The following is a 53,911-nucleotide window of genomic DNA, read 5'->3' as shown; positions in this document are numbered from 1 at the left end:
GAAGACCGTTGAGGGGCGGCAGGTCAGTCTCGGTCGACACGATAGATTTCCTACAGTCATGACGCAGCCGATCTGGCTGGTCAGATTACTACATACTCCTTATCTGCCGGACAACAGACGCAGGTCAATCGTTTCGACCCATCAGGAGGAAAATCTCATGACGACAGAAAAAGTGGCGCTTGTCACGGCCGGCGGCAGCGGCATGGGCGCCGGTGCTGCGCGGCAGCTGGCTGCCGATGGCTTCAAGGTCGGCATCCTGTCATCTTCGGGCAAGGGAGAGGCGCTGGGCCAGTCGCTCGGCGGTTTCGGCGTGACGGGATCGAACCAGTCGACCGCGGATCTGACGCGCCTCGTCACTGGCGCGATGGAGCGCTGGGGCCGCGTCGACGTGCTGGTGAACTCGGCCGGGCATGGGCCCAAGGGCCAGATCCTGGAAATCACCGACGCGGAATGGCATGCCGGTCTCGACGTCTACCTGATGAACGTGATCCGCCCCACGCGGCTTGTCACGCCGATCATGGCCGGGCAGGGCGGTGGCGCGATCATCAACATCTCGACCTTCGCGACCTTCGAACCGGACCCGCTGTTCCCGACCTCGGGCATCTTCCGCGCCGGCCTCGCCAGCTTTGCCAAGCTCTATGCCGACAGATACGCCGCGCAGAACATCCGCATGAACAACGTCCTGCCGGGCTTCATCGACAGCCTGCCCGAAACCGAAGACCGCCGGGCGCGTATCCCGATGGGCCGTTATGGCACCGAAGAGGAGGTCTCGTCGTTGATCGGCTGGCTTGCGTCGGAGGGCGGCGGCTATGTCACCGGTCAGAACTGGCGGATCGACGGGGGGCTGACCCGTGGCGTTTGAGGCAGACCAGTTCATCGAGCGCGGCCAGACCGTCTTTGTCGTCAAATGGCTGGCCTCGGTCATCCAGATCATGGGCTATGCGGCGACCGGGTTCGGATGGACCCCGTGGAACCTCTATCTCTTTCTGATCGGTGTGTTGGGCTGGTTGATCGTGGGCGTGCTGTGGAAGGATCGGGCGCTGATGCTGGTTCACTTCGTGGCGCTCGGCTCCATGCTGGTGGGCATGGCGAGCCAGTAGGGCGATTGAGCTCCTGCTCCCGCAGGTCGGTCCCGACCGGCCTGCACCCTTTCGGATGGGCCGTCCGGGCCGAGCCAAGGACGACCCTTCAGGTGCGATGGCTTCAGGCGCCGGCGATCCCGGTGGTGCGGGCCAGGATGTCGACGCCCTGGGTCTTCCAGAAATGCAGAAGGTCGATGAAGATCCAGTTCTCGGCCAGCTTGTCGTCGGCGCGGCGATAGATGTCGATCACCCGCATCTCGCCGGGCCTGTCGGAGCCGGGCATGCCCATGAAGCCGCCGGTGTGGCGGGCGGTGAAGTTGGGCCAGCCGAAGAAACCGCCGTAATGGCCTTCGGCAAGGCGGGCGAGATGGCGGGTCTTGGAGCGGTCGGTAAAGGCGGCACGGAACGGGCCCGAGTGCTGCTTGGCGTAGCGCTCGATGGTGTAGGTCGCGCCGATCCCGGCCGGGCCCCACCAGATCATGTCGTCGTGCCAGCTGAGCGCCAGTTCCTCTACGAGCGGCAGGCCGGATTGCCACTGGCCGAGGTCGCCGATCATCGCGTTGATCGCGGCCAGCGTGGCCGTGCCCTCGGCTTCCGGCGCGTCGTCATAGAGCAGACCGTCATGGGTCAGCGGCCCGGGCTGGACCAGATGCGCGGCGGTCTGCGGCGGGAAGGGGTCGAGCCCGGCCTGCATCATCAGATGCGGAATGTCGAAATACATCGCGGTCTCGACGATGCGGCCCGCTTCGACGCGGTTGAATTCGCAATAGCGCAGAAAGGCCATCTTGCCGGTGGCGGGGATGCCCAGCCAGGGGTGGTCGAAGAGCCCCATCAGGTGGCCCATCGAGACGACCCAGGTGCCCTCGAACCCGTCGATCTCGTTGCGGCCGGCAAAGAAGATGTCCTGCCGGCGCTGCATCCGGGTGAGCGACTGGCGCAGAGGTTGCCAGAATCGCTCGGCCACTGCTTCGGGGCCCGTCAACTCGCCAAAGGGATGGAACCCGCGCCAAAGCGCCTCGGGTGCGACGGCCTCTGACAGGGTGGCCGCGATTCGGTCGGGAGTGGCCGCCTCCAGCGCTGCGTAAAGGTCGCGGACCAGACGCTTTTCCTGCTGAAAACCCATCGCTTTTTCCTCGCTGTGAATACGTATGCAAAAAAGGCTTGCCAAATTGCCCTGACGAAGTCTAGTGTTTTTGAAAGCGTATGCAAAATGCAGGAAGCCACAGTCCAGGGAGGTCGGGATGGCTGAGATTCAGCTTCGCAATGTCTGCAAGCGATGGGGGAGCTTCGTCGGTGTCGATGACTTCGATCTGACGATTGCCGATCGGGAATTCTTGGTGCTTCTCGGGCCTTCGGGCTGCGGCAAGACCACGACCATGCGGATGATCGCTGGCCTGGAGGATCCGACGGACGGCGAGATCTGGATCGGCGACCGCAAGGTGAACAACCTCGAGCCAAAAGACCGCGACGTGGCCATGGTGTTCCAGAGCTACGCGCTCTACCCCAACCTCAACGTCTACGAGAACATCCGCTTTCCGCTGAAGGTGCGCGGCGTCGATGCCGCGACCCATGACGAGAAGGTGCGCCGCGCCTCCGCCATGGTGGAACTCGACGACTTCCTGCACCGCAAGCCGGCCGAGCTCTCCGGCGGCCAGCGCCAGCGCGTGGCCCTGGCCCGCGCCATCGTGCGAGAGCCCAACGTCTTTCTGATGGACGAGCCGCTATCGAACCTCGATGCCAAGCTCAGGGTCTCGACCCGGGCGCAGATCAAGAACCTCTCCCACGAATTGTCGGTCACCACGATCTACGTGACGCATGATCAGATCGAGGCGATGACGCTCGCCGACCGGGTGGTGGTGATGGAAAAGGGCATCGTTCAGCAGGTCGGCAGCCCGACCGAGATCTACGACAACCCGGCCAATACGTTTGTCGCCAGCTTCATTGGCAGCCCGGCAATGAACCTTGTCGACGGCGACATGGCCGGCGGCAACTTTTCCGCGCCCAACACCCGGATCGAGGGGCTTCCGGCCTCGAATGGCAAGGTTACGCTCGGCTTTAGGGCCGAGGATGCGCAGGTGGTGGAGAGCGGCGGCCAGATCAATGCGCCGATCTACACGCTGGAGCTCTTGGGCGATGCCACGATGGTGACCGTGCGTTTGGGCAAGACGCTGGTCAGCGTGCGCGCCGACAAGACCTTCCGCGCCGAGATCGACGACATGGTCTCGATCCGGGTGCCGCAGGATCACTGCCATCTGTTCGACGGCCAGACCGGCCAGCGCATCGCGGCCTGATCGCGACGTCCTCCGGGGGAGGCCGGAGGCAATCACCGGGTGCGCGATTGCAAGGCGCATCCACCCCGACAGAAACACAGGGAGGAATGACATGTTTCTGAAAAAGATCGCCACCGCGGGCCTGATGGCCGGCTTGATGTCCACCACCGCCTATGCCGCAGGGCACGGGGTCAACTGCGGCCCCGAGGGCCAGTCGATCCGCATCCTCGCCTCGGACTTTCCGGCGATCCACGCGATCGTCGACGCGGCCGAAGCCAACTGCGCCGGCCAGGCGGCCGAGTTCACCCGCAACCACACCACCGAAGCGCGCCAGATCATGAATGCCGCGCTGACCCCCGATCCGGCGGAATACACCAGCGTCATCGTTGCCAATGCGACCCTGACCCAACTGATGAACGACGGGCTGGTGCGGCCGCTCGACGATCTGGTTGCCAAGTACGGCGACAACCTCAAGCCGAACCTGCTGATCAAGATCGGCGGCAACACCATGGCCGTGGCTTTCATGGCCAACTCGCAGCACCTCTACGTGCGCAAGGACATCCTCGAAGAGGCCGGCGTCGAGGGCATCCCCGCCACCTATGACGAATTGATCGACGCCGCCGAGAAGATCCGCGCCGCTGGCATCATGGAACATCCGCTGGTGATGAACATGCAGACCGGCTGGAACGTGGGCGAGACCTTCAACCTGTTCTTCCTCGCCCATGGCGGCGAGTTCTTCAAATCCGGCACCGCCGAGCCGAACGTCAATTCCGAGGCCGGCATCGCCGCCCTGGGGACGCTGAAGAAGCTTGTGGAATACGCTCATCCCGACCACCTGACCCAGGCGTCGAACGAGACGCAGGGCCTGTGGGAGGCAGGGCAGGCCGCGCTTGGCATCATGTGGGGCTCGCGCGGATCTGCGATCCTCGACGACGAAGGCTCCACGCCGGAAGTGACCGGGAACACCGTGCTGGCGGCGGCCCCGTCGGTCGAGCCGGGCGGCACACCGGGTGCGACGCTCTGGTGGGACGGCATCACCATCGCCAAGAACGTCAGCGACGAAGAGGCCGAGGCGACTTTCGCGGCGCTGGTCTCGGGCATGACGGCAGAGACGGTCAAGGCCAACAATGACGATGCGGTCTGGCTGCTCGACGGCTTCGAGCCGGGTGCAGCGGCTGCAGGTGTCGCGGCAACGGCGCAGGGTGGGGCCCGGCCTTATCCGATGATCCCGCAGATCGGCATAATGCACGCCGCGCTTGGCAACGAGCTGGCGGGTTTCCTCAAGGGTGAGGAATCCGCAGAGCAGGCGCTGGCGGATGTCGAGGCGGCCTATCGTGACGCTGCCAAGGAAGCCGGCTTCCTGAAGTAAACCTCCCCGTCGGGCCGTCATGGCCCGTCAACTCAAAGGCCCGTCTGCGGGCGGGCCTTCCTTCAACTCCCGGTATCGGAGCTCGAGGCGCATGAAAAACCGCACCTTCTTCTGGTTCATCCTGCCCACCCTGTCGGCGATGGTCCTTTTCATCGCCCTGCCGATCGTCTCGGTTTTCATCCAGTCGCTGCACATCCAGCACGAACAGGTGCTGGTGGTGTCCGAAAGCTGCGGCCCCTTCGGCTGCGAGGAAACCACCGAGGTCGACCTGGCTGCTACCGAGGCGCTGCGCGCGGCGCAGCCGCTGGGCCGGTTCAACGGATTCGACACCTATACCAACCGCGCGCACCTGGCCTTTGACGAGATCGGCGAGGCCTGGCGCAATGCCGACACCTTCGGCGCCTTCTGGAAACGGGTCTTCGACCTGCCGTTCTACAAGGCGCTGACATTCACCCTGACCTATACCGCCGTGGTGACGCCGCTGGTGCTGATCCTGGGCCTCGCCATCGCGGTGGGCGTCAACAACCTGCCCAAGCTGCTGAAGGGCCCGACGATCTTTGTCTCGCTGCTGCCCTTCCTGGTGACGCCGCTGGTGGGCGCGCTGATCCTGTTCTGGATGGTCGATGGCGACGGCATCATCGGAGCCACGCTGCAACGCATCACGGGTGACCCCTCGCTCAGCCTCAAGGCTTCGCCGACGCTGACCTGGATCATGCTGATGACCTATGGCGTCTGGCACACGCTGCCGTTCAGCTTCATCGTCTTTTACGCCGGGCTGCAGACCGTGCCCAAGGACACGCTGGAAGCCGCCAAGATCGACGGCGCGTCGAAATGGCAGAGCATGCGCTATGTCACCGTGCCGCACCTGGTGCCGCTTCTGACCTTCGTCACGCTGATGCTGCTGATGGACAATTTCCGGGTGTTCGAGCCGATCGTCAGCTTCCAGAGCCAGGCCCATGCCACATCGCTCAGCTGGATCATCTTCAACGACCTGCGCGAAAGCGGCAACCCGCTCTATGGCTCGGCCGGGGCGACCTCGATGATGACCATCCTCGGCGTCGTGATCCTGCTGACCCCGGTACTGATCCGCACCTGGCGCGATTTCCACCGCAAGGCGCATTGAGGAGAGACCCATGACCACGACAACCCTCGCAACAACCGCGTCGCAGGCGGATGCCCGCAAAGGCCCCTCGGTCCTGACCATCGTCTCCTTCCTGCTGGTCGGCCTTTGGCTGGTGATCGCCGCCTTCCCGTTCCTCTGGACGCTCTGGGGCAGCTTCAAGGTACAGGCCGACTTCTTCTCCAAGGCCGACTGGATGAACGCCATCCGCGGCACCAACACCATCGCCGAGACCGGCAGCGCCTTCACGATGCGCGGCTATCACGGCGCCTGGGTTCAGGAGGAGTTCTGGCGCGCCGTGCTCAACAGCGGGATCGTGGTGTTCTTCACCGTCGTCATTTCGCTGACCTTCGGCACGCTGGGCGGCTATGCGCTGGCCCGGTCCGGCAAGAACTATGCTTTCTGGCTGCTGATGGCGGCGCTGGTGTTCCGCGCCATGCCGCATATCACTCTGGTCTCGGGCTACCTGCTGCCGTTCTTCGAATGGAACGTCTGGGGCATCCTGCCGACCACGATCATCGTTCTGGTGGCGATCAACCAGCCCTTCACCCTGTGGATGCTGCACAGCTTCTTTCTCAACATCCCCAAGGACATGGACGAAAGCGCCATGGTCGACGGCTGCACAAGGTTCCAGGCCTTCCGGCATGTCATCATCCCGGTGATGTGGCCCGGCGTGATCACCACCGGCCTGTTCTCCTTCCTGCTGGCCTACAACGATTTCGCGGTGACCTCGATGCTGCTCAGCTCCGAGAACGAGACCATGATCCCGGCCATCGCCAGCTTCCTCGGCACCACGCAGGTCGAAGGCAACGTGATGTTCGCGGTTGCCGCCGTCGTCTCGGCCACGGCCCCGCTCTTCGTGCTGATCATGGTCTTCCAGCGCCAGATTGTCAGCGGGTTGACAGCGGGGGCGGTGAAAGGATGAGCGCCACGGCCCGTCACTCGGCCCTGTCGCGTCATCCGGCGCTGAACCGGATGCCGCGGGATTTCCTGGAGCGGGCTTTTGCCCCCCAGGACACCCCCAACGGCAGTCACAAAGGATAAGACAGATGAAAGGTTCACGCCCCGAACAGGCGGTTCTGACCCGCGACACGGACATGAGCAAGACCGACGAGACCCGCAAGGTGATCGAAGGCATGGTCGACGGTCTCAACGATCATCGGATCGACGACATCGGCCAGTTCTTCAGCGAAGGGTTTCGCTGGATGGGCAACCAGGGCTGCGGCACCAAGACCGGGCTGCAGGAGTTTCAGGACAACTGGCAGCGGCCCTTCCAGGCGGCCTTTTCCGACAAGACCTGCATCGACGAGGCGCGGCTTTACATGGGCGAATGGGCGGCGGCCTTTGGCCGGCAGGAGGCCACCCATTCCGGCCCCTTCATGGGGCTGGCGCCCACCGGCAAGCGGGTGGAGATCCGCTACATGGACTTCTGGAAGGTCGAGGACGGCAAGATCACCGACAACTGGGTGATGGTCGATTTCCCGCATGTGCTGGCGCAGCTGGGCCACGACGTCTTTGGCGGCGAGGGCTGGGAAGCCTTTGACCGCGGTGAGAAGACGCCGCCCCGGCCGGCCCGCCAGAGCCAGACAGAGACAACCGCGTCCCGGGCCTGACCCGGGACCTCAATACGGACCATGAGGCCCCGGATCAGGTCCGGGGCGGGAGTGACGAGATGACAATCGAACGGATCAAGACTTCGAAGCCCGAGACCGACCGCGCCGAGGACGATGCCAAGGTGCGCGGCATCGTCGAGGCCGGGCTGAAGGACATCGAGGCCCGCGGCGACGCTGCCGTGCGCGAGATGAGCCAGAAGTTCGACAATTACGCGCCGGAGAGCTTCCGGCTGACCCAAGGCCAGATCGAAGGGCTGATGTCCAAGGTTTCGGCCCGCGACATGGAGGACATCAAGTTCGCGCAGGAGCAGGTGATGAATTTCGCCCGCGCGCAGCGCGCCTCGATGACGGATATAGAGGTGGAAACCCTGCCGGGCGTCATCCTCGGCCACAAGAACATCCCCGTGCAATCGGTGGGTTGCTACGTGCCGGCGGGCAAATTCCCGATGGTGGCCTCGGCGCATATGTCGGTGGCCACCGCCACGGTGGCCGGGGTGCCGCGCATCGTCGCCTCGACCGCGCCGTTCAAGGGCGAGCCCAACCCGGCGGTGGTGGCGGCCATGCATCTGGGCGGCGCGCATGAGATCTATGCCCTCGGCGGTATCCAGGCGATCGGCGCCATGGCGCTCGGCACCGAAACGATCGACCCGGTGCACATGCTGGTGGGTCCGGGCAATGCCTTTGTCGCCGAAGCCAAGCGCCAGCTCTACGGCCGCGTCGGTATCGACCTCTTTGCCGGGCCGACCGAGACCATGGTGATCGCCGACGAAAGCGCCGCCGATCCCGAGCTCTGCGCCACCGACCTGCTGGGCCAGGCCGAGCACGGCTACAATTCGCCGGCCTGCCTGATCACCAATTCCCGCAAGCTGGCCGAGGAGACCCTGGCCGAGATCGACCGGCTGCTGGGTGTCCTGCCGACGGCGGAAACCGCCCGCGCATCCTGGGAGGACTACGGCGACGTGATCCTCTGCGACAGCCACGAGGAGATGCTGGAGGTCGCCAATGACATGGCCTACGAGCATGTGCAGGTGATGACCGACCGCGACGATTGGTACCTCGAGAACATGCACAGCTACGGCGCGCTCTTTCTTGGCCCGCGGACCAATGTTGCCAATGGCGACAAGGTGATCGGCACCAACCACACGCTTCCCACCAAGAAGGCGGGGCGGTATACCGGCGGGCTCTGGGTGGGCAAGTACTTGAAAACCCACAGCTATCAGAAGATTGTCACCGACGAGGCGGCGGCGACGATCGGCGCATACGGGTCGCGGCTTTGCATGCTGGAGGGTTTTGTGGGCCACGCCGAACAATGCAATATCCGCGTGCGGCGCTATGGGGGCAAGAACGTGGCCTACGGCACGGCGGCGGAGTGACAAAGATGCGAGACGACGTGATGGACGTTCACACGGCGAACAAGGCGGCGCTGGCGCCGCTGCGCGCGGCGATGGTGGATTTCGACGCGGACGGCGTGCGCGCCGCGCTGCGCGAGGCGCTGGCGCCGGACGCGGTGATCCACATGCCGCATCCCTTCGGCGACTTCGAAGGGCCCGACGCCTTCTATGACGCCTGTTACGCGCCGCTTTTCGAGGCCATGCCGGACCTCGAGCGCCGCGACTGGATCGTCATGGGCGGGCCGGATGAACACGGCGGCGACTGGGTCGGCTGCGGCGGGCATTACTTCGGCACCTTCGTCGCGCCTTGGCTCGACATCCCGCCCACCGGGCATCTGACGCATATGCGGTTTCACGAGTTCTACCGCTTCGAGGGGGGCCGCGTGGTCGAGATCCAGACCCTCTGGGACATTCCCGAGGTGATGATGCAGGCCAAGGCCTGGCCGATGGCGCCCTCGCTGGGCCGCGAGTTCTGCATCCCCGGCCCGATGACGCTGGACGGGATCGTGCCGGGCCCCTGGGACGCCGAAAAATCGAGCGCCGCGCAGCAGCACATCATCGACATGCTCACCCATCTGAAGAAACACCCCAGCCGGGGCGGGCCCGAGGTGATGGAGATGGAGCGCTTCTGGCACGAGCGGATGAACTGGTACGGGCCGGCCGGCATCGGCACCGGCCGCGGCATCGCCGGCTTTCGCAACTGGCACCAGATCCCGTTCCTGAACGGCATGCCGGATCGTGGCAAATACGTCGACGACATCACCTATCACTTCTTCGGCGATGGCGATTATGCGGCTGTCACCGGCTGGCCCGACATGATCCAGACCGTGACCCATGACGGCTGGATGGGCATCGCGCCCTCGGGCAAGAAAATCACCATGCGCAGTCTCGATTTCTGGCGGCTGGAGAACGGCAGGATCCGCGAGAACTGGGTGATGGTGGACATCCTCGACGCCTATCGCCAACTCGGGGTCGACGTCTTCGCCCGCCTGCGCGAGTTCAACAAGGCGCGGGTGCCGGGCCGCATCGCCTTTCCGGTGGGGGACGCGTGATGCAGCTGCCACGCACCCCTTCGTTCCGTCTTGATGGCAAGCGCGCGCTGGTGGCGGGCGCCTCGTCGGGCATCGGGCAGGCCTGCGCCGTGGCTCTGGCCGAGCACGGCGCCGAGGTGGTGCTGGCGGCGCGTTCGGCCGACAAGCTGGCAGAGCTGGCCGAGGCTTTGACCGCCGCCGGCCACGCGGCCTCGGCCCTGGCGCTGGACGTCGGGGACGTGGCGGCGACAGAGGCGGCGGTGGCGGCGGCAGGCCCCTTCGATATCCTCGTGAACTCCGCCGGGCTGGCGCGCCATGCGCCGGCGCTGGAGACCACGGAAGCGGATTTCGACGCGGTCAGCGACCTCAACATCAAGGGCGCCTACTTCCTGACCCGCGCCGTGGCCAAGGGGCTGGCCGAGGCGGGCAAGCCAGGCTCGCTGATCAACATCTCGAGCCAGATGGCCAAGGTGGGCGGCATCGACCGGGCGGTCTATGCGGCGACCAAACACGCGGTCGAGGGGTTCACCAAGTCGATGGCGATCGAATGGGGGCCGCTGGGCATCCGCGTCAACACCATCTGCCCGACCTTCGTCGTCACGCCGCTGACCCGTCAGACCTTCGAGCGGCCGGAGCGCCGCGCCTGGGTCGAGGAGAAGATCAAGCTGGGGCGCGTCGGCGAGGTCGAGGATATCATGGGCGCGGCGGTGTTCCTGGCCTCCGACGCCTCGGCCTTGATCACCGGCAGCGCCTTGCTGGTCGATGGCGGCTGGACCGCGGACTGAGGGGGGAACGGATGACCGAGACGAAAGTCACATCGCTGGATGTCGCGCGGTTGGCCGGGGTCAGCCAATCGGCGGTCAGCCGTGTCTTCACCCCCGGTGCCTCGGCCTCGAAGAAGACCGTCGAGAAGGTGCGCAAGGCCGCCGACGAGCTTGGCTATCGCCCCAACTTCCTGGCCCGGGCCATGGTCTCGGGCAAGAGCCGGATCATCGGGCTGGTGGTCGCCTATCTGCAGAACCACTTCTACCCCGAAGCGCTGGAAAAGCTGTCGAACGCCCTGCAGCGCGAGGGCTATCACGTGCTGGTCTTCATGGCCTCGCAGACCGCAGGCAACATCGACGCCGTGGTCGAGGAGATCCTTGATTACCAGGTGGACGGGATCGTCTTTGCCTCGGTCGCCATGTCCTCGGACATTGCCGAACGCTGCCAGAGTGCCGGCGTCCCCGTGGTCCTGTTCAACCGCTATGAGGATCGCAAGGGCATTGCCGCGATCACCTCCGACAACCTGTCCGGCGGTCGCAAGGTGGCCGAGTTCCTGCTGGCCGGGGGGCACAGGCGCATCGGCTATATCGCCGGCTGGGAAGGCGCCTCGACCCAGCGCGACCGCGAGGCGGGCTTTGTCGAGGGGCTGAGCGCGGGGGGCCAGGAGATATTCGCCCGCGGCGTCGGCAATTTCGACATCGACCAGTCCCGCGACGCCGCGCGCGCGATGTTTGCCGCCCCGGAAGAGCGCCGCCCCGATGCGGTGTTCGTGGCCAATGACCACATGGCCTTTGCCGTCATGGACGTGATCCGCCACGAACTGGGCCTGAGCATCCCCGGCGACGTCTCGGTGGTGGGTTTTGACGACGTGCCGCCGGCGGCCTGGCTGTCCTATGACCTGACCACCGTGCGCCAGCGCGCCAACCTGATGGTCGAAGAGACCGTCAAGGCGCTGCTTGCGCAGATCGAAACCTTCGACACCGCCACGATCACCAAGGTTGCCATCGACGCACCGCTGATCGTGCGTGGGTCTGCCCGCATTCCAGAAGGATGGACCGAGACATGAACGCCCCGATGAAAGGCTTTGACCAGAAGTTCGCCGATTTCCCCGACTACATCATCGGCATCACCAAGGAGATCTGGGAAGATCGCGGCATTGCGACCCTGCACCGCTATTACGCGCCCGAGATCGTTGTGCGCTCGCCGGCCTCGGTGGTGGTGGGCAACCAGGGTGTGATCGCCGCCACCATGGCGACGCTGGCCGAGTTCCCCGACCGGACGCTTTACGGCGAGGACGTGATCTGGAGCGGGACGCCGGACGAGGGCATGCTCAGTTCGCACCGGCTGCATTCCACCGCGACCCATGCCAACCCCGGGGTCTACGGTTTGCCGACCGGCAAGCAGCTGCATTACCGGATCCTCGCCGACTGTCACGCGGTCGACAACCAGATCAACGACGAATGGCTGATCCGCGACCAGGGCGCCATCGTCCGCCAGTTGGGGTGGGACCCCAAGGAGTATGCCCGCGACCTGATCGCGCGCGAGGGCGGGCCCGAGGCCTGTGTCGCGCCGCTGACGCCGGAGACCGATATCGAGGGTCCTTACAAGGGACGCGGCAATGACAACGAATGGGGCCAGCGCCACGCCGATATCCTGACCCGCCTGATGAACGCGGATTTCACCGTGATCCCCGAGACTTACGACCGCGGCGCCAACCTGTGTTATCCCGGCGGGGTGGAGACCCTGAGCTTTGACGGGGCCGACCGGTTCTGGATGGGCCTGCGTGCGGCCTTTCCCAATGCGACATTCACCATCGATCACGTGATTGGCCGCGACGACCCGATGATGCCGCCGCGCTCGGCCATCCGCTGGAGCCTGCATGGCAAGCACGAGGGCTGGGGCGCCTTTGGCACGCCCACCGGGGCCGAGGTTTACGTGCTGGGCATCAGCCATGCCGAGTTCGGCGCGCTGGTGGGCGGTGTGCCGAAGTTGCGCCGCGAATGGACGCTCTTTGACGAGACGGCGGTCTGGAAACAGATCCTGCTCAAGACCGGGGAGCTGTGATGCCGGCACCCGCCGAGGCTCTGCGCCGCCGGCACGCCTATCTGGCCAGCCGGCGGGCGCGGCGGCTGAACCTCCGGCCGCCGGGGCAGGGGGCCTGCGCCCTCTGACCTCAACCTCATTCCAGGACATCAAGCCATGACACCCCAAGACATCGAACAGCGCATCGTCCGCTACGGCGAGCTGAAACCCTGCAAGACCGCCTTCATCGACGCCCATACTCCGGGCAGCGACCAGAAGGAGAACTTTACCATCATCGGCGGCGGCGTCAGCGAAAGCCCCGACCAGCACGTGCACATCACCATCCCGCACGGCTTCAACATCGGCGCGGCGGGCCAGCCGCCCAAGTGCCGCAACTCGATGCACAATCACCGCACCGCAGAAGTGTTCTTTGTGCTCTCGGGCCGCTGGCGGTTCTTCTGGGGCGAGAAGGGCGATGCCGGCGAGGTGATCATGGAAGAGGGCGACATCTTCAACATCCCCACCAATATCTTCCGCGGGTTCGAGAACATCGGCACCGACTACGGGATGATCATGGCGATCCTCGGCGGCGACGATGCCGGCGGCGGCGTGATCTGGGCGCCGCATGTGATCGAGGACGCCAAGGCGCATGGGCTGATCCTGGGCGACAACGGCAAGCTTTATGACAGCAAGAAGGGCGAGAGCCTGCCCGAGGGCGTGCAGCCGATGCCGCTGCTCACGCCGGAAGAACTGGCCAGGGTCGATTGCCCCAGCGCGCGCGAGGTGATCGGCGGCTATGTGCGGCGCTATCTCGATATGGTGGCGCTGGCGGGTGAAGGCCCGGTCAAGGTAATCGGCGAGACCGGCCTGATCCGCGACAAGCCGGGCTTCGAGGTCGATCTGCTGACCCGGGCCAATGCCCGTGCGGAGAAACACCAGCACGACAGGCCCTCTGTGTTGATGCCATTCAAGGGGCACTGGCGTGTCGACTGGGACGGCGGCAGCACGACGCTGGCGCCGGGCGACACGATGTCGGTGCCGGAGAGCCTGGCCCACAGCGCGGTCCCCTCGATGACCGGCGAGGCCGCGCTCTACCACGTGATCGCCACCGACGATCCGGCTGGCCGGACCTGGAGGGGCTGAGATGGGCGGCGCAGACCCCGACGCCACCCTGGCGGTCTATGACGAGACGGCGGCGGCCTATGATGCGCAGCGCTCGCGCTCGTTGTTCGAGGCCCGCTGGCTGGCGCGATTTGCCGCCTGCCTGCCCGAGGGCGGCCATGTGCTCGACCTTGGCTGCGGTGCGGGCGAGCCGATCGCGCGCTGGTTCCTGGCTGAAGGCTTCCGGCTGACCGGGGTGGATTTCGCCCCGGCCATGCTGGAGATCGCCCGCCGCCGCTGGCCGGAGGTCGACTGGTTTCAGGCCGACATGCGCGTGCTCGACCTCGGCCGGCGGTTCGACGGGATCGTCGCCTGGAACAGCTTCTTCCACCTCACCGTCGAGGACCAGCGCCGCACCATCGCCCGCATTGCCGACCACCTGGCGCCCGGTGGCGTGCTGTTGGCCACGGTCGGACCGGAGGAGGGCGAGGCCCAGGGCGAGGTTTCGGGCCGCCCCGTCTATCACGCCAGCCTCTCGCCCGCAGGCTATGCCCTGTTGCTGCAGGACCATGGCCTGCGGCTGACCGGCTTTCTCGCCGAAGACCCCGAGTGCAACAGCCACAGCGTGCTGATGGCGCGCAAGGAGGAATAGAGATGCCCGTAAAGACCACACATGTCGGATCGCTGCCGCGCAGCCAGAAGGTTGTGGACTTCATCTTCGCGCGTGAGAAGGGCGAGGACTACGATCTGCAGGCCTTCGACGCCGCCATGTCCGAGGCGGTATACGAGACCGTGCGCCGGCAGGCCGAGGCGGGGATCGACATCGTGTCGGACGGCGAGACCTCGAAGATCAGCTATGCCACCTATGTCAAGGATCGCTACACCGGCTTCGATGGCGACAGCCCGCGCAACGCCCCGGCGGACCTGAAGCAGTTTCCCACCTTCCTCAAGCGCCTTGCGGATGAGGGCGGCACGCCGCAATACGCCCGGCCGATGTGCGTCGGTGAGGTGAGGTCCAAGGGACAGGGCGAGCTGGAAAAGGACATCGCCAATCTCAAGGCGGGGATGGAAGCGCACGGCGTCGAGCGCGGCTTCATGAATGCCGCCTCGCCGGGGGTGATCTCGCTCTTCCTGCAGAACGATTACTACAAGACCCGCGACGCCTATCTCGCGGCGCTCGCCGACGCGATGAAGGCGGAATACGAGACCATCGTGGCGGCGGGGCTGGACCTGCAGCTCGATTGCCCGGACCTCGCGCTGTCGCGGCACATGCTGTTCAACGACCTGACCGATGCGGAGTTCGTCAAGATCGCCGGCAGCCACGTCGAGGCGCTGAACCACGCGCTGCGCGACGTGCCGGAAGACCGGGTGCGCATTCACATCTGCTGGGGCAATTACGAGGGCCCGCATGTCTGCGACATCCCGATGGCCAAGATGTTCGACACGCTGATGCAGGCCCGCGCCCGCCATGTGCTCTTCGAGACCTCCAACCCGCGGCACGGCCATGAATGGACCGTGTTCCGCGACCGCAAGGCAGACATTCCCGAGGATAAAGTGCTGGTGCCCGGAGTGGTCGACACCACGACGAACTTCGTCGAGCATCCCGACCTGGTGGCGCAACGGATCGAGCGCTTTGTCGAGATCGTCGGATCCGAGCGGGTGATCGCGGGCAGCGACTGCGGCTTTGGCACCTTTGCAGGCTATGGCGCGGTCGATCCCGAGATCGCCTATGCCAAGCTGGGCGCGCTGGCCGAGGGCGCGCGGCGCGCCAGATGACGCCGCTGCTGCTCTTGCCCGGCATGATGTGTGACGCGCGGCTCTTCGCGCCGCAGATCGCCGCCGTCTCGGGTTCCCGGCCGGTGCACTGCGCGCCGATTGGCGGGCATGACAGCATGCAGGCGCTGGCCGAAGAAGTGCTGGCCCATGCCCCGCCGCGTTTTGCGCTGGCCGGGCTCAGCATGGGCGGCATCGTCGCCATGGAGGTGCTGCGCCAGGCGCCGGAACGCGTGGCCGGTCTGGCGCTGCTCGACACCAACCCCAAGGCGGAGCTGGCCGAGGTCCGCGCTCGCCGCGAGCCGCAGATCGCCAGTGTGCGCGAGGGTCGGCTGGCGCAGGTGATGCGCGACGAGATGAAGCCCAACTACCTGACCGACGGGCCGCGGCGGGGCGAGATCCTCGATCTCTGCATGGATATGGCGCTGGCGCTGGGGCCGGAGGTCTTCGTCAACCAGTCGCGCGCGCTGGCCGGGCGGCCCGACCAGCAGGAGACCCTGCGCACCTATGGCGGCCCGGCGCTGGTGCTCTGCGGCCGCGACGACGCGCTTTGCCCGGTGGCGCGACACGAACTCATGGCCGATCTGCTGCCTGACGCGACGCTCACCATCATCGAGGGCGCGGGCCATCTGCCGACCCTCGAACAACCGCAAGAGACCAACGCGGCGCTTGCCCGCTGGCTGGAGAGAACATGACCCCCGAGCTTCTGGACCTTCTGCGCAAGGTCGACACGCCCACCGTCTGCAACGCCATCGAAGTGGTCGAGGGCAAGCGCGGTTTCGACCATTTCACCCGTGGCACGGTGCTCAGTAGTGACCCCGAAGCGGGCGCCATCGTGGGCTTTGCGCGCACCGCCAAAATCGCCGCCACGGCCCCGCCCACGGAAGCGCCAGAGGTGATCCGCACCCGCCGCATGGAGTACTACCGCCACATGGCCACCGGCCCGCGCCCGGCGCTGGCGGTGATCGAGGATCTCGACGGCGTGGATGCCGTGGGCGCCTATTGGGGCGAAATCAACACCAATGTTCACAAGGGCTTTGGCCTGTCGGGGGCGCTGACCAACGGGGTGATGCGCGACCTGGGCGACCTGCCCGAGGGCTTTCCAGTGATCGCCGGCTCCATCGGCCCGAGCCATGGCTTCGTGCACGTGCGCGAGATCGCCACGCCGGTTACCGTCTTCGGGCTGACCATTGCCGACGGAGAGCTTGTCCATGCCGACCGCCACGGCGCGCTGGTGATCCCGCAGGATTACATCACCGAGCTGGGCGCGGCGATTGCGAAGATGCAGGCCACCGAGGCCATCGTTCTGGACGCCGCCCGCGCGCCGGGGTTCGATTTCGACGCATTCGAGACAGCCTGGTCGGCCTTCGAGAAAGCCCGAACCTGAGCTTCTGATGGACGAGGTCCGGAGCGGCGGGGCTGTCGCTGAACCAGGGCGGGGTGCCGGTGTCGCCCCGTCCGGGCTTTTTCGCGCTGTCCTGCACCGGACACTCGAAAACCGCAGCGACAAATCCCGCACGCCTTTTCGACATCCGCGAGGGCGCGGTGCCCTCGAAGTGGCGTTTCCGCAAACCAACGCAGGCGTCTGGTGTGCGGTGTCAGGGGTGTCGAGAGAAACGCACACCCTTAGGGCCGGCGTGTTGTCGTCACGCCCTTTGCGCGGACTTCCTTTCCGGCGTAGACTGCCTCCGGCGTAGAGGTCGCAAGCCGATGATGTGCCTACGGAAGATCACTGCAATGCTTTCATTCACCGTCTGGGCCGTTCTGGCGACCCAGGCTGGCGGTGCGGGCTTGCTGGACGGCAAGGTGTTTTCCGGGATGATAGGTCCCGCGGATGGCCCGGATCTGGCGGACAGTCTCTTCTTTGAAGACGGGTATTTCTGGTCGGACATCTGCACCCGCTGCGGATTTGTTCCGGGCGAATACGTCTCCGAAGACACCGGCGCCGGGATTGCGTTCAGCGGCACGCTGGAGAGCCCGTCGCGCGGCCGGTTCGCGTATCGTGGCTTGGTGCAGGACGACGGCGCGATCAGTGTCGCCATCCGCTGGGAGCGTCGCCGATGGTATTGGACGTCACGCCGGGAGATCGCCTTTGTGGGTCACCGGGCGCAGACGCCGTCCCCCGGGCTGTCCGGGATCAGGTCGCGGATCAAGGACAGCGACCCGGATCGGAATCCCGCATGCGCGCGCTTCTGACCCGTCTGTGGGCGGTGCGCCGGGCCATGCTGGTCTATGCCGTTCTTCTTCTCGGTGGCTGGCTGGCCGGTGCCCTGATACGCAACATCACCATTCCCGAAATGCGCCCGATGACCGAGCCGATGATACATCTCTTCGTCATGGGGGCCTTCGTGATCTACGTCATTGCCGCTGCAATCCCCTTCGTGCCCGGGGCGGAAATCGGGTTCGCCCTGCTCCTCATGTTCGGCGCCAAGGTCGCTCCATTGGTCTACGCCGGAATGGTGTTCGCCCTGCTTCTATCCTATTGCGTCGCCGCCCTTCTCCCCGCGCACAGCCTTGCCGCTGCGCTGTCCTGGCTGGGGCTGCGACGGGCCTCCGCCTTCGTGACCGAACTGGGGCGCGCCAGCGAGGAGGAGCGGAAGAAGTTGCTGGTCGATGCGATGCCGTCATTTGTCGGGACCCGATTTCTGAGACATCGGTATCTGGTCCTGGCTGTATTGCTCAACACACCGGGCAACTCGCTCATCGGAGGCGGCGGTGGTCTGGCCTTCCTCGCGCAGGGCAGCGGGGTGTTCAGGATCGGGCCCTTTCTGGCCACCGTCCTTGTCGCGGTGGCACCGATCCCGGCGCTGTTTCTGCTGTCACGGGGTTGAAGGTCCGCAACGCGGCGCACCTAAGGGGTCATGACATTCGCGGCATACACCCAGAACCCGACGTGGGCCGCCAGCCCAAAGAGCATGAGATTGAACAGCAGCCGACCGACCGGGCCTTTCATCTGACGGGCCGCGACGTGACCCTTGAAGGGACGGTTGGCAAGATATCCGGGCAGCATCCGCGCGCGCAGCCAGCCGTACCGAGGCGTGGTGTCGTCATTCTCTGCAATGACCCTGGCGCCGGTGATGAATTTGCCGATCTGCCAGCCGACAAAGCCCACAAGCGTCAGCAGGGCCGACCCCAGCATCCACCACGTGGTCCATGCGATGTCGGAGATCGGAACGTCGTAGATCGTCATGAGCCTTGCTCCCTGGTCCTTGTTGGTGTGGGGCGGCTGCGGGTCGCGTCGCTGGCCATGAAGATATTGGCCACGCCCACGAACAGCAGGATCCCGATGATGGTGAGCGCCCCGCGCATCGACTTTTCGCGCATGGCGGGGTCGATCATGCGGGTGTCGGGATCGTCGGGAAGATAGCGGATCGGGACGCGCTGGGGCGGGTCGTGACTGTCGTAATAGCTGCGGGTCACCGGCACCCTGCCGCGCCGCATCTTGTCGCCGACCGTGAAGCCGACGGTCATCACGTAGGAATACCGCGGCCGATCGGTGCCGCTGCGGATGATCCGTTTGGAAATGATGGTCGCCCGGGATTCGACGCCCCGGGCCTCCAGCTCGCGATAATGGCTGTCGGAGCTGTGATAGCTCCAGAGCCCGTAGAGCAGGGCAAGGACAAAGGGCAGCGCCAGCACCGCGCAGCGGATCAGGGGATGGTCCGTCTTGCCCGTCGGGGGCGTGGGTCCGGTGGTCTCACCCATGGGCGACCCCCTTTCCGCCCTGCAACCAGCGCAGCAGGCAGATCGCCGCGATGATCGCCGGGACGAGCAGCACCAGCCCGATCAGAGCGATGGTGACGGGCAGGGCCCAGAGCTGTTCGAACCGGTCCTGCCGGACGTCCTGTTTGCGCTCGGGGTCGAAGAAGATGTCGTGCCGAGAGCCGATCTCGAAGTTCCAGTTCGGCGACGACTGCCCGGTGCTGGCCTCGGTCACCTCGGTTTCGGAAAACCGGTAGCGGAAGACCGGAGAATAATCCGTCGTTGCACCGTCCCAGGGGTTCCACCCCTCCCAGGCATAGACGCGGACCACCTCGCCGGTGGTGCGCTGGGCCTTGGAGACGAAGGCGTAGCTTTCCAGCCCGATCGCCGCGGCGGTGCCGAGAAACAGAACCGGCAGCACGAAGATCAGCACCCAGACCCGCCAGGATGCCTGCCGCCTGCCATCGCCTGTCGTGCGCAACAGGAAGAGTTGCGTCATGTTGAGCTGGATGAGCGCGGTCCGCAGCATGGCGAAGGTCCTTTCCTCGGTCGGCCTCAGGCCGCCTGCACCTCGGGGCCCGCCCGCAGCGGATCGGGTCCGTAGTCATTGTCGCCGGGATCGCCCTTGAGAAAGCCCAACTCGACGATCATCCAGAGCGCCACTGCCATGGCCATCCACATGACAACGGTCGTTCCGATCCCGGGCACCATGACTTGCGTGCCGGCCAGTTCGACCGGAGCATAGCCGATCTTGAAGAAGCTCACGAGTTGCATGACCGCGCCCGGGGTCACGAAGATGACGGCCCAAGGCAGGGCCGGCTTGCCGCGATCGTGCAGACGTTTCACGATGACCGCGGACCAGATGTAGACCAGCCCCGCCGACAGGACGAGTTGACCCAGTAACAAGGCGATGCCGCCGGGAAACACCGACATCAATGCGAGGCCGGCGCCGATGGATATGACGAGCATCCCCAGAAACCCGAGCCAGAAACCCTTGCGCGAGATACGTCCGTCGAAACTTGTGAAAAGGTCCATATCCTGTGTCCTCCTGAAGCGAGTGCCAGGCTGTCATTTGCCTGGGCTGTGATGGTCAGTTGATCCACGTCCAGGCCCGAATTCGGCGTTTGCATTCGTGCTGGACACGGCAGAATTGCCAGGGCTTGGGGCATGCCGGCCGTATGTCGGGGATGGTCTGCGACTGTCCTTGTCATGTCGCTCTCTTCGAACACCTTTCCGCGAACCCCGGCCTGACAATTTCACCGGCGGGGTGCAGAGGGGCTCATTCCCCGGGCAGTGCTGTCAGTTCAGCGCCACCTGATCGGCCGGCGGCCTCCACGCCGACGCCATTGCGCAGGATCATGAAGCCGAAGAGCGCCATGGAGCCTACCGCCAGAACCGACCCGATCTTTGCCAGGGTCTCGCCCTGATCGGTGATCGCCAGAACGATACCAGGCGTCAGCAGCGCGACCGCCGCGACGGTCAGCCCATAGTGGACGAGCGCCAGGCGAGTTTGCGCAGCCTGCGGAGCAAGGGCGTAGTAGCCTCCGAAAATCGACATGGCCACAAAGCCGATCAGGTTCAGGTGGCCATGTGCCGGCGAAAGCGTGTGGTCATGGCTGGCCGACATCTGAATGCCCCAGATCATGCCGCACAGGCCGCAAAACGCCCCCGTCGCGAAGAACCATTTTGAAATCGATATCATCAATCCTGTCTCCCAAATTGCCCGGGACGGCCCCCAAAGGCCGAACAGGCCGAGGCTTGTCAGGCCGGGCCGACGATCGTCATTCCGCTGGCCTTGGCCGCGGTCAGAACGGCCGGGATGTCGGGAACGCCCGGGTCGGGCAAGGTGGTCTGGTTGTCCGGCAGCGGCGTGCCGATCGAGGTAAAGAATGTCTCGTGCATGTGGCCGGGCGCATTCACGATCAGCAGGCGCGCCGGGCTCTCGCCCACCGCCTCGAACGCGTGCACGGCGCCGTCGGGAATGGCGACATAATCCCCCGAGCGCGCGGTAAAGGCGTCGTCCCCGATGCGGAAAGCCACGTCGCCCTCAAGGATGAAGAAGGCCTCCGTTTCGCCCGCATGATGGTTAGGCGGGGCACCGGCTCCCACGGGCACGGTACACTCGACAAGACAGAACTTGTTCATGGCTTCATCGGGAAATGCATGAAACCGCAACAGGATGTTCAGGACATTGTAGGTCCGGGGACGGTCGGTCATGGCAAATCTCCTTGCGACTCGAAATCTGTGATATATGATACTCGAGTCTCTTTATAAAACAATAGTCTCATAAAAGGCGTGAGCATGGGCACGACCCGCGAACGACGATCTCAAAAATCCCGCACGCGGGAGGCGCTTCTGGAAGGGGCGCGGGCGATGATGCTCGCCGGCGAGCCGCTGAGCGTCGCGGCCGCCGCCGAACGGGTGGGTATTTCAAAGGCGACGGCCTATCGGTATTTTTCCGATCCCGGTGTGATGGCAGCCGAAGCCGGGCTGGCCGTGCAGGTCAAATCCTATGATGACATCATCGCAGGCGCGCGATCCCCGGCCGAGAAACTGCGGGCGGTCAGCGCATACTTCTTCGATCTGGCCTTGACCCATGAAGCCGGGTTTCGACAGTTCCTTGCGCGGTCGCTCGATGCCTGGGGTGTGGAAGGCGGCCAACTGGCCACCCGTCGCGGGGCGCGCCGCATCGCCATGTTCGAAGCGGCGCTGGAGGGCACCGAGATGTCCAAAGAGCAGAAAGCGCGCCTTGTCCGGGCGCTTGCCGTGGCGACAGGAACCGAAGCGATGGTCGTTCTTCTCGACGTGGCGCGGGCTGACCTGGACACGGCGCGTCAGACAGTCACGGACATCACCCAGGCGCTGATCGACGCCTATCTTCCGGCAGAGGCTGCGGGTCATGGCTGAACGCCTGTTCACAGGCCGCCACGCAGAGGGGGCGCGAGGCGTCGGTTCAGATCGCCTTCATTTTCCGGACCCTCTCGATCCGCAGGTCCTGCGCCTGCCGCAGCGCCGCCTTGGCCATGGCAGGTCACCCGGGCACGCCAGCCCTGATCCCCTGCGTTGGCCGAGGCGCCCGATCCGCAGGTTGATCCGAGTGCCGCGTCTGACCAGACGCACCGGAGTTTCAGTCGCCACGACACCAATCGATCCTCAGGCGCCGCCTCTACCCCCGCCGGGCCATCACGTGGTCCATCGTCAGATCGAGCACCTGAACGTCGTTCTGGTTGTAGGTCCGGTAGCGGAACCGGACCGTCCCGCGGTCGGGCTTCGAGCGTGAGGGCGTCAGGACCTCGACCGTGACGCGCGCATGCAGCGTGTCGCCGGGGCACACCGGAGCAAGCCACCGCACCTCGTCCATCCCGTGCCCGCCCAGGTTCGTGCCGGTCAGCACGCCGGTGTCCCGAAAGAGCCGGAAGGTAAGCGCGATGGTCTGGAAACCGCTGGCAATGATCCCGCCGAAGATCGACTTCGTCGCCGCCAACTTGTCGACGTGAAAGGGCTGGGGGTCATGCGTCAGCGCAAAGTCGATGATCGCGCTCTCGGTGAGCGTGATCCCACCGGTCTCGAAGAGATCACCGACCGAAAAATCATCGAAGTATTTGCCGCTTGCCATGCCGAAAGCATAGAGGGCGTGCGAGATGCGCGTCAACGACGACGATGCGTTGAGCCGGCTCCCGAGGTGCAGCCCGACGAGCGGGGGCGCGGCACTCCGGCGCGCCCTGTCGCAGGTTTATGAGGGAAAACGGACACATCCCTGGCTGCGTGAGATCCTTGGCGGACATGATTGGCCTCCCGATGATGCCTTGATGGGTCAGCATCAACACAGCATCGCCGGCGCCACGCCTCGAATGAAATTCGCGCAGGACCGCTGGCGGAAAAGTTATATGGCCTTGGGGCCGGCGCTCTTCAGGCCTGCGCTGCAGCAACAGCAAGCGCCACTTCGAGCGAACATGACAAAGACCGCGGCTTTCGCTCCGGCGTTTTGCGCTTGTCAGGGGAGATGGGGGCTCTGCCCCCGGCCTGTGGCCTCCCCCGAGGGTATTTTGAGCAAGAGGAAGACACGGGCGCGGGTCCTGTCTTCTTCTGTTTGAAAATACCCTCGAGGGGGTTGGGGGGCAGGCCCCCCAAGTCTGCATCTGATTTTGTGGGCGAAGCTGGCAGTTCAGCGCTGCGGTAAAGGCCGCGCTGTAAGTCGCCACTTACGATGTGAGTCAGTTGCAGCGATCAAGCGCCTGCGACCGTCCCGTGGTGCGGGGTGCGGCTGATCGGACAAGCTGTGTGCCGACCGTGAGCGCGCCGGCGTCCTGGTCTTGTGTCGACAAGGAGCCAGCGTTTCGACCGGCCGCGCGGCAGCCTCACCGGGGCCGGTCGGATGCCAGATCAGGGTCGAGGCTGCTGCTTCATTCCCGCTCGACGCCGCCAAGGCGCGGCGCATGGACGTGGGTTCTGACAAGGAAGGCCGCGGCCGCGCCTGCGGTGGCGCCGAACAGGTGCGCCTCCCACGACACGCCGGGCTGACCCGGCAGGACGCCCCAGAGCATGGAGCCGAACAGAAAACCGACCAGCAGCGCCGCAGCCAGCGTGACCGGCGAGCGATCCACCAGGCCGCGCGCCACGAGGAAGCCGAACCAGCCGAAGATCAGCCCTGACGCGCCGATATGGATGGCGGCGCTTCCGAACAGCCAGACCAGCCCGCCGCCCAGACCGATCACCACCGCGTTCACCGCCAGCAAGGCGCGCGCGGCGGTGGCCACCAGAAGCCCGCCCATCACCAGGAGCGGCGGCGTATTGGCCAGCAGATGCGCGAAGCTTCCATGCAGGAGGGGCATGGCGACGACGCCGTCCAGGCCGCTGACGTGCCGGGGGATCAGGCCGAAGGCCGGGTTGAGGCCATAGCCGGTGATCCAGTTGACGATCTGGAGCGCCCAGAGCAGCCCGACAAACCCTGCCAGTGCCGTGGCGCGCCGCAGGAAGGCGCGCATGTGTTCGCGGTTCTTCATGTCGGCGAAGGTAGGCGGCTCCGGGATGCGTTCAATAGCTTTTCCGCCTGCGGCGTGTTCGGGGGCCCGCCACAATCCGCTCCCCCTCATCCGATCTGGGCACCGGGGCGGTCAGGGCCGCCCCGTCCAACCTCTGCGATCGCGAAGAGCGATCAAGGGAGCTTGATTTGACAGGGAACGGCCAACCCCTTAGGGCTTGCAGGCTGTAGGAGAGGCTGAAGCGCCGCCGGAATTTAGCCGTCTGAAGCCAACGAAGCCGCGATGCGCCGGAAGAGCCGGAAGCGGCAGGCATCGCCGATCGGCGCGTGGTCTCGTGACGCGCCACGTCTCACGAGCGTCGCGACAGGTTGCCCCTGAGGATGATCTGGGTGATCAGCCGGGCGGCGGCCGCATGCGTCTCCGGCTCGGGCCCCGTGCCATTGGCGTTCTCGTGCGTCGCCGCCGCGTCGCGCAGAATGCCGACGATCTCGGGCTCCGGCAGAAGGCCGCGATCGTGCAAGGCGAGCAGGAGTGCCTCGCAGATCGACAGGGCCGCGATACCTGCGGGGTCTGGTAGGTGTGACATGAGTGTCGATCCTTGTTGGGTCGCATGACCGCGCGAGGGCGCGAGATGAGGGCCCAGTATGGCCGGTGTTTCACCGCGAGGGACTGATCGAAAGCAGCGCCGAAGGCCAATTCACGCGCATGGGGTATGCCCTTGAAGGACGATCGATGACCGAGGAGACCAGCCCGCTCACCCGCAAGCTCGGGGCCTTTGTGGCCCTGTCGGGCGAAGAGCTGGCTGTCCTTGACCGGCTGCACCGGCGACGAAAGACCTTCAAGGCCGGGCAGGACCTCGTGCATCAGGGGCAATCGGAGCAGGCGGCCTATATTCTCGCCTCCGGCTGGGTGGTGTCCTACAAAATTCAGCCCGACGGGTCGCGGCAGATCGTCGATTTCCAGATCCCCGGCGATTTCCTCGGGTTGCGCAGCGTCCTGTTGCACACCTCGGATCACGGCATCGAGGCGATCGTCGACATCGAGGCGGCCGAGGTTCTGGTTAGCGATCTTCTTCAGGCCTTCGCCCGGACGCCACGGCTGGCGACTGCCATCCTCTGGGCGGTGTCGCGTGACGAGGCGATGGTGGTCGAACATCTGGTGGGGCTGGGCCGGCGTGACGCGGATGCGCGGATGGCGCATTTCCTGCTGGAACTCGGCGTCCGGCTGTCGCTGGTCGGGCTCGGCACACGTCAGGGCTATGGCTGCCCGCTGACGCAGTATCATCTGGCCGATGCGCTTGGGCTGAGCGCCGTCCACGTCAACCGCGTGCTGCGCAAGCTGCGCGAGGACGGGCTGGTGACGTTTCGGGATGGCAAGGTGACGTTCGATGACTACAAGCGTCTGGTGGCGCTGGCGGATTTCGACCCGGCCTATCTGGATCAGTCGCGGCCGTTGTTGCCATGAAACAGCCGCCCGCATCGCGGCGGGCGGCCCGGGCTCGCTGTCAGGTCCGGGCGGCTCACATGAGCGCGCGTCCGGCTTCCTTGAGCTGCTTGTGTGCTTCTTCATCGTTCTCGGCTTCATGCGCCACTTTTGCGGCGTCATAATGTTTCTGCGACTTGGTCTTCTTGGGGCCGTCGATCGCCTTGTCCAAGGCAGACTTTATCGAGGCCATATGTTTGACGGTATGGTTTTCCTGGGTTTGGTCATCGTTGCTCATTGTGGTGTCCTTTCCTGGACGGTCCGAACAAGAAGCGGAAGGATCGCGCAGCTCTCGAGAAACCACACGGTCCTCACGCCTCGGAAATTGTTTGAAAAGAATGCCGACCGATAAACGGAAGGCCGGCCTGACTTAACCCGATTGGCTGCACCGGCGCACTGACGCAGATCAGCCCCCCTGCGCGAGAAAGACGAACCGCGCCAGAACCACGCCGCAGACAAGGGCGATCAGCACCCATCGGAGGGGGATCGGCGAGGCGATGCTCCACATGGCGTCGGGCAGTTTCGGCGCGGACACCGGCGACCGGCTCGGCAGCAAGGCGACAAGGCGTATCGCCACGCTGTTGCTGGCGCGCGCCAGAACCGGAATGTCGGAAATCTCGGCAAGGTGGGCCTTGAGCCGGGCTTGGGCCTCCGGCCGTTTCAGGCGCGCAAGCTCTTGCGCCTCGGTCCAGGGTTCGAGCCCGAGACGCGCCAGCGCGGACAGAACGCTCACGCGCGTGCCGGTCGCATCCTCGCCCACTTCCGCGTGCAGAAAGGCATCGTAGTCCGGGCCATCCGGACGAAGAACGTCTGAGATTGTCATGGGGCTTCCTTTCGGCCTGCAGGGTCCTGGCCCGCCTGGCGCGGGCTGAGAAGAGGTCCCGCCGCCGGATCCCGGGACCCTGCCATTTGAGGTATCTTGCCGGAAATGAAACCGTTCCGCGCTAACTTCGATCAGCACCGGACGCCGGAGATGGCCCTAAGGTGATCCGGGATGCCTTGCCCGGAGCATGTGCCACGACGAGGGCGTCCTGACCGGACCACAACACTGACGGAAACTGACGGAAAGAGGCCCCGGGGAGGCAAGCGCCTCCCGCCGGATCGAAGGGTGCGTTCTGCGATCCCTTCGCGCCGGGCCGCACCGATCAGACCGCGATGCCACCGACCACGACGAGCGCAGCGGCGCATGCCCCCGTGCATGCCCCTGTGACCGATGAAACCAGACATGACAGCGAAGCGGCGCTTTCCCCGTTGGAGGACTTTCTCATGACCACACCCGATTGGCTCAGACCCGGCATCTACGGCGCCGTTGCCGGCGCTGCCTTTGTCGCGATTGTCGGATTTTCCTGGGGCGGCTGGATGACCGGCGGCGGGGCTGACAAATACGCCGGTGACCGGGCGCAATCCGAAGTGGTTGCGGCACTGGTGCCGATCTGCGTCGAGAATGCGCGCACCGACATCCAGCGCGGCGAAAAGCTTGCCACCATCCGCGACGCTTCGACCTTCAAGCGACGTGACGCGCTGATGGCCGCCGGATGGGCGACCGTGCCCGGCACCGAGGCGCCCAATCGGGATCTGGCGCAGGCCTGCCTCGCCGGACTTGACCTGAATGCCTCCTGATCCGGTAGCGCCTCTGCGGCGCGGCGCAGGCACGGTGATCCTGTGCCTCGCGCTTGTCCTTTCGGGGATTGTCGCAGGTGCATCCGCCGCCCTGGCGCAGGCCGCGACCGTGCCCGAGAACGCCCACGCCAGAAGCTACGGCGACGGCTGGGAGTGCGACCGGGGCTTCCGGCCCGAAGGCGACGGCTGCGAGAGCATCACCGTGCCCGAGAATGCCTATCCGACCAACCGGACCTACGGGTTGGGGTGGGCCTGCCAGCACGGATACCTCCGGGTCGACGAAACGGCCTGTGTCGAGGTGGCCGTGCCCGCCGGTGGCTACCTCGACCCGTCAGGAGAAAGCTGGAGCTGCCTGCGCGGCTACAAGAAGACCGGCGATCTCTGCGAGGAAGTCATCCTGCCCGCCAATGCCTATCTCTCCGACGAGACGCGCGGATCGGTATGGACCTGCGAACGGGGATACGAGGGGAAAGGCGACGGCTGCGTGGTGATCACGGTGCCGGAGAACGCCTATCCGAACGGCGCGAGCTATGGGCAGACCTGGAGCTGCAACCGTGGCTACAGAGAACGCGACGGCGCCTGTGAAGCCGTTGTCGTGCCCGAAAACGCCTACTTCCACGACGTGAGCTACGGCCCAAGCTGGCGCTGCAACCGTGGCTTCGAAGCCGTGGACAAGGGCTGCGTCGCCATCGTGCTTCCCGCCAATGCGCATCTCGACAGAACCGGCAACCGCTGGGAATGCAACCGGAACCACCAGCTCTCGAGGGGCCGTTGCCTGCTGAACGAATAGCTCTGTCGATCGGAAACCGAAACCCGGCGCACGGAGCCGGACGCAGCCGCGACACCTGCGTCCTGAAGCTGTCCGGCGCCTGAACTGGATGATCTCATGACATCGAACGCAACCCGGCCGCCGGTCACAAGGCTCTCGACCATGGGGCCGCAAGCTCCTCCCGCCCCTGCAAGCGGCCTCGACAAGACTTTCGCGACCGAGGTGCCCGCGGCCGTTGTCTATTGCGAAGGCAATTTCGGCCAGATCGACGGCAAGACCGCAAACGGTCTTGTGCGCCATTCCCAAGCCTATCGCATCCTCTCGGTCATCGACAGCTATTGTGCCGGCAGCGACAGCGGCGCCCTGCTGGACGGCGTGGCCAACGGCGTTCCGGTCCTGAAGGACCTCGCCGCGGCGCTTCGGCACGGGGACGCGCATCCCGACACGCTGATCTATGGCATGGCACCCTCGAGCGGCAAGCTTACGCCTGCGGATCGCAAGGTCGTGCTCGAGGCTGTCGCCTGCGGCATGAACCTTGTCAGCGGGCTGCATGAATACCTTGGCGACGATCCCGAGATCTCGGACGCCGCCAAGACGTTCGACGTGTCGATCCGCGACATCCGCAAGCCCCGGGCCAGCAAGGACATGCGCCTGTTCGACGGCAGTGTGGCGGCGGTCGAGGCCATCCGCATCGCGGTCCTGGGGACCGACTGCGCGATCGGCAAGCGCACCACGGCCACGGTGCTCGCCAAGGCGCTGAACGAGCAGGGGATCAGGACGGTTCTCATCGGCACCGGCCAGACCGGCCTGATGCAGGGTGCAAAGTACGGCATTGCAATGGACGCGGTGCCGCCGCAGTTCTGCTGCGGCGAACTGGAGCGCGTGATCGTCGCGGCCGCGCAGGGCGAAGCGCCGGATGTCATCCTGATCGAAGGTCAGGGCGCGCTCAGCCATCCGGCCTTCTGCACTTCGGCCTTTATCCTGCGGGGCAGCCAGCCGCATGCGGTCATCCTCCAGCATGCGCCGAAACGCGCCCACCGCTGCGACTTTCCGGCCATGCCCATGCCGACCCCGGCAAGCGAGATCGCCATCATCCAGGCGTTCGCGGACACCCGGGTGATCGGCGTCACGCTCAATCACGAGGGAATGACGGATGCCGAGCTCGAGACCGCCATCGCGGAGCTGCCCGGTGACCTCGGTATTCCGGTAACCGATGCGCTGGCCCGGTCTCCGGCGCATCTGACCGACATGGTCCTGACGGCCTTTCCGCGACTGCGCCCGCCCGTGGCCGCGGAATGACCACGCCGCGTGTCGAGATCGACCTGACCAGGATCACCGAGAACACCCGCAGCCTCGTCGATCGTCTCGCGGCCCGCAGGATCACGGTCACCGGTGTGACCAAGGCCGTCTGCGGCCACCCCGACGTCGCCCGCGCGATGCTGAAGGGCGGCGCCGTCGGATTGGCGGATGCGCGTGTCTCCAATGTTCTGCGCCTGCGGGAGGCCGGGATCACCGCTCCGATTTCGCTGATCCGCGCGCCCATGCAGGGCGATATCGACAGGGTCGTGCAATGCTGTGACAGCAGCTACAACACCGAAGCCGACACGATCGAAAAGCTGGCCGCAGCGGCCCGGCTGAACGGGGTCGTGCACGACGTCGTTCTGATGGTCGAAATGGGCGACAACCGCGAAGGCATCCTGCCCGACGATCTCGCGAAGCTCGCCGCAGGCATCGTGACCCTGCCCGGTCTGGCACTCAAGGGGATTGCGGCCAATTTCGCCTGTCTGGGCAATACTGCACCGACGGCGGGCGATATGGCCTTGTTGTCACGTCTTGCCGATGCGGTCGACGGCGCCTGCGGTCCCTTCGTGGATCTGGTGTCCGCCGGTGGCTCGGCCAACCTGCTTTGGGCGCTGAGCACAGCCGCACCCGGGCGGATCAACAACCTGCGACTGGGCGAGGCAATTCTTCTGGGGGTCGACCCGGTGACGGGACGGCCGATCGAGGGGCTGCATCTCGATGCCTTCACCTTCGTGGCAGAGGTCATCGAAACAAGCATCAAACTGCGCGAGACACAGGCCGCGCCGAGAGACCCGGCGCCTGCCCCTCTCAGACTGGTCCGGACCGGCGACGGCCCGACCCGTTCGGTCCTTGCCGTCGGTCAGCAGGACACCGATACCTGCGGCCTGGTCTTTCGCGAGGGCATCATCAGCCAGGGTGCCACGAGCGACCATACCGTCATCTGCTCTACCAACCCCAGGGCTCTCGTCGGATCCGACATGACCATGGGATTGAATTACAGCGCCTTGATGCGCGCGATGAGCGCCCCTGACGTTGCAATCGTCGCGCGGCCCGGCACGTCCGCACCAGAGACCGGAGACGGGCGCCTGCCGCTAAAGCGGCCGGTTCTGACCTGACGATCAAGCAAGGGCCAAGACGCAACGCCCGGGCCGGGGGGACACCCGGGCGCGCGGTCCATCACGACAGGTGATGCACCGGCTGCAGGCCGTAGACCGGGGTGTCGAGCCCCTCCATCCGGGCCTTCAGCTGCAGCGCGAGGTAGAGCGAGTAGTGGCGCGACTGGTGCAGGTTGCCGCCGTGAAACCAGAGGTTTTCCTGCTGGGTGGGCTTCCACATGTTGCGCTGCTCGCCCTCCCAGGGGCCGGGGTCCTTGGTGGTGTCGGAGCCGAGGCCCCAGACCTTGCCGACCTTGTCCGCCACCTCCTGGCTGATCAGATCGGCGGCCCAGCCATTCATGCTGCCGAAGCCGGTGGCCATCACCACCAGATCGGCCTCGAGCCGGGTGCCGTCCGACAGAACCACCGAGTCTGCCTCGAAGTGATCCACCTGGCCTTTCACCAGTTTCACCTCGCCGTCGATGATCAACTGGCTGGCGCCGACGTCGATGTAATAGCCCGAGCCGCGGCGCAGGTATTTCAGGAACAGGCCGGAGCCGTCGTCGCCCCAGTCGAGCTCGAAGCCGGCCTTTTCCAGCCCGGCGTAGAATTCGGCATCGCGCTCGCGCATCTGCTCATAAAGCGGGATCTGGAACTCGTGCATGATCTTGTAGGGCAGGGAGGCAAAGATCATGTCGGCCTTCTCGGTGGTCACGCCGTTGGCCACCGCCTCTTCCGAGTAGAGCCCGCCAAGGCCGATCTCCATCAGCGTCTCGGAGCGCACGATATGGGTCGAGGAGCGCTGCACCATGGTGACATCGGCATCCGCCTCCCAGAGCGCGGCGCAGATGTCATGGGCCGAGTTGTTGGAGCCCACTACAACGACCTTCTTGCCGGTCCATTCGTCGGGTCCGTCGTGCTGCGAGGAATGCTGGATCGTGCCCTTGAAGTCTTCCATGCCGGGGAAGTCGGGCATGTTGGGCTTGCCGGACATGCCGGTTGCCAGCACCAGTTGCGTCGGCCGCAGGATCACTTCCTCGCCGTCGCGGTTGACCCTGACCGTCCAGGTGCCTCTGTCTTCGTCATAGCTGGCCTTTTTCACCTCGGAGCGGGTCCAGTAATTTATCTCCATCACCTTGGTGTACATCTCGAGCCAGTCGCCGACCTTGTCCTTGGGGGTGAACACCGGCCAATTGTCGGGGAACTTGATGTAGGGCAGGTGGTCGTACCAGATCGGGTCATGCAGGCAGAGCGACTTGTAGCGCGAGCGCCATTGGTCGCCGGGGCGGTCGTGCTTGTCGAGCACGATGGTCGGCACGCCGAGCTGGCGCAGGCGCGCGCCGAGCGCAATGCCGCCCTGACCGCCGCCGATGATCACCGTGTAGGGCTGTTCGGTATAGCCGAGACTGACCTCTTCGGCCTCGCGCTTCTCGTTCCAGCTCTTGCGGTTTTTCTGCGCGCCATGTTCGGCGCCCATGGGGCGGCGCTTGCCGCGGTTTTCCTCGAAGCCCTTGAGCTCGGTCAGCGCGGTCAGCAGGGTCCAGATGCGGTCCTCCTTCAGCCGCATCAAGCCCCAGCCGCGCCCTGCCGCAGTCTCGAAGGTGATCCAGGCGGTGGTGACGCCATCCTCTTCGGTGGGCAGCTCGCCCTGTTGCAGCTGAAAGTTGCCGGGGCGGGTGTGGTCCAGCTGGCGGGCCAGCATGTCAGAAACGCCGCCGGGCCCCTCGACGGTCTTCAGGTTCCAGGTCACCGCCACCAGATCCCGCCAATAGCTGTCGCTGGCAAAAAGGGCGCTGGCGCGGCTGATGTCGCCCTCCTCCAGGGCGGCATTGAAGCTGTCCAGCATGTCCTGCGTTCGGGTTGTCACGGTTGAGTCGAGCATCGTGGTCCTCCTCCTGATGCGTGTGGGGGGAGTATCGGGGCCTTGTGCCGGGCTGATCCACGAAAGGTTTATGTGGGGGCGACGGAAATCGCCCTCTGCGTTGCAGCATGTTGCAGGCGCAACGCCGGCGCAACAAAAGGTGTTGCGCGGGGTCAGTTCGGCGGGGTCAGGCCGGCACGGCGCATTCGCCGCAGTACAGTAGACCGATTGACGCCCAGCCGCCGCCCCGCGCGCGACATGTTCCAGCCGCAGGCTTCCATCACCTGTTCCAGCGGCTCTTCGGACAGCTGCACCACTGCACCAGCCGGGGCGGGCAGGTCGGGCGCGTCGATCACCCGGCCGTCGCAGAGCGCCACGGCGACGTCGATTACCTGTTCCATCTCGCGCAGGTTGCCCGGCCAGTCGCGGCCCAGAAGCGTGGCCCGGGCCGAGGGCGACAGCCGCATGTCCTCTGGCGCGCGACGTTGCACCACCCGGTCGAGCAGCCAGCCGATATCCTGCCGTTGGCGCAGGGCGGGCAGGGTGAGCGTCGCCCCGGCGAGCCGGTGGAACAGCGGCCGCGGCAGGCACAGCGCGGCTGGCGCGCAGCGGCTGGTGGTGATCGTCCGCAGGTTCGGCGCGCGGTCGAGCAGGGCGGTCAGGCAGGCGGCGCTGTCCTCGGCAAGATGCTCGATTCCGCGCAGCAGCAGCGTGCTGGGGGAGGGCACCGGGTCGCAGACCGTCTGCAGCTGCTCCGGGGTCAGCCCGGCGCAGTCGAGCAGGGCAAAGCCCTCGGCCGTGCCGGTCATGTGCATGGCGCGCGCCAGCTTGGTCTTGCCGGTGCCGGTCTCGCCCGAGATCAGGACGGGTAACTGTGTCGGCGCCAGCTTGGCGGCCTGGGTCAGCAGGCGGTTCATCACCGGATCGTCGCCCGCCAGCGCCGCCAGCGGTCCGCCGTGGCGCGGGCTGCGCGGCAGGCTGCGCGGGCTCTGCGGCGCGATGGCGTGACCAAAGAGCGCGCCGCCACCCTGCAGCTCGATCACCCGGTCCTCGGTCGGCCGGTCGCGCATCAGGTCGGGCAGATCGTCGACGCAAAGCGCCGTGACCTCGTCGATCCGCCGGCCCAGGATCGCCTCGCCGTCCGGAAAGAGCCGCCGCGCCTCGCGGGTATAGCCCAAGATGCGGCCGGAGCCGTCGAGCCGCACGGCGGCCTCGGGGTCGACATCGAGGAACTCGGGGCTGGAGGAGAACCGCAGCACCCAGTCGCGGCTGCTCTCGGCCATCAGGTTGGCCATCTCGACCCGCCGCGCAGCATTGCAGACCAGGCTCATCGCCAGCGTCTGGCTGCGCTTGGGCCGCGGCGAGCGCAGCAGCGAGATGTCGAGCACCGCGGCCAGCCCGCCGAGACTGTCGAAGATCGGCGCGGCGGTACAGCTGAGCGCGGTATGCGCATTGCCGAAATGGTCATCCTGATGCACGGTCACCGGCTCTTGCGTGTAGATGCAGGCCCCGGCGCCGCAGGTCCCGGCGAGATCCTCGGACCAGTTCGAGCCGAGGTACAGCCCGGCGCCGCGCAGCTCGTCCAGAAACAGGTCGTCGCCGAAGAAGTCGACGCAGACACCCTTGGCATCAAGCAGGAGCAGCGCATAGTTCTGCCCGGCGACCTGTCGGAACAGGCTCTGCAGGCTGGAACGCGCCGCGCCGATCAGCCATTCGGCCTGCTTGCGGTGATCGCGGAACTCGGTCTCGGTGACGATATGGGCAGGGTCGTTGCGGATCGGGTCCATGCCGTAGACCTCGACACACCGCCGCCAGGACGCCGCCACGACACTGTCGCGCCCGGTCGGTGCGCCCTCCAGAACCTGTTCGATTTCCTCGACGTGTCGGCGATCCGCCATGGTGACGGTCCTCCCCCGCATCCTAGCGCGACAATTGATCCTCATCGGTCGGCCCTCGTCAAGTCACCAGCCCCCGGAGGGTTTTGTCGGCGCAACGCGGCAGCCCGAGGGGGGTAGGCGCAACATAGAGGCGGCAAGATCGTCGTGGTGCCTTCGACCTGTGGACACCTCGGCCATCCTGCTGCGCAGACCGCCTATTGCGCCTCCAACCCCTCGGTGGCCCAGTTCCAGGCAAGGGGGGACTTGCGTTTGAGCGCGCCGCTCAGGTGTTGGCGCATCCGGTAAGAGGCGTCAACGATCTCGCCCGCTTCCAGCAGCGCCAGGATCTCGAGGTGCTCGGTGCATTGCTCGACCAGCCGCTCGCGGTTGATCTCGGCGCGGTATTCCATCAACCGGCGCATCCGGTTGACGCGCTGAAGCGCCATGAAGAAAAACGGGTTGCCCGAGAGCTTGATGATCTCTTCGTGGAACAACGAGCCGTTTTCCAGCAACGACTGGCCGGGCACCGCACTCATGTCGAGGTCGAGCATGCCTTCCTGGATACGACGCTGTTCATCCAGCACCTTGCGGTCGAGCTCGAACGAGGGCTCCAGCATGGCCGCCGGCTCGATCGCCATGCGGAAGCGATAGATCTCGTCAAACGCCTCTGGCGTCTTCGCGACCGGCAGGAAGCGCCAGCCATAGCCTTCCTTGCGCTCCGCCCAACCCTCGCGCACCGCGCGCATGAGGACATCATTCACCCGGGCCTTCGTCCAGTCATAACGCTGCCGGAGAAACTGTTCGGTCACCTCCTCCGAAATGCGGTTGGTAAGCCAGTCGTTGGCGAGCGTCTGGTAGTCGCCGGCCTCCTGCGAGGCCGTCTCCTGAAGGTCCGCCGCCACGGCCTCGGGCAGGGTATCGGCGACGAAGTAGCCCCGGTTCGGCTTTCGAACCAGCACGTGACTGGCCTCGAGCTTGTCAAAGGCCTCGCGCACCGGGGTCCGGGACACCCCGTAACGGTCGGCCACCTGCTGGGCGCTGACATGGTGGCCGTGGGGCAGGGTGCCGGCGAGGATGTCCTGCAGCAGCCGATGGGAGATCTTCTTCGATAGCTCGCTGGTCTTTGCTGACATGTCGATGGCTCCCTGCGGCCCGGGCAGTGATTGCACGGCCAATTCCTCGACGTGCAATCTACTGGTTTTCACGAAGTATAAAAGCAGAAATTCGAGCGTGTTCGCTGCTGAAGTGGTTGTGATGCCAGGATCATCTCAGTTATGTCATGTGGTTTTTTGGTGCCGAAAAGACAAATTAGGATTGGCTTTTGGTCGCGCTATGTGCAATCAGTGAGGCGTCCGGATTCGGACCGCAGAACAGTCAGGAACTGGGAGGAGACCCAAATGTTCAGGAAGCTCACACAGATCGGCGCGCTTGCAGCCGTCACGGCGCTCACCGGCGTTGCCACCGCGCAGGCGCAGGACTTCAAGCCGGAAAACCCGCAATGCATCGCCCCGTCGAACCCCGGCGGCGGCTGGGATTTCATCTGCCGCACCACCGCGAAATATCTTTTCGATCTGGGCGTGATCGACGACGCCATGCAGGTCACCAACATGTCCGGCGGCGGCGGCGGCGTGGCCTTTGCCCATGTCACCAAGGAGCGCAACGAGGACAACAACCTGATCGTTGCCGCCTCGATGTCCACCAGCGCACGGATCGCGCAAGGCATATATGAGGACGCCGAGCAGGACGACGTTCACTTCCTTGCCACCTTCGGTGCCGAGTACGGGGCCATCGCCGTTCCGGCCGACTCCGAGTTTCAGACCCTGAACCAGATGATGGACGCGATCCTCGAAGACCCGCGGTCGGTCGGCATTGCCGGCGGATCGTCTGTCGGCAGCTATGACCACATCAAGCCGATGCTGGTCGCTCAGGAAGCCGGGCTCGAGGACGTCACCAAGCTGAAGTACGTCTCTTTCGACGGCGGCGGCGAGGCGATGACCGGCCTGCTTTCGGGCTCGGTCGAGGCGCTGTCGGGCGATTTCTCGGAGATGCTGGGCTTTCTGGAATCCGGTGACATCCGGATCATCGCGATCCTCGCGCCCGAGCGGCTGAAGAACTACCCCGACATCCCGACCGCCAAGGAGCAAGGCTACGACGTGGTCGGTGCCAACTGGCGCGGGCTCTACATGCCGGCCGGTGCCTCGGACGAGGCCAAGGAATTCTGGAAGAACGCGATCATGACCATGGCCGAGGACCAAGGCTTTCAGGATGCGCTGGAAGCGGCGGCCATCGAGCCGTTCAACAACTTCGGTGACGACATGCACGCCTTCGTGGCGCAGACCATCGCTGACGTGACCAAGCTGTCGAAAGAGATCGGCATCATCCAGTAACGCAGCCAAAGACCGGCCCGCGCACCCTGCGGGCCGGTCCCTGCGCCTCACATCTTTTCGGAGACGAACATGAGCGACCGTATATTCGGCGGCTTCGGGCTGGCGCTTGCCATCTTCTACATCTGGGCCGCCTCCATCATCAAAGACAGTTTCATGGTCGATGTCGTGGGGCCGCGGGCCTTTCCCTACATCGTGGGCACCATCCTCGGCCTGACTTCGATCTGGTTCATCCTGCGTCCGGATAACGAACCCGAATGGCCGATCTTCAAGAACCTGGCCGAGATCCTCTTCGCCGGTGCGGTGATGCTGGTCTATTGCTGGGCACTGCCCGAAGTCGGCTTTGTCATCGCCACCGTCTTTGCCACCGCCTATCTCACATGGCGTCTGGGCACCGCGCCGCTCTGGTCGCTGGTCACCGGCGTTGCGACCTCGGTCGGCATCTACGTCACCTTCCACCTGATCCTCGGCCTGTCGCTGGCCAAGGGCCCGCTCGGATTCTGAGGCCCACAAATGGAAATCCTGTCCCTTCTTGCTGACGGTTTCGCGGTCGCGCTGACGCCGCAGAACCTCTTCCTCGCCGTCGTCGGCTGCTTTCTCGGCACGCTGATGGGCGCATTGCCCGGGCTCGGCCCCGCCAATGGCGTGGCGATCCTGATCCCCATCGCCTTTTCGCTGGGCCTCGGCCCGACGCCTTCGCTGATCCTGCTGACTTCCGTCTACTACGGCGCGATGTACGGCGGCCGGATCTCGTCGATCCTGCTCAACATTCCCGGGGACGAGCCGGCGATGATGACCTGTCTCGATGGCTATCCCATGGCGCAACAGGGCAAGGCGGGCGAGGCGCTGTCGCTCTCCGGCGTGGCCTCTTTCGTCGGTGCCTTCGTGGCGACTTGCGGGTTGGTTTTGCTGGCGCCGCAGCTGGTGAAGATTGCGCTTTTGTTCGGTCCGGCGGAATACTTCGTGCTGTTCACCGTGGCCTTTGCCACGCTTGGCGGCATCTCGTCGACCAACCAGGCAAAGTCGGCCTTTGCCGCCGCGCTTGGCCTTGGCATCGCGATGATCGGCAGCGACAGCCAGACCGGCTCGCAGCGCTTCACCTTCGATCATATCCACCTCTATGACGGCATCGATTTCCTGATCGCCATCGTCGGGCTGTTCGCGCTGTCAGAGGTCTTCATCTTCCTCGAACATCACCGCGGCGGTTCGGCGGCCAGCGGCAACGCGCCCAAGGTCGGCCGGATCATGCCCGACTTCGCGATGATCAAGCGCTGCATTCCCTCGATGGCGCGCGGCACCGGTCTGGGCTTCTTTGCCGGCGTGCTGCCGGGAGCAGGCGCATCGCTGGGCTCGTTTCTGGCCTATTCGCTGGAAAAGCAGACCGTGGACCGTGAGGGCAAGACCTTCGGCAAGGGCGACCCGCGCGGCGTGGCGGCCCCCGAGGCGGGCAACAACGCGGCCTCCGGCGGGGCGCTGGTGCCGATGCTGGCGCTTGGCGTGCCGGGGTCCGGCACGACGGCGGTGCTGTTGGCGGTGCTTCTGCAGCTCAACATCACCCCAGGGCCGCTCCTGTTCACCAAGAACCCCGACGTGGTCTGGGGCCTGATCGCGGCGCTCTTCCTCGCGAACTTCATCCTTCTGGCGATGAACATCCCGCTGGTGGGAATCTTCACCCGCGTGCTGATGGTGCCGACGCGCATCCTGATGCCGGTAGTGGCGATGATTTCCTTCGTCGGCATCTACTCGATCACCGGCTCGACCTTCGACGTGATGCTGATGGTGGGCTTCGGCTTTGCCGGCTGGCTCCTGCGCAAGCTCGACGTGCCGCTGGTGCCGATCATCCTCGGCATTCTTCTGGGCAACCAGATGGAGGTCAACTTGCGCCGCGCCATGACGATCTCGGACGGCGACTGGCTCACGCTGGTGGGCTCTCCCCTGGCGATCATCCTCTGGATCATCGCGATCACCGGGTTTGTCCTGCCGATGCTGATGGGCCGCCGGGTGAAGCGCCAGATGGAAGCCGCCCGCAACGAAGAAGAATTCGTCGGGGATTGATCCCCGGCGCCAGCAAACGACGGCCCGCGCGGCCATTCTACGGAGAAACAAGATGCGTATCATGACACTGCCCTGCGACGGCATCGGGCCCGAGATTATGGCGGCCACGCTCGAGGTGGTTTCGGCGGCCAATGCGCGCTTCGACCTCGGCCTGACCTTCGAGGAAGAGGAAAGCGGCTTCACCAGCCTGAAAAACCACGGCATCACCCTGCGCGACGAGGTGCTGGAGCGTGCCCGCACCGAGTTCGACGGCGTGATCCTCGGCACCCAGTCGCACATGGACTATCCGCCGGTGGCCGAGGGCGGGCGCAATGTCTCGGCCGGGTTCCGCATCGGGCTCGACCTCTATGCAAACGTCCGCCCGGCACGGTCGCGCGACTTCATCGACAACAAGGCACCGGGCATGGACCTCGTCATCATGCGCGAGGCGACCGAGGGCTTTTACCCCGACCGCAACATGTTCCGCGGCGTGGGCGAGATGATGCCCGACCCCGACATGGCGCTTTCGGTGCGCAAGATCACGCGCCATGGCTCCATGCGGATCTGTCGCGAGGCCTTCAAGCTGGCGATGCAGCGGCGCCGGAAAGTCGCGGCGATCCACAAGGCCAACTCCTTTCTGATGACCGACGGTCTGTTCCTCGAATGCTTCCGCGCCGTGGCGCAGGAATTCCCCGAGGTCGAGACCGAAGAGCTGATCGTCGACGCCTTTGCCGCCCTGCTGGTGCGCAAGCCCGAGACCTATGACGTGGTCGTGGCGACCAACTTCTACGGCGATATCCTGTCGGACCTGGCCTCGGAACTCTCCGGTTCGCTGGGCCTTGCCGGCTCGATCAACGCCAATGCCGAGACCGGTCTCTGCTGCGCTCAGGCGCAGCATGGCTCGGCGCCGGACATCGCCGGCAAGAATGTCGCCAACCCGACCTCGCTGATCCTGTCGGCGGCGATGATGCTGAGCTGGCTGGGCGAACAGCGTGGCGTTTCGCGCCTGATGGATGCCGGTGCCGCGATTTCCGAGGCGGTCGATGCGGTGATCGACAGCCCCGCCAATCGCACCCGCGACCTCGGCGGCAGGGTGAACACCGATGCCTTCGGCCGGCTGGTGGCCGACGCCGTGGCGAAAGAGGTCGCGGCGGCCTGAGGTCCTCCCTGCGGGCCATGCCCGCGACCCGGCGGCGTCCCTCGTGGCGTCGCCGGTGCTATCCAGAGACAGACATGAACCCACGCCCCCGCATCGCATTGATCCACGCAACCCGTATCGCCATGGCGCCGATCGAGGCCACGGCGACGCGCCTCTGGCCCGAGGCCGAGACGATCTCGATCCTCGAGGAGGGCCTGTCGGTCGATCGGGCAAAGACGGCCGAGCTGACCGGCGATCTCGCCCGGAGGATCATCGACCTCTGCCGCTACGCGGTCGCGGCGCGGGCGGATGGCGTGCTTTACACCTGTTCCGCCTTTGGCGCCGCCATCTCCCGCGCCGGGGCCGAGGCGCCGGTGCCGGTGATGACCCCCAACGAGGCGATGTTCGACGCCGCCCTGTCGCAGGGCAGCCGCGTTGCGATGATCTACACCTTCCCGCCCGCCGCCGCCGGCATGGAGCTCGAGTTTCACGAGGCCGCCCGAAGGCAGGGCCGCGAAGCCACGCTCCGCTCCGTGTTCTGTGACGGCGCGCTGGAGGCAAAGCAGGCGGGTGATGTGGCCGCCCACGACCGGTTGATCGCGGACTGCGCGGCCGATATCGAGTACGCAGATGCCATCATGCTCGCCCAGTTTTCCATGGCCTCGGCGGAGGAGGCCGTTCGTCGGGTCACCGATATCTCGGTGCTGTCCAGCCCCGGTGCGGCAATTACGGAAATGCGTCGCCGGGTCGAGAGTTTCGGAATGAGCGCCAAATCCTGATCGGTATGATAGCCAAGCTGACACCCCCCTTTGGACCCATAGGAAGACTGCCATGAAGACCGCCGACCTAATCGATGACCACGCCGCAGATCTGAGCCTGGTGCATCTGCCGTTTCGCCGCTTCGGCAGGCGCCCGAGCTTCGCAGCCCCGATCCAGACCGTGAAATGCTTCGAGGACAACTCCGTGGTCCGCGCCCAGCTTGAAACACCGGGTGAGGGGCGCGTTCTGGTCGTGGATGGTGGCGGCTCGACCCGCATCGCCATCCTGGGCGACATGCTGGCCGATCTGGCCATTCAGAACGGCTGGGCCGGTCTCGTTTTGAACGCCGCCATCCGCGACAGTGCCGAGATCGCCGACATGGACACGCTGGTCTTTGCCCTCGCCACCTCGCCGGTCAAAAGCGCCAAGGAAGGCTGGGGCAAGGCCGGCTGCAGGATCGACTTCGGCGGTGTGACCTTCCAGCCCGGGGATTGGGTCTACGGCGATGCCGACGGCGTGCTTCACAGCGTGAAAAAACTCGTGTGACGCGGCCTGTCTCGGAATTTGCACCGGCCCTTCGGACGGTCGGGCTGGCGACCCTCGCGGGCGGGGCGCTGTCCCTGACCGGCATCCCGTTGGCCTGGATGATCGGGGCGATGGTGGCCACCGTCCTGACCGCGCTGTCCGGCGCGGCGGTGAAACTTCCCGTGTCGATACAGTACCTTGTCCGCGCCCTGGTGGGCACGATGATCGGCTCGGCCATCACGCTGGAGCTCGTGTCCTCTTTCTCGCACTGGTGGCTGTCGCTGGTCGGCCTGATGCTGGCCCTCGCGATCATGTTCTGCGCCGGATACCTGTTGTTGCGGCGGATCGGCGGGTTCACCCCGCCCTCGGCTGCGCTCTGCGCCATTCCGGGCGGCATCGCCGAGATGATCCTGCTGGCCGACAAGGCCGGCGCCGACCAGACCCGCGTATCGATCGTGCATGCGCTGCGCATTGCGCTGACGATCCTGATCATGCCGTTGGTGCTGGGACTGTTCGGCTGGGATGGAGAGCGCGCTGACCTGACGACCGGCGCCGCCCTTCTGTCCGGCATCGACTGGGTCTGGCTTATGCTGTGCGTGGTCTCGGGGCTGCTCGCGCATCGCTTCACCTCGCTGCCCGCACCCCTAGTGCTTGTGCCGCTGGTCACAGGCAGCCTGCTGCATCTCACCGGGCTCACCAGCTTCGAGATGCCGGGGTATCTGACCGTCGCGGTGCAGATCTTTATCGGCATCAACGTCGGAAGCCGGTTCGCGGGGATGTCCGCGCGCGCCCTGGCCCAGGCCTTGGGGATGGCGACCCTGGTTGTCGCAGCACAGATCGCGACGGCGTCGGCCATCGCCCTGATGTTCGTGACCGCGACCGGAGGCGACCCGCTGGCGCAACTGCTCGCCTATGCGCCCGGAGGTCTGGCCGAGATGTCCCTGATCGCCGTCGCTGTGGATACCGACCCTGCCTTTGTCGGCCTGCACCACATGATCCGGGTGCTCATAGCGCTGCTCGTCGCGCCCGGATTGCTGGGGCTTCTGTCGAAACGCAGGTAGCCGTGCACCTGCGGCCCACCGCCCCCGCCGGCCCGGGATCCCTATGCTGAACAGCGGGGGTGTCGAGAGATATCCGACTCACTTGACGCTGCCGGAATTGTCGCGAAATGTGCGGCTTCGCACATGCCTCACAGGGTGGCCCCGGCCAATGGACAAAGACACGTTCGCAAGACGGCTGGCGCAGTCGATGGCCAGGACATCGGGCGGCATTCTCGAACATGCACAGCATCCCGCAGGCCGTGGCGTCTCTGCCGAGCGCAAGCATGCTGGCCGGGACGCGCAGACGTGAGAAAAAGCCCCAAACCGACGCCGTCCACCCTCGCGCCGGACACGCTCGACCTGCTGGAACGCGTGCTCGATGTCAGGCTCCCGCCGGCCTACCGCGACTGGCTTGCCACGCGGAACGGGCAGATGCCCGAAAATCGCGTTATCACATTCATGCAAAACGGGCGGCAGACTGACACCGTCCTGCACTACCTCTATGCCGTCAATTCCGAGCACGATTACAACGATCTCTGGGATTACAATTCGAAATACGGCAAAGACCTCCGTCCCTGGTATCTGAGCATTGGCGGAGATGCTGCCGGCAACCCGATCGTTCTGGCGCTGAAAGGGCCGAACCACGGGGAGGTGTTCTTCCGCGATCACGAAGTTCCCTTCGACGACGGCCTGCACGTCATCGCACCCAGCTTCGAGGCCTTCCTCGCCGGCTTGACTGCAGACTGACATGCGCAGGAGCACCTATTTCTACGCGACCCCCGCCGATTTCCATATTTCCCTAGACAATTGGCACCGTCGGCCGTCTGTCGCACCGCTGCGGCTGGCACCCGGATGCACCGAACGGGATCTCCTGCCCGACCGGACGTGCTTGGTCGACTGGACGGTAGCCTTGGCCGGGTCCCCCTTCGCGCGTGCTGAAAAGGTCGGCTGTCGGCCGGAGTTTTCCTTGAACAGAGTGATGCTTCCTTTACCGATGTGCCGCCTGCAGCAGTTTCTGCCGGTAGTCCTCCAGCCGCCAGATCGCATTGGTGTCGACCAGCATGACGACGCTGAGGAAGGCGATCGTGGTGATCAGTCCGGCGCGCCAGCCGGGGCCCTTCAGTACCATGATCAGCGCGGCGGCGGTGATGATCAGCAGCGGTATCACCTTGAACACCGCCGTTGAGTATTGCGCGATTGTCCTGTCGGCGCGCGCGATCTCGGAGGCGACAAGACCGGGGCTGTCCTGTGCTGCGGACGGGGCGAAGCCGGCAAGTGCGGTCCATGTGCCATAGAGCAGCCCAGCCCCGAGGATCAGCAGCAAGCCGCCCGCCACCAGCATCGGGAACACGTAGGCGCGGGCCATCTCGGTGCGGCCGATCTGCCAGAACGCGACACTCGCGGCGAGAAACAGCGCCCCGAAGAGGATGAAGACGCTGTTGGACAGCATTTCGGCCTTGGCCCAGTCGGTTGCAGTCTTGAGGATATCCATGTTTGCCTCTGGTCCCGGGGGGGGGCATTTCGCCCCTGTTGAAAATATGGCCGTCAGATCGGCCAGGTAAACCCGGTGGCCTGTTCCGAGACCTCCCACAGCCGGGTCATGACGGGTTTGTCATGGGCGTGGGGTTCCAGCGTGCCCCGGCCCACGGGGCCGACGAATTCCATTCGCCCGGTGGGGCCATGGAGCGCGCGCTGCTCCAACCCGTCTTCGGTGGCGCACATCACCTCGGGATAGGCGCCCTGTTCGGCGGTCTGCACCATGGGCGTCTTGGTCATCAGCCACCATGTAAAGCGCGTCATCAGGCCGCCGCTGGTGCTGATCAGCGAGGTGGCGGAGGACCCGGGGTGGCAGACGTAGACCTCGACCTTGCGACCGGCAGCCTTCACCTTGTCCTGAAGCGCATAGGCAAACATCATCTGCGCCAGCTTGCTCTGGCTGTAGGCGGTGTTGGCGCCGTAGTCCATTTCCCAGTTCATGTCGTCGAAGTTGATGGTGCGCAGACCCATCCTGTAGCCAAGGCTGGCAACCACGACGATACGGCCCTGCGTCGCGTCGATCCGGTCGAACAGCATGCCGCACAGGACGAAATGCCCGTAGTGATTGGTGCCCAACTGGCTTTCAAATCCATCAACGGTCAGCTGGCGCGTCGGCACCTGGGCGATGGCGGCATTGCAGATCAGCGCGTCGATGCGCGGGACCGCTTTCAGAACCTCCTGCGCGGCGGTCCGCACGCTGGACAGATCCGACAGGTCCATGCGGACAAAGCTGACGTCGGCCTGCGCGCCGAATTCCCGTTTGAGGTCCTGGACGGCGGCGGACGAGCGTTCGGCGCTGCGGTTCAGCATCACCACTTTCGCGCCCCGCGCCAGCAGGATGCGCGCGGCCTGAAACCCGGCGCCCGCATTCGCGCCGGTGATGACAAAGGTCTTGCCGGCAAGAGAGGCGAGGCGGTCCGGGGTCCATCCCTTCGGGCCGAATGTCGTGTCTGCCATGTGTCTGATCCTTTCGACGTTCGCGCCGCGCTGCGGCCTTGTTGAAAGGGAGATAAATCTCATGGCCTGTGCAAAACAGGCGTGATCCTCGCGAATACTTGCCTGATTGTCTCGATGCCATTGCGCGAAGGCACGCCTCGGCAGTATACCAGCGCCATGAGCAAATCCATCCTCAGGCAGATCATCGAAACCCGGATGCCAGCCGACGGCATGATCCAGACCGGCATCAAGGGCGTCCAGCTGTTTCGCGCGACCGAAGCCGTGCCCTGTGCCCCGGCGGTCTATGAGCCTTGTGTCATTGCCATCGTCAGCGGCGGCAAGGAGACGATCCTGGACGGGCAGCGCTATGTCTATGACAGCAGCGAATATCTGTGCTGCCCGATGTCCATGCCGGTAGAGGCGGGGACGCCCACCGCCTCGGCGGAAAATCCGCTCTATGGCGTCTATATCGCGCTTGATCCGCGCCTCATGACCGAACTGGCCATCGAAATGGAGGCCTCCGGCAGCCGCATCCCCAGGGCCGAGGGCCCCCCGCGCGGCATTCGCTTGGCGCGCTGGGACGATGGCTTCCTCGACGCGCTCCTGCGTCTGGTGCAGCTTGGGGAAAATGCCACGGACATTGCTGTCCTTGGCGGTGCGCGGCTGCGCGAACTCTACTATGCGGTTCTGAAAGGCGAGGCAGGGGCGTTCGCAAGGGAGGCATTCGGCCCCGGCAATGCCATCGCGCGGTCCATCGCCCGTGTGTCGTCCCGGCTGGATGCACCGGTATCGATCGACGACATGGCCCACCACTCCGGCATGAGCCGCGCCGTGTTCCATCGCAAGTTCAAGCAGGCCACCACCATGTCGCCGATCCAGTTCGTCAAATCCATGCGCCTGAACAACGCCGCGATGAAGATCGCAGGCGGGATGACCGTCTCAGAGGCTGCGATGGACGTCGGTTATGCCAGCGCATCGCAGTTCAGCCGCGAGTTCAAGCGCCTGTTCGGCCAGTCGCCAAGGCAATGGAGCGACGCAGGAGCGCGCCCCGGTGCGCGCCGTCAGGCCATCGCAGGGTAAGGGCGTTGCCAGCAGCGGTCATGGAACGCGCCGTCCGGCGGCGATTTGGCGTCGGGTACCATCTTGTCGGCATGGCCGGCGGCAAAGCCTTCGAGCAGGCTTTGCGTCAGCGCCAGATCGAGCCGCGCCTGCACTTCGGGGTGGGCGTCTATCACGTTCTCCTGCTCGCCCGGATCACTCTCCAGATCAAACAGCGCCTGTACTCCATTGCCATAGCGCACCAGCTTCCAACGCGCGTCGCGCAGCATGAAGCCGCTGGACGTCGCCCCGGCGAAGCTGCGTCCGGCGTCGGGGTCGTTCAGGCTTCGGCCCTGGGATTGCGGCGCAGGCGCAAGGTTCGCCCATTCCAGAAAGCTCGGGAACACATCTAGCAGCGAGGCCGGCGCGGTCTCCACACGAGCCTCGGGCGCCCGAAAGTCGGCAACGATCAGCGGCACGCGGATCGAAGGCTCGTGGAAGAAGCCTTTGCCCATCAGGCCGAAATCCCCCAGGTAATCGCCGTGGTCCGAGGCAAAGACGATGATCGTGTTGTCGAGCTTGCCGGTCTCCCGCAGGGTCTCGACCAGCAGCGCGACATCCTCGTCCAGCCGCTCGACCGAGACCGCGTAGTGATGGCGGATGGCGCGGATCTGCGCCTTGGTCAGGCTGCTGTAATCGAGGTCGGCCCAGTCGCGCTTGTAGCCTGCCACCAGAGCCGGCAGGTGGGTTTCGCTTTCCCCGGTGCGGGGCAGCGCCTCCGGCAGGACGGCAGGGTCGACCCGCGACAGGTCTTCTGCGGGCGGATCATAGGGGCAATGGGGCCCGGGAAAGCCCACCATCATCGCAAAGGGCTGGTCGGTCTTCAGCGATCGCAGGTGATCGGCGGCGCGATGCGCCACCCAGCGGTCGGGCTGCAGGTGGTCGGGCAGGGGGTTGGTGCTGGCGCCCTTGGTCTCGTAATAACCGGGCATCTCCTTGCCGTGGAGCTTGGCATGGCCCTCGGAGACCAGCGCGTGGTGATAATCGTCGCGCACGTGGATGTGGCGCTTGTCCTCGCCGATCACCCGGTGCTGAAACCCTTCGGACAGGTCCCAGGGATAGAAGTGCATCTTGCCGATGGCGGCGGTGTGATAGCCCGAGGCCGCAAGTATCTCGGGCCAGGTGCGTATGCCCATCTGGTGCCGGTCGGGACGCAGCCAGCACATGTTGTGCAGGATGCCGGTGGCATGGGCGTGTTGCCCCGTCAGCATCGAGGCCCGTGCCGGCACGCAGATCGGCGAGGGCGAGATCGCGGTCTCCCACCGTGTGCCCTTGGCCGCAAGCGCGTCGATTGCCGGGGTCCGCAGGAACCCGGCGCCGTAACAGCCCAGGAAATCGTGGCGCAGCTGGTCGGGCAGCAGGAACAGGATGTTGGGACGAGTGGTCATGAGAAGTCCTTTTGGTCAGTCAATGGGGGGAATGCGCATCTGCACAGCCCCGGCACAGAGGATCAGGGTGATGCCCGCCGCCCCGGCAAGCCCCGGGACATAGCCCCAGAGGGCCGCATCGAAGGCCAGCGACCACAGGACGCTGGAATAGCGCAGCGGGGCGATCCGGCTCAGTTCCGAACGGCGCAGCGCGGCGATGATCAGGACGTTGGCCGCGACAAACCCCACCGCGGCCAGGCACAGCAGGACAAGGTCGCGCGAGGATGGCAGGCTCCAGCCGCCGGACGACGGCAGCAGCGCGGCGACGCCGCCCACCAGCACCAGCGAGACCAGCGCAATGCGGAAGGTATCCGTCCGGGGCGGCAGCAGCCGTGTGGTGACATCACGGAAGGCATAGGCCAGCGTCGAGACCAGAGCGAGGGTGACCCCCAGCGGTGAAAAGCTCAGTCCCGGTTGCAGGATCAGCAGGGTGCCGCCGCAGGCCAGCGCCAGGGCAATCCAGTTTCCGGCGCGCAGCCGTTCCTTGAGGATCAGCCCGGACAGGATCACCGAGATCACCGGCAGAGTGGCGTGGATGCTGGCCAAGAGCGACAGCGGGATCTCGAAGATCGCCAGCGAAAAGGTCAGCGCCGCCACGGCATCCAGCGCCGCCCGCGCCAGCCCGCGCGGCCCGATCAGCCGGTCGGTGGCGTGCCGCCGCGCCAGCACGATCCCGGTGATCAGCACGAAGGCCAGCGCCGAACGCAACGCGATCGCCTCGCCCGAGGGGATCGGGCCCAGCGCCTTGAGCGCCACGCCTGAGGCCACGCCACTGAACAGGGCGATCAGCGCATAGGCCTGACCGCGATCCGGTGTCAGGCCGGGCAAGGTGATGTGACCTCGACCAGATTGCCCGCCGGGTCGGTGAAGAAGGTCCAGAGCACGCCCGATGCGCCGCGCTTTGGCGGATGCAGCGGGGTGATGCCCTGCTCCGCCAGATGCGCCAGCAGCGGCGCAATGTCGGCCGTGTGCAGGCCGAAGTGCCCGGCGACCGGGGCGGTCTTGTCGGCCAGAAGCTCGACAAAGACCGGGCCACGCTGCATCTGCTGCAACTCGATTTCGCCGGCGGCGCTGCGTCGGACAAAGCCGGGGCGAAAGCCGAAGGCGGCGTAGAAGGCCATGCTCTGCTCGGGCTCCGGCGCGGCGATGGCCACGTGGTTCAGCGTCAGGTCGGGTGCGGCACTCATGCCGCCACCCGTTCCGGCCAGAGCCGCCGCGCCGCCTGGGTCAGTCCGGCCAGCGTCGCCGCATCGGCGTCCACCTTGTCGAAGGCGGTGCCGAAGTGGCGCAACGCCGCCTCGTATCGGTCGGCCAGAACACCACTGGCCATCAGCAGCACCGGCCCGGTGATCTCTTGCGCCGCATGTTCGCTGCCGATCAGCACACCGGACAGGAAGGGCGCCACGTCCACGGCGGCAAGCCCGCCGGTCAGAGTGCTGGCGCGCGCGGCAAAGACCGCGTGTGACAGCGGTTGCGCCGCGCCTCGGTCGAGACCCCGGGCAAAGGCGGCGGGGGTGAAGTCAGCGCCAGCGGCCAGCGCCCCGACAAGGCTGTGACCGAGCAGCAGTTGGTACAATTCGCCGGTGATGAAGGTACGGAACCCGGTCAGCGCGCCATCTTCGAGCCGCGCCCATTTGCTGTGGGTGCCGGGAATGCAGATCGTGGCGCTCTGGCGTCCGGTCAGCGCGGCGGCGCCGAAGATCTGCACCTCTTCGCCGCGCATCACGTCGTTGCCGCCGCTGGCATCTGCCGTTGTGGCGCCCGGCAGAATCACGATCCGGCGGTTCAGGGCCTCGAATTCGGTCATTTGGGTGCAGAGCTGCGAAAAACGCACCGGGCAGGGGGCATAAGCGGCCTCGACCCAGCCGCTGCGCGCGCCCACCATGCCCTGCATCAGCACCGGCGCCTCGGGCGCGGCGGCGAACCACGCGGCGCAATGGCGCTGGAGCACCTCGGAAAACCCACTGTTTTCAATGGTCTTGAGCCCGTCTGGCCCGTCGCGCCGGTCGATCACCGCGCCGGAATGATCCATGGCCCAGGCCCGGAAGGAAGAGCTGCCCCAGTCGACAGCGATGAAGGTGATGCGTGACACGGCGAGAATCCTTTCTCGTTAAAACTCGTTGACAGGCTACAGATCGTCGATCTATGTTTCAACTATGAAACGTAAGTTGCAAATAGTGAGACATAGCCATGAATAGACCGCTAAAGGGCGTTTTGCCGATCGTGCCAACTCCGTTCGGCCCTGACGGTCTGGCTGACGAGGTGTCGTTGAAGCGGGTGGTGGTGCATGCCATCGACGCCGGCGCTTCGGCGCTGGTCTTTCCGGGCGTCGCCAGCGAGGACCTGTTTCTGACCGCAGACGAGCGGCGGAGCTGTCTGGCGCTGGTGGCGCGGCTGACCGAAGGGCGGGTACCGGTGATTGCCGGGGTGAACTCGGCCGATCCGGCCGAGATGGTCGAGATCGCCGAAATGGCGGTGGCCACCGGCGCCGATGGCGTCATGGCCATGGCGGTGCCGGCGATGGGCGAGGCGACCGGCAGCTGGTTTGCCCGCATCGGTGCGGTGCTGGGCACGGACCGGCCGATCATTCTGCAGAACCTGTTCAAGCCGCGCGGCGCCGACCTGAGCGCCGAGGAGATGCTGGCGCTGGCCGCCGAGGTCCCCGCGATCCGCTATGTCAAGGAAGAGGGCATCCCCTCCGGCCCCAAGGTCTCGCGTCTGGTGGCGGGCTGCGGCCCTGACCTTGACGGGGTGATCGGCGGCGGCGGGGCGCGCTACCTGCTGGAAGAACTCGACCGGGGCGCGATTGCCACCATGCCGGCGATCGAACTGCTGGAGCTGCACGTCGCCTTGATGAAGGCCTATGCCGCCCATGACCGGGCCGAGGCCTTGCGGCTTTATGAACGCAGCCTGCCGCTCCTGCTGATCCAGGCGCCGTACCGGATGCGGCTGACCAAGCTGATCCTCAAGAGCCGCGGGCTGATCGCCTGCGACGACGTGCGCGAGCCGCTGCCGGAAATGGACCGCGAACTGCAGGACCTGGCGCTGGAACTCTACGAGCGCACGGCGCTGACACCGGACCTCGCCCATGCATAAACGTATTGAAAAGATCGAGGTCTTCACCTTCGAGCGGCAACGCAAGGTGGCCTATCTCGGCGATCTCGGGGCGGATGAATTTGCGCTTGGCGAACACCACATCGTGCGCCGCTTCAATGGTACGGTCTATCCGCGGATGGACCGCTCGGTGGTGCTGCGCCTGACCGACAGCGACGGCGCGACCGGCTGGGGCGAGACCTATGGTCTGGTGGCGCCCGGCGTGGTAGCGGCGCTGATCGAGGACCTGCTGGGGCCCTACCTGAAAATGCTCGACCCCGAGCGCCCCGATGCGATCTGGGACAAGCTCTACGAGCTGCAGCGGGTGCGCGGCTATTGGGGGGGATACCTCGCCGATACGCTGGCGGCGCTGGACATCGCGCTTTGGGATCTCTTTGCCCGCAGCACCGGCGACAGCCTGCAGGCGGCGCTTGGCAAGGGCGGGGCGGGGACCATCCCGGCCTATGTCTCCGGCCTGCCGAAACCCACCAAGTCCGAGCGGCTGGAGCTGGCGCAGAGCTGGCAGTCCAGGGGCTTTGACCGGGTCAAGATACCGGTCAGCGACAGCGATGCCGGCGACGTGCGCGGCGAATTCGAAAGTCTGCGCAATGGCTTGGGGGATGCGGCACGCATCGCGGTCGACGTGCATTGGACCCGCACCGCCGAGGCCGCCGTCGCGCTGGCCCGGGACATCGCGCCCTTCGACCCATGGTTCCTCGAAGCGCCGGTGGCGCCAGAGGACATCGCGGCGCAGCGCAAGGTGGGGCAGGCGATCTCCTGTCCGCTGGCGTTGGGCGAGGAATGGCGCACCGAGTGGGACTATATTCCGCGCGACGGTGCGGCGCGGATCGTCCAGCCCGAGATGGGCCATACCGGCATTACCCAGTTCATGCGCATCGCGGGGCGCGCCCGGACCTCGGGCGCCGAGGTGATCCCGCATGCCACCATCGGCATGGGCATCTTCATGTCGGCCAGCCTGCGCGCCGGCCTTGCCGCCGGGGCCGAGGCGCATGAGTTCCAACACACGATCTATGGCCCCAATGCCGCGCTGCTGGAGGGGGCAGCGCCGGTCGAGGACGGCGCCTTTCACATCCCGGACACGCCCGGGCATGGCATCACGCCCAATTCCGACGGCATGGCCCATCTGACGCCGCTGCTGTCGATCTGACCAAAACCAATGACTTGTACCTGGAGGAGACCCAAGATGAAGACCCTGAGGAAAGCCGCCATCGGCGCGCTGCTGGCCGCCAGCACCATGCTGACCGCGCTGCCGGCATCCGCCGAAACCCTGACCTTTGTCAGCTGGATGAAGGACGAGCCCGGCTACGGCGACTGGTGGAACGAAATCATCGCCGAATACGAGGCCACCCACGAAGGCGTCGAGATCAACATGAGCCGGGTGTCACGCGATGAATACGCCGACACGATGTTCACCATGTTTGCCGGTGGCAACCCGCCCGACATCGTGCATCTCGCGGCCTTTGAATTCCAGCCCTTCGCCAACGAAGGCTGGATGGAGCCGCTGGGCCCCTGGATCGAGAAATCCGGTCTCGACCTGACCGATTGGGCCGGCCAGTCCACCTGTGAATGGAATGGCGAGACGGTCTGCATCATGCTGCTCTATACCGGCTTCGTGCTGGCCTATAACGAGAAGCTCTTTGACGAGGCCGGCATCGACATACCGACCGACTGGGAAAGCTATCTGGCTGCCGCGCGCGCGCTGAAAAAGGACCTCGACGGCGACGGCATCAATGATCAGCTGGGCATTGCCCTGCCGTTCGTGGGCGACGCCAGCGTGATGCAGGAGGCGCTGAACTACGTGCTCGACGCCGGTGGCAGCTGGACCGTCGATGGCGAGCCTGCCTTTGACCGGCCCGAGGTGGTCGAAGGTCTGCGCCGCTGGAAACAGCTGTTTGACGAAGGCCTGACCCCGAAAGAGCTGACCTCGGGCGATGTGCGGCAGTTCCTGCTCGAGGGCCGGCTGGCGATGACCGTCGATGGCGGCTGGATCAACAACACCTTCCGCAGCGCCACGCCGGAGATTCAGCAGCACCTGAAGATCGCCAAGTCGCCGTTCTCGCCACCGCTCGGCGGCACGTCGAACGTGCTGGGCATGCCCTCGGATATTTCGGACGAGAAGAAACAGCTGGTCTGGGATTTCATCGAGCTCACCGCGTCGCAGAAATACCAGCAGCGCTTTGCCGAATGGGGCAAGACCCCTGCGCCGCGTCCCGGCCTCGATTACAGCAAGCTCAAGGCCGACAACCCGTCCTTCGAGGTGCTGGCCGCTGCCGCGGCGGACGCCGCCGCCGCCAATGTCGACCGGTTGCCCAAGGGGCTGGAGCTGGAAAACAATGAAGTCGTGAAAATCTTCTTTAAGGTGGCCCAGCAGATGATGATCCAGGACCTGTCACCGGAAGACGCGGCGAAACGCCTGCAAGAAGAAGTCACCCGGATCAAGGGCTGATCCGAGCGTCTCTCCGGCCGGTATCCTGGCTCTCCCCGGGATGCCGGCCACATAAGGACCAAAGAAATGAGCGACACCACCACACAGCGACAGGGCAGAACGCTGGCCGGGTTCCTCCCGTCTATCGACTTCAGTGCCCCGCGCCACCGCGCCAAGTTCGGCTACCTGCTGCTGGCGCCGGCGGTTCTCTTGATGGCGGCGATCATCGTCTATCCGATCCTGCTGTCGGTGAACATCAGCCTGCAGGACGTGCGGATTGCCCGCGTCGGCGCCACCGGCGAACCCTGGACCCTGAAGAACTATGCCTGGCTCTTCGGCTCGGCCGAATTCTGGCATGCGATCTGGGTGACCTTCAAGCTCGTCGCCGTGGTTGGCGGGCTCTCGGTGCTGATCGGTTTTGCCACCGCGATGCTGGTCAACCAGAAGTTCCGCGGCCGCACCGCCGTGCGGCTCTTCGTGGCGCTGCCCTGGGCGGTGCCCGAGGTGGTGGCCACGGTGATCTGGGCCTGGATGCTCGACAGCTCCTTCGGGGTGGTCAACTGGGCCCTCTTGAAACTGGGGCTGGTGGACGCGCCGGTGCAGTTTGCCTCGAACCCCGGAGCAGCCTTTGCCGCCGTCTGTTTCGTGATGATCTGGAAGGGTTATCCGCTGATGTCGATCATGCTGCTGGCGGGTCTGCAATCCATTCCGGAAGAGCAGATCCAAGCCGCCAAGGTCGACGGCGCCGGGCCGTGGCAGCGGTTCTTCTACATCACGCTGCCCAACATGCTGCCGGTGATCGGCGTCACGCTGGTGATGACCACGCTGTGGGTGTTCCGCGACTTTGCCATCATCCACGTGCTGACCCAGGGCGGGCCGCTGGGCGCGACAACCACGCTGTCGATCCTGACCTTCGAGCAATCCTTCGAGTTCTTCCGCATGGGGCAGGGCGCCACGGTGGGTGTGATCACCATGATCTTCTGCGCCATCATCAGCCGCGCGCTTGTCGGCCGCATGGCCAAATCGGTTCACTGAGGAGATCTGAGCCATGGAAAAGAGATCCCCCCTCGCCACCTTCGGCATCTATGCCTCGGCCATCGCCGCCTGCGGGCTGCTGCTGTTCCCGATCTACTGGATGATCGTCACCGCGCTTCAGCCGGCCACCAACCTGCGGTCCTATCCGCCGCAGTTCTGGCCGGCCGAGCCGCAATGGAACGTCTTTGCCGACATTCTGGCGAAACATCCCTATGCGCAGTGGTTCCTGAACTC

General features: G+C 65.5%; 62 protein-coding genes (2 of these 62 only partly in view). 40 read left to right on the top strand and 22 right to left on the bottom strand.

The features are described 5' to 3' along the window. Positions 1-40, bottom strand: partial view of a LysR substrate-binding domain-containing protein gene (locus tag ACN0SE_RS00580; RefSeq protein WP_417522520.1) — the 5' end (the start) only. 857 nt of this gene lie to the left of the window's left edge; the window shows 40 of its 897 coding nt (coding positions 1-40); it begins with the start codon at positions 38-40; the stop codon falls past the left edge of the window. A 117-nt stretch (positions 41-157) separates the two neighbouring features. Between ACN0SE_RS00580 and ACN0SE_RS00575 the strand changes: the two genes are divergently transcribed. Together ACN0SE_RS00575 and ACN0SE_RS00570 are read left to right on the top strand one after the other, a co-directional pair. Further along, the gene (locus tag ACN0SE_RS00575) at positions 158-862 is read left to right on the top strand and encodes an SDR family oxidoreductase (RefSeq protein ID WP_417522519.1); all 705 of its coding nucleotides are present in this window, start codon (positions 158-160) and stop codon (positions 860-862) included. Further along, positions 852-1,100 carry a DUF6552 family protein gene (locus ACN0SE_RS00570; protein ID WP_417522518.1) on the top strand — a complete coding sequence of 83 codons (249 nt, stop codon included), beginning with the start codon at positions 852-854 and terminating at the stop codon, positions 1,098-1,100. Before ACN0SE_RS00575 ends, ACN0SE_RS00570 begins: the two co-directional genes overlap by 11 nt. A gap of 103 nt (positions 1,101-1,203) precedes the next feature. Here the strand turns inward: ACN0SE_RS00570 and ACN0SE_RS00565 are convergent, their stop codons facing one another. After that, positions 1,204-2,205 carry an ester cyclase gene (locus ACN0SE_RS00565; RefSeq protein WP_417522517.1) on the bottom strand — a complete coding sequence of 334 codons (1,002 nt, stop codon included), beginning with the start codon at positions 2,203-2,205 and terminating at the stop codon, positions 1,204-1,206. Between the two features lie 118 nt (positions 2,206-2,323). Between ACN0SE_RS00565 and ACN0SE_RS00560 the strand changes: the two genes are divergently transcribed. The 17 genes from ACN0SE_RS00560 to ACN0SE_RS00480 all read left to right on the top strand — a co-directional run bounded on the left by ACN0SE_RS00560 (position 2,324) and on the right by ACN0SE_RS00480 (position 18,368). Continuing rightward, entirely contained in the window at positions 2,324-3,373 is a 1,050-nt protein-coding gene (locus tag ACN0SE_RS00560) for an ABC transporter ATP-binding protein (RefSeq protein WP_417522516.1), read from the top strand. A 91-nt stretch (positions 3,374-3,464) separates the two neighbouring features. Continuing rightward, entirely contained in the window at positions 3,465-4,721 is a 1,257-nt protein-coding gene (locus ACN0SE_RS00555) for an ABC transporter substrate-binding protein (RefSeq protein ID WP_417522515.1), read from the top strand. 91 nt (positions 4,722-4,812) lie between these two features. Further along, positions 4,813-5,844 carry a carbohydrate ABC transporter permease gene (locus ACN0SE_RS00550; RefSeq protein WP_417522514.1) on the top strand — a complete coding sequence of 344 codons (1,032 nt, stop codon included), beginning with the start codon at positions 4,813-4,815 and terminating at the stop codon, positions 5,842-5,844. Positions 5,845-5,854: 10 nt separating this feature from the next. After that, complete coding sequence (locus ACN0SE_RS00545) at positions 5,855-6,766, top strand: carbohydrate ABC transporter permease (protein ID WP_417522513.1); 912 nt, start codon at positions 5,855-5,857, stop codon at positions 6,764-6,766. A 124-nt stretch (positions 6,767-6,890) separates the two neighbouring features. Beyond that, positions 6,891-7,454 (top strand): ester cyclase, encoded by a 564-nt coding sequence (locus tag ACN0SE_RS00540; RefSeq protein WP_417522512.1) that lies wholly within the window; start codon positions 6,891-6,893, stop codon positions 7,452-7,454. A 59-nt stretch (positions 7,455-7,513) separates the two neighbouring features. Continuing rightward, entirely contained in the window at positions 7,514-8,827 is a 1,314-nt protein-coding gene (gene hisD, locus ACN0SE_RS00535; RefSeq protein WP_417522511.1) for a histidinol dehydrogenase, read from the top strand. 5 nt (positions 8,828-8,832) lie between these two features. Beyond that, positions 8,833-9,897, top strand: coding sequence for an ester cyclase (locus ACN0SE_RS00530; protein ID WP_417522510.1), 1,065 nt, complete (start codon positions 8,833-8,835; stop codon positions 9,895-9,897). Beyond that, a complete protein-coding gene (locus tag ACN0SE_RS00525; RefSeq protein ID WP_417522509.1) occupies positions 9,897-10,661 on the top strand; it encodes an SDR family NAD(P)-dependent oxidoreductase in 765 nt (254 codons plus the stop codon). The genes ACN0SE_RS00530 and ACN0SE_RS00525 overlap by 1 nt, the downstream gene beginning before the upstream one ends. A gap of 11 nt (positions 10,662-10,672) precedes the next feature. Continuing rightward, the gene (locus ACN0SE_RS00520) at positions 10,673-11,707 is read left to right on the top strand and encodes a LacI family DNA-binding transcriptional regulator (protein ID WP_417522508.1); all 1,035 of its coding nucleotides are present in this window, start codon (positions 10,673-10,675) and stop codon (positions 11,705-11,707) included. A gap of 8 nt (positions 11,708-11,715) precedes the next feature. Next, positions 11,716-12,705 (top strand): ester cyclase, encoded by a 990-nt coding sequence (locus ACN0SE_RS00515; RefSeq protein WP_417522877.1) that lies wholly within the window; start codon positions 11,716-11,718, stop codon positions 12,703-12,705. Positions 12,706-12,840: 135 nt separating this feature from the next. Further along, entirely contained in the window at positions 12,841-13,806 is a 966-nt protein-coding gene (locus ACN0SE_RS00510; RefSeq protein WP_417522507.1) for a cupin domain-containing protein, read from the top strand. Between the two features lies 1 nt (position 13,807). Further along, positions 13,808-14,416 carry a class I SAM-dependent DNA methyltransferase gene (locus tag ACN0SE_RS00505; protein WP_417522506.1) on the top strand — a complete coding sequence of 203 codons (609 nt, stop codon included), beginning with the start codon at positions 13,808-13,810 and terminating at the stop codon, positions 14,414-14,416. 2 nt (positions 14,417-14,418) lie between these two features. Beyond that, complete coding sequence (locus ACN0SE_RS00500; protein WP_417522505.1) at positions 14,419-15,540, top strand: cobalamin-independent methionine synthase II family protein; 1,122 nt, start codon at positions 14,419-14,421, stop codon at positions 15,538-15,540. After that, on the top strand, positions 15,537-16,232 hold the full coding sequence (locus tag ACN0SE_RS00495) for an alpha/beta fold hydrolase (RefSeq protein WP_417522504.1): 696 nt from the start codon (positions 15,537-15,539) through the stop codon (positions 16,230-16,232). Before ACN0SE_RS00500 ends, ACN0SE_RS00495 begins: the two co-directional genes overlap by 4 nt. Then, a complete protein-coding gene (locus ACN0SE_RS00490; RefSeq protein WP_417522503.1) occupies positions 16,229-16,924 on the top strand; it encodes an RraA family protein in 696 nt (231 codons plus the stop codon). The genes ACN0SE_RS00495 and ACN0SE_RS00490 overlap by 4 nt, the downstream gene beginning before the upstream one ends. A gap of 350 nt (positions 16,925-17,274) precedes the next feature. Continuing rightward, positions 17,275-17,733, top strand: a complete 459-nt coding sequence (locus ACN0SE_RS00485; protein WP_417522502.1) for a hypothetical protein — start codon at positions 17,275-17,277, stop codon at positions 17,731-17,733. Beyond that, positions 17,718-18,368, top strand: a complete 651-nt coding sequence (locus tag ACN0SE_RS00480) for a hypothetical protein (protein ID WP_417522501.1) — start codon at positions 17,718-17,720, stop codon at positions 18,366-18,368. Before ACN0SE_RS00485 ends, ACN0SE_RS00480 begins: the two co-directional genes overlap by 16 nt. 20 nt (positions 18,369-18,388) lie before the next feature. On the opposite strand, the gene ACN0SE_RS00475 is transcribed toward ACN0SE_RS00480, so the two are convergent. From ACN0SE_RS00475 to ACN0SE_RS00450, 6 genes are all read right to left on the bottom strand, one after another. Further along, the gene (locus tag ACN0SE_RS00475) at positions 18,389-18,727 is read right to left on the bottom strand and encodes a hypothetical protein (RefSeq protein ID WP_417522500.1); all 339 of its coding nucleotides are present in this window, start codon (positions 18,725-18,727) and stop codon (positions 18,389-18,391) included. Further along, positions 18,724-19,242 (bottom strand): DUF3592 domain-containing protein, encoded by a 519-nt coding sequence (locus ACN0SE_RS00470; RefSeq protein WP_417522499.1) that lies wholly within the window; start codon positions 19,240-19,242, stop codon positions 18,724-18,726. Before ACN0SE_RS00470 ends, ACN0SE_RS00475 begins: the two co-directional genes overlap by 4 nt. Beyond that, positions 19,235-19,768, bottom strand: coding sequence for a DUF3592 domain-containing protein (locus ACN0SE_RS00465; protein ID WP_417522498.1), 534 nt, complete (start codon positions 19,766-19,768; stop codon positions 19,235-19,237). The genes ACN0SE_RS00470 and ACN0SE_RS00465 overlap by 8 nt, the downstream gene beginning before the upstream one ends. 26 nt (positions 19,769-19,794) lie before the next feature. Next, positions 19,795-20,274, bottom strand: a complete 480-nt coding sequence (locus ACN0SE_RS00460) for a DUF805 domain-containing protein (RefSeq protein WP_417522497.1) — start codon at positions 20,272-20,274, stop codon at positions 19,795-19,797. Between the two features lie 244 nt (positions 20,275-20,518). Continuing rightward, positions 20,519-20,941: a hypothetical protein gene (locus ACN0SE_RS00455; protein ID WP_417522496.1), complete on the bottom strand. Its 423-nt coding sequence runs from the start codon at positions 20,939-20,941 to the stop codon at positions 20,519-20,521. Between the two features lie 59 nt (positions 20,942-21,000). Further along, a complete protein-coding gene (locus tag ACN0SE_RS00450) occupies positions 21,001-21,456 on the bottom strand; it encodes a cupin domain-containing protein (protein ID WP_417522495.1) in 456 nt (151 codons plus the stop codon). Positions 21,457-21,540: 84 nt separating this feature from the next. Here ACN0SE_RS00450 and ACN0SE_RS00445 point away from each other — a divergent pair, with 84 nt between their 5' ends. Further along, positions 21,541-22,146 (top strand): TetR/AcrR family transcriptional regulator, encoded by a 606-nt coding sequence (locus ACN0SE_RS00445; RefSeq protein ID WP_417522494.1) that lies wholly within the window; start codon positions 21,541-21,543, stop codon positions 22,144-22,146. Between the two features lie 259 nt (positions 22,147-22,405). Here ACN0SE_RS00445 and ACN0SE_RS00440 read toward each other — a convergent pair whose 3' ends face one another. The 3 genes from ACN0SE_RS00440 to ACN0SE_RS00430 form a co-directional block, all read right to left on the bottom strand. Next, positions 22,406-22,855 (bottom strand): MaoC family dehydratase, encoded by a 450-nt coding sequence (locus tag ACN0SE_RS00440; protein ID WP_417522493.1) that lies wholly within the window; start codon positions 22,853-22,855, stop codon positions 22,406-22,408. Positions 22,856-23,642: 787 nt separating this feature from the next. Continuing rightward, a complete protein-coding gene (locus tag ACN0SE_RS00435; protein ID WP_417522492.1) occupies positions 23,643-24,242 on the bottom strand; it encodes a rhomboid family intramembrane serine protease in 600 nt (199 codons plus the stop codon). A gap of 328 nt (positions 24,243-24,570) precedes the next feature. Then, entirely contained in the window at positions 24,571-24,807 is a 237-nt protein-coding gene (locus tag ACN0SE_RS00430; RefSeq protein WP_417522491.1) for a hypothetical protein, read from the bottom strand. A gap of 146 nt (positions 24,808-24,953) precedes the next feature. Here ACN0SE_RS00430 and ACN0SE_RS00425 point away from each other — a divergent pair, with 146 nt between their 5' ends. Further along, entirely contained in the window at positions 24,954-25,685 is a 732-nt protein-coding gene (locus ACN0SE_RS00425) for a Crp/Fnr family transcriptional regulator (RefSeq protein WP_417522490.1), read from the top strand. A 55-nt stretch (positions 25,686-25,740) separates the two neighbouring features. On the opposite strand, the gene ACN0SE_RS00420 is transcribed toward ACN0SE_RS00425, so the two are convergent. After that, positions 25,741-25,941, bottom strand: coding sequence for a hypothetical protein (locus ACN0SE_RS00420; RefSeq protein WP_417522489.1), 201 nt, complete (start codon positions 25,939-25,941; stop codon positions 25,741-25,743). A gap of 168 nt (positions 25,942-26,109) precedes the next feature. Further along, positions 26,110-26,526, bottom strand: coding sequence for a hypothetical protein (locus ACN0SE_RS00415; RefSeq protein ID WP_417522488.1), 417 nt, complete (start codon positions 26,524-26,526; stop codon positions 26,110-26,112). Between the two features lie 443 nt (positions 26,527-26,969). Here ACN0SE_RS00415 and ACN0SE_RS00410 point away from each other — a divergent pair, with 443 nt between their 5' ends. From ACN0SE_RS00410 to ACN0SE_RS00395, 4 genes are all read left to right on the top strand, one after another. After that, complete coding sequence (locus tag ACN0SE_RS00410; RefSeq protein ID WP_417522487.1) at positions 26,970-27,323, top strand: hypothetical protein; 354 nt, start codon at positions 26,970-26,972, stop codon at positions 27,321-27,323. Next, positions 27,313-28,113 carry a hypothetical protein gene (locus tag ACN0SE_RS00405; RefSeq protein WP_417522486.1) on the top strand — a complete coding sequence of 267 codons (801 nt, stop codon included), beginning with the start codon at positions 27,313-27,315 and terminating at the stop codon, positions 28,111-28,113. Before ACN0SE_RS00410 ends, ACN0SE_RS00405 begins: the two co-directional genes overlap by 11 nt. A 96-nt stretch (positions 28,114-28,209) precedes the next feature. Next, complete coding sequence (locus ACN0SE_RS00400; RefSeq protein WP_417522485.1) at positions 28,210-29,391, top strand: DUF1611 domain-containing protein; 1,182 nt, start codon at positions 28,210-28,212, stop codon at positions 29,389-29,391. Further along, positions 29,388-30,509, top strand: a complete 1,122-nt coding sequence (locus ACN0SE_RS00395; protein WP_417522484.1) for an alanine racemase — start codon at positions 29,388-29,390, stop codon at positions 30,507-30,509. Before ACN0SE_RS00400 ends, ACN0SE_RS00395 begins: the two co-directional genes overlap by 4 nt. 61 nt (positions 30,510-30,570) lie before the next feature. Here ACN0SE_RS00395 and ACN0SE_RS00390 read toward each other — a convergent pair whose 3' ends face one another. The 3 genes from ACN0SE_RS00390 to ACN0SE_RS00380 form a co-directional block, all read right to left on the bottom strand. Continuing rightward, a complete protein-coding gene (locus ACN0SE_RS00390) occupies positions 30,571-32,370 on the bottom strand; it encodes an NAD(P)/FAD-dependent oxidoreductase (RefSeq protein WP_417522483.1) in 1,800 nt (599 codons plus the stop codon). Between the two features lie 152 nt (positions 32,371-32,522). Continuing rightward, positions 32,523-34,247 (bottom strand): sigma-54-dependent Fis family transcriptional regulator, encoded by a 1,725-nt coding sequence (locus ACN0SE_RS00385; RefSeq protein WP_417522482.1) that lies wholly within the window; start codon positions 34,245-34,247, stop codon positions 32,523-32,525. Between the two features lie 194 nt (positions 34,248-34,441). Then, complete coding sequence (locus ACN0SE_RS00380; RefSeq protein ID WP_417522481.1) at positions 34,442-35,359, bottom strand: GntR family transcriptional regulator; 918 nt, start codon at positions 35,357-35,359, stop codon at positions 34,442-34,444. Positions 35,360-35,623: 264 nt separating this feature from the next. On the opposite strand from ACN0SE_RS00380, the gene ACN0SE_RS00375 reads away from it, so the two are divergent. From ACN0SE_RS00375 to ACN0SE_RS00335, 9 genes are all read left to right on the top strand, one after another. Further along, positions 35,624-36,613, top strand: coding sequence for a Bug family tripartite tricarboxylate transporter substrate binding protein (locus ACN0SE_RS00375; protein WP_417522480.1), 990 nt, complete (start codon positions 35,624-35,626; stop codon positions 36,611-36,613). 69 nt (positions 36,614-36,682) lie between these two features. Continuing rightward, positions 36,683-37,114, top strand: a complete 432-nt coding sequence (locus tag ACN0SE_RS00370; RefSeq protein WP_417522479.1) for a tripartite tricarboxylate transporter TctB family protein — start codon at positions 36,683-36,685, stop codon at positions 37,112-37,114. Between the two features lie 9 nt (positions 37,115-37,123). Then, a complete protein-coding gene (locus tag ACN0SE_RS00365) occupies positions 37,124-38,665 on the top strand; it encodes a tripartite tricarboxylate transporter permease (RefSeq protein WP_417522478.1) in 1,542 nt (513 codons plus the stop codon). A 52-nt stretch (positions 38,666-38,717) separates the two neighbouring features. Further along, entirely contained in the window at positions 38,718-39,803 is a 1,086-nt protein-coding gene (locus ACN0SE_RS00360) for an isocitrate/isopropylmalate dehydrogenase family protein (protein ID WP_417522477.1), read from the top strand. Between the two features lie 74 nt (positions 39,804-39,877). Continuing rightward, on the top strand, positions 39,878-40,561 hold the full coding sequence (locus tag ACN0SE_RS00355; protein WP_417522476.1) for an aspartate/glutamate racemase family protein: 684 nt from the start codon (positions 39,878-39,880) through the stop codon (positions 40,559-40,561). 52 nt (positions 40,562-40,613) lie between these two features. Beyond that, positions 40,614-41,087, top strand: coding sequence for a ribonuclease E activity regulator RraA (gene rraA, locus ACN0SE_RS00350; protein ID WP_417522475.1), 474 nt, complete (start codon positions 40,614-40,616; stop codon positions 41,085-41,087). 98 nt (positions 41,088-41,185) lie between these two features. Continuing rightward, a complete protein-coding gene (locus ACN0SE_RS00345) occupies positions 41,186-42,127 on the top strand; it encodes an AbrB family transcriptional regulator (RefSeq protein ID WP_417522876.1) in 942 nt (313 codons plus the stop codon). A 148-nt stretch (positions 42,128-42,275) separates the two neighbouring features. Then, positions 42,276-42,416: a hypothetical protein gene (locus tag ACN0SE_RS00340; RefSeq protein ID WP_417522474.1), complete on the top strand. Its 141-nt coding sequence runs from the start codon at positions 42,276-42,278 to the stop codon at positions 42,414-42,416. Continuing rightward, positions 42,413-42,853: an SMI1/KNR4 family protein gene (locus tag ACN0SE_RS00335; protein ID WP_417522473.1), complete on the top strand. Its 441-nt coding sequence runs from the start codon at positions 42,413-42,415 to the stop codon at positions 42,851-42,853. Before ACN0SE_RS00340 ends, ACN0SE_RS00335 begins: the two co-directional genes overlap by 4 nt. Before the next feature lie 241 nt (positions 42,854-43,094). Here ACN0SE_RS00335 and ACN0SE_RS00330 read toward each other — a convergent pair whose 3' ends face one another. Continuing rightward, complete coding sequence (locus ACN0SE_RS00330; RefSeq protein ID WP_417522472.1) at positions 43,095-43,598, bottom strand: hypothetical protein; 504 nt, start codon at positions 43,596-43,598, stop codon at positions 43,095-43,097. Between the two features lie 53 nt (positions 43,599-43,651). Further along, positions 43,652-44,599 carry an SDR family oxidoreductase gene (locus ACN0SE_RS00325; RefSeq protein WP_417522471.1) on the bottom strand — a complete coding sequence of 316 codons (948 nt, stop codon included), beginning with the start codon at positions 44,597-44,599 and terminating at the stop codon, positions 43,652-43,654. A 156-nt stretch (positions 44,600-44,755) separates the two neighbouring features. Here ACN0SE_RS00325 and ACN0SE_RS00320 point away from each other — a divergent pair, with 156 nt between their 5' ends. Next, positions 44,756-45,658 (top strand): AraC family transcriptional regulator, encoded by a 903-nt coding sequence (locus ACN0SE_RS00320; protein ID WP_417522470.1) that lies wholly within the window; start codon positions 44,756-44,758, stop codon positions 45,656-45,658. Here ACN0SE_RS00320 and ACN0SE_RS00315 read toward each other — a convergent pair. From ACN0SE_RS00315 to ACN0SE_RS00300, 4 genes are read right to left on the bottom strand one after another with little or no spacing between them, the layout of a single operon-like run. Beyond that, positions 45,640-47,064, bottom strand: a complete 1,425-nt coding sequence (locus ACN0SE_RS00315; protein WP_417522469.1) for a sulfatase — start codon at positions 47,062-47,064, stop codon at positions 45,640-45,642. The genes ACN0SE_RS00320 and ACN0SE_RS00315 overlap by 19 nt on opposite strands. 15 nt (positions 47,065-47,079) lie before the next feature. Further along, entirely contained in the window at positions 47,080-47,931 is an 852-nt protein-coding gene (locus ACN0SE_RS00310) for a DMT family transporter (RefSeq protein WP_417522468.1), read from the bottom strand. After that, positions 47,919-48,290: a VOC family protein gene (locus ACN0SE_RS00305; protein ID WP_417522467.1), complete on the bottom strand. Its 372-nt coding sequence runs from the start codon at positions 48,288-48,290 to the stop codon at positions 47,919-47,921. Before ACN0SE_RS00305 ends, ACN0SE_RS00310 begins: the two co-directional genes overlap by 13 nt. Continuing rightward, positions 48,287-49,195: a 2-dehydro-3-deoxygalactonokinase gene (locus ACN0SE_RS00300; protein ID WP_417522466.1), complete on the bottom strand. Its 909-nt coding sequence runs from the start codon at positions 49,193-49,195 to the stop codon at positions 48,287-48,289. The genes ACN0SE_RS00305 and ACN0SE_RS00300 overlap by 4 nt, the downstream gene beginning before the upstream one ends. 98 nt (positions 49,196-49,293) lie before the next feature. On the opposite strand from ACN0SE_RS00300, the gene ACN0SE_RS00295 reads away from it, so the two are divergent. The 5 genes from ACN0SE_RS00295 to ACN0SE_RS00275 form a co-directional block, all read left to right on the top strand. Further along, positions 49,294-50,199 (top strand): dihydrodipicolinate synthase family protein, encoded by a 906-nt coding sequence (locus tag ACN0SE_RS00295; protein WP_417522465.1) that lies wholly within the window; start codon positions 49,294-49,296, stop codon positions 50,197-50,199. After that, on the top strand, positions 50,192-51,364 hold the full coding sequence (locus tag ACN0SE_RS00290; RefSeq protein ID WP_417522464.1) for a mandelate racemase/muconate lactonizing enzyme family protein: 1,173 nt from the start codon (positions 50,192-50,194) through the stop codon (positions 51,362-51,364). Before ACN0SE_RS00295 ends, ACN0SE_RS00290 begins: the two co-directional genes overlap by 8 nt. 36 nt (positions 51,365-51,400) lie before the next feature. Continuing rightward, positions 51,401-52,663 carry an ABC transporter substrate-binding protein gene (locus ACN0SE_RS00285; protein WP_417522463.1) on the top strand — a complete coding sequence of 421 codons (1,263 nt, stop codon included), beginning with the start codon at positions 51,401-51,403 and terminating at the stop codon, positions 52,661-52,663. A 66-nt stretch (positions 52,664-52,729) separates the two neighbouring features. Next, positions 52,730-53,677, top strand: coding sequence for a carbohydrate ABC transporter permease (locus ACN0SE_RS00280; RefSeq protein ID WP_417522462.1), 948 nt, complete (start codon positions 52,730-52,732; stop codon positions 53,675-53,677). Between the two features lie 13 nt (positions 53,678-53,690). Next, positions 53,691-53,911 carry the start of a carbohydrate ABC transporter permease gene (locus tag ACN0SE_RS00275; RefSeq protein WP_417522461.1) on the top strand. Its footprint extends 613 nt past the window's final position, so the window shows 221 of its 834 coding nt (coding positions 1-221); the start codon lies at positions 53,691-53,693; the stop codon falls past the right edge of the window.

The sequence above is a fragment of the Marinovum sp. genome (assembly GCF_048263515.1).
GTDB lineage: Bacteria > Pseudomonadota > Alphaproteobacteria > Rhodobacterales > Rhodobacteraceae > Marinovum.
The sequence above is the reverse complement of the archived record's forward strand: the minus strand, read 5'-3'. Positions and strand labels throughout refer to the sequence as shown.

Coding starts and splice junctions, on each gene's coding strand:
- ACN0SE_RS00515 (WP_417522877.1), top strand. CDS start 11,716: ATGAAAGGCTTTGACCAGAAGTTCGCCGATTTCCCCGACTACATCATC.
- ACN0SE_RS00445 (WP_417522494.1), top strand. CDS start 21,541: ATGGGCACGACCCGCGAACGACGATCTCAAAAATCCCGCACGCGGGAG.
- ACN0SE_RS00490 (WP_417522503.1), top strand. CDS start 16,229: ATGACCCCCGAGCTTCTGGACCTTCTGCGCAAGGTCGACACGCCCACC.
- ACN0SE_RS00295 (WP_417522465.1), top strand. CDS start 49,294: ATGAATAGACCGCTAAAGGGCGTTTTGCCGATCGTGCCAACTCCGTTC.
- ACN0SE_RS00455 (WP_417522496.1), bottom strand. CDS start 20,941: ATGATATCGATTTCAAAATGGTTCTTCGCGACGGGGGCGTTTTGCGGC.
- ACN0SE_RS00465 (WP_417522498.1), bottom strand. CDS start 19,768: ATGCTGCGGACCGCGCTCATCCAGCTCAACATGACGCAACTCTTCCTG.
- ACN0SE_RS00415 (WP_417522488.1), bottom strand. CDS start 26,526: ATGACAATCTCAGACGTTCTTCGTCCGGATGGCCCGGACTACGATGCC.
- ACN0SE_RS00280 (WP_417522462.1), top strand. CDS start 52,730: ATGAGCGACACCACCACACAGCGACAGGGCAGAACGCTGGCCGGGTTC.
- ACN0SE_RS00545 (WP_417522513.1), top strand. CDS start 5,855: ATGACCACGACAACCCTCGCAACAACCGCGTCGCAGGCGGATGCCCGC.
- ACN0SE_RS00285 (WP_417522463.1), top strand. CDS start 51,401: ATGAAGACCCTGAGGAAAGCCGCCATCGGCGCGCTGCTGGCCGCCAGC.
- rraA (WP_417522475.1), top strand. CDS start 40,614: ATGAAGACCGCCGACCTAATCGATGACCACGCCGCAGATCTGAGCCTG.
- ACN0SE_RS00330 (WP_417522472.1), bottom strand. CDS start 43,598: ATGGATATCCTCAAGACTGCAACCGACTGGGCCAAGGCCGAAATGCTG.
- ACN0SE_RS00410 (WP_417522487.1), top strand. CDS start 26,970: ATGACCACACCCGATTGGCTCAGACCCGGCATCTACGGCGCCGTTGCC.
- ACN0SE_RS00385 (WP_417522482.1), bottom strand. CDS start 34,247: ATGGCGGATCGCCGACACGTCGAGGAAATCGAACAGGTTCTGGAGGGC.
- ACN0SE_RS00440 (WP_417522493.1), bottom strand. CDS start 22,855: ATGGCAAGCGGCAAATACTTCGATGATTTTTCGGTCGGTGATCTCTTC.
- ACN0SE_RS00390 (WP_417522483.1), bottom strand. CDS start 32,370: ATGCTCGACTCAACCGTGACAACCCGAACGCAGGACATGCTGGACAGC.
- ACN0SE_RS00365 (WP_417522478.1), top strand. CDS start 37,124: ATGGAAATCCTGTCCCTTCTTGCTGACGGTTTCGCGGTCGCGCTGACG.
- ACN0SE_RS00505 (WP_417522506.1), top strand. CDS start 13,808: ATGGGCGGCGCAGACCCCGACGCCACCCTGGCGGTCTATGACGAGACG.
- ACN0SE_RS00315 (WP_417522469.1), bottom strand. CDS start 47,064: ATGACCACTCGTCCCAACATCCTGTTCCTGCTGCCCGACCAGCTGCGC.
- ACN0SE_RS00485 (WP_417522502.1), top strand. CDS start 17,275: ATGCTTTCATTCACCGTCTGGGCCGTTCTGGCGACCCAGGCTGGCGGT.
- ACN0SE_RS00435 (WP_417522492.1), bottom strand. CDS start 24,242: ATGAAGAACCGCGAACACATGCGCGCCTTCCTGCGGCGCGCCACGGCA.
- ACN0SE_RS00380 (WP_417522481.1), bottom strand. CDS start 35,359: ATGTCAGCAAAGACCAGCGAGCTATCGAAGAAGATCTCCCATCGGCTG.
- ACN0SE_RS00550 (WP_417522514.1), top strand. CDS start 4,813: ATGAAAAACCGCACCTTCTTCTGGTTCATCCTGCCCACCCTGTCGGCG.
- ACN0SE_RS00555 (WP_417522515.1), top strand. CDS start 3,465: ATGTTTCTGAAAAAGATCGCCACCGCGGGCCTGATGGCCGGCTTGATG.
- ACN0SE_RS00520 (WP_417522508.1), top strand. CDS start 10,673: ATGACCGAGACGAAAGTCACATCGCTGGATGTCGCGCGGTTGGCCGGG.
- ACN0SE_RS00510 (WP_417522507.1), top strand. CDS start 12,841: ATGACACCCCAAGACATCGAACAGCGCATCGTCCGCTACGGCGAGCTG.
- ACN0SE_RS00480 (WP_417522501.1), top strand. CDS start 17,718: ATGCGCGCGCTTCTGACCCGTCTGTGGGCGGTGCGCCGGGCCATGCTG.
- ACN0SE_RS00430 (WP_417522491.1), bottom strand. CDS start 24,807: ATGTCACACCTACCAGACCCCGCAGGTATCGCGGCCCTGTCGATCTGC.
- ACN0SE_RS00395 (WP_417522484.1), top strand. CDS start 29,388: ATGACCACGCCGCGTGTCGAGATCGACCTGACCAGGATCACCGAGAAC.
- ACN0SE_RS00495 (WP_417522504.1), top strand. CDS start 15,537: ATGACGCCGCTGCTGCTCTTGCCCGGCATGATGTGTGACGCGCGGCTC.
- ACN0SE_RS00360 (WP_417522477.1), top strand. CDS start 38,718: ATGCGTATCATGACACTGCCCTGCGACGGCATCGGGCCCGAGATTATG.
- ACN0SE_RS00320 (WP_417522470.1), top strand. CDS start 44,756: ATGAGCAAATCCATCCTCAGGCAGATCATCGAAACCCGGATGCCAGCC.
- ACN0SE_RS00540 (WP_417522512.1), top strand. CDS start 6,891: ATGAAAGGTTCACGCCCCGAACAGGCGGTTCTGACCCGCGACACGGAC.
- ACN0SE_RS00460 (WP_417522497.1), bottom strand. CDS start 20,274: ATGGACCTTTTCACAAGTTTCGACGGACGTATCTCGCGCAAGGGTTTC.
- ACN0SE_RS00425 (WP_417522490.1), top strand. CDS start 24,954: ATGACCGAGGAGACCAGCCCGCTCACCCGCAAGCTCGGGGCCTTTGTG.
- ACN0SE_RS00560 (WP_417522516.1), top strand. CDS start 2,324: ATGGCTGAGATTCAGCTTCGCAATGTCTGCAAGCGATGGGGGAGCTTC.
- ACN0SE_RS00525 (WP_417522509.1), top strand. CDS start 9,897: ATGCAGCTGCCACGCACCCCTTCGTTCCGTCTTGATGGCAAGCGCGCG.
- ACN0SE_RS00375 (WP_417522480.1), top strand. CDS start 35,624: ATGTTCAGGAAGCTCACACAGATCGGCGCGCTTGCAGCCGTCACGGCG.
- ACN0SE_RS00500 (WP_417522505.1), top strand. CDS start 14,419: ATGCCCGTAAAGACCACACATGTCGGATCGCTGCCGCGCAGCCAGAAG.
- ACN0SE_RS00450 (WP_417522495.1), bottom strand. CDS start 21,456: ATGACCGACCGTCCCCGGACCTACAATGTCCTGAACATCCTGTTGCGG.
- ACN0SE_RS00325 (WP_417522471.1), bottom strand. CDS start 44,599: ATGGCAGACACGACATTCGGCCCGAAGGGATGGACCCCGGACCGCCTC.
- ACN0SE_RS00575 (WP_417522519.1), top strand. CDS start 158: ATGACGACAGAAAAAGTGGCGCTTGTCACGGCCGGCGGCAGCGGCATG.
- ACN0SE_RS00355 (WP_417522476.1), top strand. CDS start 39,878: ATGAACCCACGCCCCCGCATCGCATTGATCCACGCAACCCGTATCGCC.
- ACN0SE_RS00305 (WP_417522467.1), bottom strand. CDS start 48,290: ATGAGTGCCGCACCCGACCTGACGCTGAACCACGTGGCCATCGCCGCG.
- ACN0SE_RS00370 (WP_417522479.1), top strand. CDS start 36,683: ATGAGCGACCGTATATTCGGCGGCTTCGGGCTGGCGCTTGCCATCTTC.
- ACN0SE_RS00340 (WP_417522474.1), top strand. CDS start 42,276: ATGGACAAAGACACGTTCGCAAGACGGCTGGCGCAGTCGATGGCCAGG.
- ACN0SE_RS00420 (WP_417522489.1), bottom strand. CDS start 25,941: ATGAGCAACGATGACCAAACCCAGGAAAACCATACCGTCAAACATATG.
- ACN0SE_RS00405 (WP_417522486.1), top strand. CDS start 27,313: ATGCCTCCTGATCCGGTAGCGCCTCTGCGGCGCGGCGCAGGCACGGTG.
- ACN0SE_RS00565 (WP_417522517.1), bottom strand. CDS start 2,205: ATGGGTTTTCAGCAGGAAAAGCGTCTGGTCCGCGACCTTTACGCAGCG.
- ACN0SE_RS00290 (WP_417522464.1), top strand. CDS start 50,192: ATGCATAAACGTATTGAAAAGATCGAGGTCTTCACCTTCGAGCGGCAA.
- hisD (WP_417522511.1), top strand. CDS start 7,514: ATGACAATCGAACGGATCAAGACTTCGAAGCCCGAGACCGACCGCGCC.
- ACN0SE_RS00345 (WP_417522876.1), top strand. CDS start 41,186: ATGATCGGGGCGATGGTGGCCACCGTCCTGACCGCGCTGTCCGGCGCG.
- ACN0SE_RS00470 (WP_417522499.1), bottom strand. CDS start 19,242: ATGGGTGAGACCACCGGACCCACGCCCCCGACGGGCAAGACGGACCAT.
- ACN0SE_RS00400 (WP_417522485.1), top strand. CDS start 28,210: ATGACATCGAACGCAACCCGGCCGCCGGTCACAAGGCTCTCGACCATG.
- ACN0SE_RS00475 (WP_417522500.1), bottom strand. CDS start 18,727: ATGACGATCTACGACGTTCCGATCTCCGACATCGCATGGACCACGTGG.
- ACN0SE_RS00530 (WP_417522510.1), top strand. CDS start 8,833: ATGCGAGACGACGTGATGGACGTTCACACGGCGAACAAGGCGGCGCTG.